Annotated in this window: 49 protein-coding genes and 1 pseudogene (1 of these 50 running past the window's edge); 42 read left to right on the forward strand and 8 right to left on the reverse strand. The window is 27.2% G+C overall.

Annotated features, from left to right (window positions below; all coding sequences use genetic code 11):
* The 14 genes and pseudogenes from IC213_RS13965 to IC213_RS14030 all read left to right on the forward strand — a co-directional run.
* On the forward strand, positions 1-1,067 hold the 3' portion of the coding sequence (locus tag IC213_RS13965) for a DUF1015 domain-containing protein (protein ID WP_227436697.1). The gene continues 184 nt to the left of window position 1, outside the view; only the last 1,067 of its 1,251 coding nucleotides appear in the window; its start codon lies off the left edge, out of view; it ends in the stop codon at positions 1,065-1,067.
* Between the two features lie 879 nt (positions 1,068-1,946).
* Positions 1,947-5,495: a diguanylate cyclase domain-containing protein gene (locus IC213_RS13970; RefSeq protein WP_227863187.1), complete on the forward strand. Its 3,549-nt coding sequence runs from the start codon at positions 1,947-1,949 to the stop codon at positions 5,493-5,495.
* Between the two features lie 233 nt (positions 5,496-5,728).
* Positions 5,729-7,663: a YgiQ family radical SAM protein gene (locus tag IC213_RS13975; protein WP_227863188.1), complete on the forward strand. Its 1,935-nt coding sequence runs from the start codon at positions 5,729-5,731 to the stop codon at positions 7,661-7,663.
* 122 nt (positions 7,664-7,785) lie between these two features.
* The gene (locus tag IC213_RS13980; RefSeq protein ID WP_227436690.1) at positions 7,786-8,781 is read left to right on the forward strand and encodes an ABC transporter substrate-binding protein; all 996 of its coding nucleotides are present in this window, start codon (positions 7,786-7,788) and stop codon (positions 8,779-8,781) included.
* Entirely contained in the window at positions 8,753-9,538 is a 786-nt protein-coding gene (locus IC213_RS13985) for an ABC transporter permease subunit (RefSeq protein ID WP_227845896.1), read from the forward strand. Before IC213_RS13980 ends, IC213_RS13985 begins: the two co-directional genes overlap by 29 nt.
* Positions 9,526-10,224, forward strand: a complete 699-nt coding sequence (locus IC213_RS13990) for an ABC transporter ATP-binding protein (protein WP_227863189.1) — start codon at positions 9,526-9,528, stop codon at positions 10,222-10,224. The genes IC213_RS13985 and IC213_RS13990 overlap by 13 nt, the downstream gene beginning before the upstream one ends.
* Positions 10,225-10,344: 120 nt before the next feature.
* Positions 10,345-10,824: a Cys-tRNA(Pro) deacylase gene (ybaK, locus tag IC213_RS13995; RefSeq protein ID WP_227436683.1), complete on the forward strand. Its 480-nt coding sequence runs from the start codon at positions 10,345-10,347 to the stop codon at positions 10,822-10,824.
* 183 nt (positions 10,825-11,007) lie between these two features.
* Positions 11,008-11,847 (forward strand): fumarate hydratase, encoded by an 840-nt coding sequence (locus IC213_RS14000; RefSeq protein WP_227855778.1) that lies wholly within the window; start codon positions 11,008-11,010, stop codon positions 11,845-11,847.
* Positions 11,848-11,860: 13 nt separating this feature from the next.
* Positions 11,861-12,409, forward strand: coding sequence for a Fe-S-containing hydro-lyase (locus IC213_RS14005; protein WP_227436679.1), 549 nt, complete (start codon positions 11,861-11,863; stop codon positions 12,407-12,409).
* A gap of 71 nt (positions 12,410-12,480) precedes the next feature.
* Positions 12,481-13,662, forward strand: coding sequence for an NADP-dependent malic enzyme (locus IC213_RS14010; protein WP_227863190.1), 1,182 nt, complete (start codon positions 12,481-12,483; stop codon positions 13,660-13,662).
* 182 nt (positions 13,663-13,844) lie between these two features.
* Positions 13,845-14,108, forward strand: coding sequence for a zinc ribbon domain-containing protein (locus tag IC213_RS14015; RefSeq protein ID WP_227863191.1), 264 nt, complete (start codon positions 13,845-13,847; stop codon positions 14,106-14,108).
* A gap of 116 nt (positions 14,109-14,224) precedes the next feature.
* A complete protein-coding gene (locus IC213_RS14020) occupies positions 14,225-14,656 on the forward strand; it encodes a hypothetical protein (RefSeq protein ID WP_227436674.1) in 432 nt (143 codons plus the stop codon).
* A 167-nt stretch (positions 14,657-14,823) separates the two neighbouring features.
* Positions 14,824-15,510, forward strand: a pseudogene (locus tag IC213_RS14025) (response regulator transcription factor).
* 11 nt (positions 15,511-15,521) lie between these two features.
* Positions 15,522-16,337, forward strand: coding sequence for an ABC transporter permease (locus IC213_RS14030; RefSeq protein ID WP_227436669.1), 816 nt, complete (start codon positions 15,522-15,524; stop codon positions 16,335-16,337).
* Positions 16,338-16,425: 88 nt separating this feature from the next.
* On the opposite strand, the gene IC213_RS14035 is transcribed toward IC213_RS14030, so the two are convergent.
* Positions 16,426-17,268: a S1-like domain-containing RNA-binding protein gene (locus tag IC213_RS14035; protein ID WP_227436668.1), complete on the reverse strand. Its 843-nt coding sequence runs from the start codon at positions 17,266-17,268 to the stop codon at positions 16,426-16,428.
* A 292-nt stretch (positions 17,269-17,560) separates the two neighbouring features.
* Here IC213_RS14035 and IC213_RS14040 point away from each other — a divergent pair, with 292 nt between their 5' ends.
* From IC213_RS14040 to nagB, 3 genes are all read left to right on the forward strand, one after another.
* Positions 17,561-18,295 carry a GntR family transcriptional regulator gene (locus IC213_RS14040; RefSeq protein WP_227436666.1) on the forward strand — a complete coding sequence of 245 codons (735 nt, stop codon included), beginning with the start codon at positions 17,561-17,563 and terminating at the stop codon, positions 18,293-18,295.
* 9 nt (positions 18,296-18,304) lie between these two features.
* Entirely contained in the window at positions 18,305-19,438 is a 1,134-nt protein-coding gene (gene nagA, locus IC213_RS14045) for an N-acetylglucosamine-6-phosphate deacetylase (protein ID WP_227436664.1), read from the forward strand.
* Between the two features lie 102 nt (positions 19,439-19,540).
* A complete protein-coding gene (gene nagB, locus IC213_RS14050; protein ID WP_227436662.1) occupies positions 19,541-20,290 on the forward strand; it encodes a glucosamine-6-phosphate deaminase in 750 nt (249 codons plus the stop codon).
* Between the two features lie 89 nt (positions 20,291-20,379).
* On the opposite strand, the gene IC213_RS14055 is transcribed toward nagB, so the two are convergent.
* Complete coding sequence (locus IC213_RS14055) at positions 20,380-20,799, reverse strand: hypothetical protein (protein ID WP_227436660.1); 420 nt, start codon at positions 20,797-20,799, stop codon at positions 20,380-20,382.
* Between the two features lie 480 nt (positions 20,800-21,279).
* On the opposite strand from IC213_RS14055, the gene IC213_RS14060 reads away from it, so the two are divergent.
* The 3 genes from IC213_RS14060 to IC213_RS14070 all read left to right on the forward strand — a co-directional run bounded on the left by IC213_RS14060 (position 21,280) and on the right by IC213_RS14070 (position 25,303).
* Positions 21,280-21,996 carry a response regulator transcription factor gene (locus tag IC213_RS14060; protein WP_054269556.1) on the forward strand — a complete coding sequence of 239 codons (717 nt, stop codon included), beginning with the start codon at positions 21,280-21,282 and terminating at the stop codon, positions 21,994-21,996.
* Positions 21,986-23,473 carry a sensor histidine kinase gene (locus tag IC213_RS14065; protein WP_227863192.1) on the forward strand — a complete coding sequence of 496 codons (1,488 nt, stop codon included), beginning with the start codon at positions 21,986-21,988 and terminating at the stop codon, positions 23,471-23,473. The genes IC213_RS14060 and IC213_RS14065 overlap by 11 nt, the downstream gene beginning before the upstream one ends.
* A gap of 216 nt (positions 23,474-23,689) precedes the next feature.
* Positions 23,690-25,303 (forward strand): sensor domain-containing diguanylate cyclase, encoded by a 1,614-nt coding sequence (locus IC213_RS14070; RefSeq protein ID WP_227860804.1) that lies wholly within the window; start codon positions 23,690-23,692, stop codon positions 25,301-25,303.
* A 187-nt stretch (positions 25,304-25,490) separates the two neighbouring features.
* On the opposite strand, the gene IC213_RS14075 is transcribed toward IC213_RS14070, so the two are convergent.
* From IC213_RS14075 to IC213_RS14090, 4 genes are all read right to left on the reverse strand, one after another.
* Positions 25,491-25,895 (reverse strand): DUF2185 domain-containing protein, encoded by a 405-nt coding sequence (locus IC213_RS14075; protein ID WP_227851469.1) that lies wholly within the window; start codon positions 25,893-25,895, stop codon positions 25,491-25,493.
* 9 nt (positions 25,896-25,904) lie between these two features.
* Positions 25,905-26,237 carry a hypothetical protein gene (locus IC213_RS14080; protein ID WP_227436650.1) on the reverse strand — a complete coding sequence of 111 codons (333 nt, stop codon included), beginning with the start codon at positions 26,235-26,237 and terminating at the stop codon, positions 25,905-25,907.
* A gap of 14 nt (positions 26,238-26,251) precedes the next feature.
* Complete coding sequence (locus IC213_RS14085) at positions 26,252-26,659, reverse strand: helix-turn-helix domain-containing protein (RefSeq protein WP_227436649.1); 408 nt, start codon at positions 26,657-26,659, stop codon at positions 26,252-26,254.
* A gap of 97 nt (positions 26,660-26,756) precedes the next feature.
* Positions 26,757-28,322, reverse strand: coding sequence for a helix-turn-helix domain-containing protein (locus IC213_RS14090; protein ID WP_227863193.1), 1,566 nt, complete (start codon positions 28,320-28,322; stop codon positions 26,757-26,759).
* Positions 28,323-28,528: 206 nt separating this feature from the next.
* Between IC213_RS14090 and IC213_RS14095 the strand changes: the two genes are divergently transcribed.
* Together IC213_RS14095 and IC213_RS14100 are read left to right on the forward strand one after the other, a co-directional pair.
* Positions 28,529-29,608, forward strand: coding sequence for an amidohydrolase family protein (locus IC213_RS14095; RefSeq protein ID WP_227863194.1), 1,080 nt, complete (start codon positions 28,529-28,531; stop codon positions 29,606-29,608).
* A gap of 54 nt (positions 29,609-29,662) precedes the next feature.
* On the forward strand, positions 29,663-30,286 hold the full coding sequence (locus IC213_RS14100) for a hypothetical protein (protein ID WP_227482927.1): 624 nt from the start codon (positions 29,663-29,665) through the stop codon (positions 30,284-30,286).
* 161 nt (positions 30,287-30,447) lie between these two features.
* Here IC213_RS14100 and IC213_RS14105 read toward each other — a convergent pair whose 3' ends face one another.
* Entirely contained in the window at positions 30,448-31,278 is an 831-nt protein-coding gene (locus IC213_RS14105) for a MerR family transcriptional regulator (protein ID WP_227863195.1), read from the reverse strand.
* A gap of 72 nt (positions 31,279-31,350) precedes the next feature.
* Here IC213_RS14105 and IC213_RS14110 point away from each other — a divergent pair, with 72 nt between their 5' ends.
* Together IC213_RS14110 and IC213_RS14115 are read left to right on the forward strand one after the other, a co-directional pair.
* The gene (locus IC213_RS14110) at positions 31,351-33,078 is read left to right on the forward strand and encodes an ABC transporter ATP-binding protein (RefSeq protein WP_227436639.1); all 1,728 of its coding nucleotides are present in this window, start codon (positions 31,351-31,353) and stop codon (positions 33,076-33,078) included.
* A 35-nt stretch (positions 33,079-33,113) separates the two neighbouring features.
* Positions 33,114-34,976, forward strand: a complete 1,863-nt coding sequence (locus IC213_RS14115; RefSeq protein ID WP_227863196.1) for an ABC transporter ATP-binding protein — start codon at positions 33,114-33,116, stop codon at positions 34,974-34,976.
* Positions 34,977-35,029: 53 nt separating this feature from the next.
* Here the strand turns inward: IC213_RS14115 and IC213_RS14120 are convergent, their stop codons facing one another.
* Positions 35,030-35,917, reverse strand: coding sequence for a LysR family transcriptional regulator (locus IC213_RS14120; protein ID WP_227436635.1), 888 nt, complete (start codon positions 35,915-35,917; stop codon positions 35,030-35,032).
* Between the two features lie 106 nt (positions 35,918-36,023).
* Here IC213_RS14120 and IC213_RS14125 point away from each other — a divergent pair, with 106 nt between their 5' ends.
* The 18 genes from IC213_RS14125 to IC213_RS14210 all read left to right on the forward strand — a co-directional run bounded on the left by IC213_RS14125 (position 36,024) and on the right by IC213_RS14210 (position 56,321).
* Entirely contained in the window at positions 36,024-36,611 is a 588-nt protein-coding gene (locus IC213_RS14125; protein ID WP_227436633.1) for a LysE family transporter, read from the forward strand.
* A 343-nt stretch (positions 36,612-36,954) separates the two neighbouring features.
* Positions 36,955-37,644 (forward strand): polyphosphate polymerase domain-containing protein, encoded by a 690-nt coding sequence (locus IC213_RS14130; protein WP_227436630.1) that lies wholly within the window; start codon positions 36,955-36,957, stop codon positions 37,642-37,644.
* A gap of 77 nt (positions 37,645-37,721) precedes the next feature.
* Positions 37,722-38,396 carry a DUF4956 domain-containing protein gene (locus IC213_RS14135; RefSeq protein WP_407812130.1) on the forward strand — a complete coding sequence of 225 codons (675 nt, stop codon included), beginning with the start codon at positions 37,722-37,724 and terminating at the stop codon, positions 38,394-38,396.
* A 16-nt stretch (positions 38,397-38,412) separates the two neighbouring features.
* Complete coding sequence (locus tag IC213_RS14140; RefSeq protein WP_227863197.1) at positions 38,413-40,308, forward strand: CotH kinase family protein; 1,896 nt, start codon at positions 38,413-38,415, stop codon at positions 40,306-40,308.
* A 412-nt stretch (positions 40,309-40,720) separates the two neighbouring features.
* Positions 40,721-40,984: an ABC transporter permease subunit gene (locus tag IC213_RS14145; RefSeq protein ID WP_227863200.1), complete on the forward strand. Its 264-nt coding sequence runs from the start codon at positions 40,721-40,723 to the stop codon at positions 40,982-40,984.
* Positions 40,985-41,289: 305 nt separating this feature from the next.
* Positions 41,290-41,979, forward strand: a complete 690-nt coding sequence (locus IC213_RS14150; protein WP_227436626.1) for a YczE/YyaS/YitT family protein — start codon at positions 41,290-41,292, stop codon at positions 41,977-41,979.
* A gap of 430 nt (positions 41,980-42,409) precedes the next feature.
* Entirely contained in the window at positions 42,410-42,949 is a 540-nt protein-coding gene (locus IC213_RS14155; RefSeq protein ID WP_021383760.1) for a helix-turn-helix domain-containing protein, read from the forward strand.
* Positions 42,950-42,967: 18 nt separating this feature from the next.
* The gene (potA, locus tag IC213_RS14160; RefSeq protein WP_227436625.1) at positions 42,968-44,011 is read left to right on the forward strand and encodes a spermidine/putrescine ABC transporter ATP-binding protein; all 1,044 of its coding nucleotides are present in this window, start codon (positions 42,968-42,970) and stop codon (positions 44,009-44,011) included.
* 1 nt (position 44,012) lies between these two features.
* On the forward strand, positions 44,013-44,849 hold the full coding sequence (locus IC213_RS14165; protein WP_227436623.1) for an ABC transporter permease: 837 nt from the start codon (positions 44,013-44,015) through the stop codon (positions 44,847-44,849).
* A 104-nt stretch (positions 44,850-44,953) separates the two neighbouring features.
* Positions 44,954-45,628, forward strand: coding sequence for an ABC transporter permease (locus IC213_RS14170; protein WP_227436781.1), 675 nt, complete (start codon positions 44,954-44,956; stop codon positions 45,626-45,628).
* Positions 45,628-46,680 (forward strand): spermidine/putrescine ABC transporter substrate-binding protein, encoded by a 1,053-nt coding sequence (locus IC213_RS14175; protein WP_227436621.1) that lies wholly within the window; start codon positions 45,628-45,630, stop codon positions 46,678-46,680. The genes IC213_RS14170 and IC213_RS14175 overlap by 1 nt, the downstream gene beginning before the upstream one ends.
* A gap of 342 nt (positions 46,681-47,022) precedes the next feature.
* A complete protein-coding gene (locus tag IC213_RS14180; RefSeq protein ID WP_227863198.1) occupies positions 47,023-47,871 on the forward strand; it encodes a diguanylate cyclase domain-containing protein in 849 nt (282 codons plus the stop codon).
* Entirely contained in the window at positions 47,861-49,525 is a 1,665-nt protein-coding gene (locus IC213_RS14185; RefSeq protein ID WP_227482918.1) for a DUF2334 domain-containing protein, read from the forward strand. The genes IC213_RS14180 and IC213_RS14185 overlap by 11 nt, the downstream gene beginning before the upstream one ends.
* 49 nt (positions 49,526-49,574) lie before the next feature.
* A complete protein-coding gene (locus tag IC213_RS14190) occupies positions 49,575-50,831 on the forward strand; it encodes a glycosyltransferase family 2 protein (RefSeq protein WP_227863199.1) in 1,257 nt (418 codons plus the stop codon).
* A 22-nt stretch (positions 50,832-50,853) separates the two neighbouring features.
* On the forward strand, positions 50,854-52,935 hold the full coding sequence (locus IC213_RS14195; protein WP_227860808.1) for a cellulose biosynthesis cyclic di-GMP-binding regulatory protein BcsB: 2,082 nt from the start codon (positions 50,854-50,856) through the stop codon (positions 52,933-52,935).
* A gap of 37 nt (positions 52,936-52,972) precedes the next feature.
* Complete coding sequence (locus IC213_RS14200) at positions 52,973-54,058, forward strand: glycoside hydrolase family 113 (protein WP_227436611.1); 1,086 nt, start codon at positions 52,973-52,975, stop codon at positions 54,056-54,058.
* Between the two features lie 57 nt (positions 54,059-54,115).
* The gene (wecB, locus tag IC213_RS14205; RefSeq protein WP_227436609.1) at positions 54,116-55,225 is read left to right on the forward strand and encodes a non-hydrolyzing UDP-N-acetylglucosamine 2-epimerase; all 1,110 of its coding nucleotides are present in this window, start codon (positions 54,116-54,118) and stop codon (positions 55,223-55,225) included.
* 121 nt (positions 55,226-55,346) lie between these two features.
* Entirely contained in the window at positions 55,347-56,321 is a 975-nt protein-coding gene (locus IC213_RS14210; RefSeq protein WP_227436607.1) for a glucosaminidase domain-containing protein, read from the forward strand.
* Positions 56,322-56,586: the final 265 nt, after the last annotated feature.

Raw genomic sequence — 56,586 nt, forward strand, 5'->3', positions numbered from 1 at the left:
ATGAAAAAGTTTATTTAAAAGCACGAGAAAATTTGGACGAATTTCGAAAACAAGAAATTCTAGTAAAAGATGAAAAAGATTGTATATATATATACAAACAAGTTATGGATGGCAGAGCTCAAGTTGGTATAGTTGCATGTATTTCAGTTGATGAAAGCTTAGATGGAACAATAAAAAAACATGAGTACACTAGACCAGAAAAGGAAGTTGATAGAACTAATCATATAAAATACTGTGATGCTAATACGGGAACTATACTTGTAACTTACAAACATCAAAGATTAATAGATGATATGATAAATGATTTTATGGATAATCATGAGCCTTTATATGATTTTATAACAGATGACAAGATAGAGCATACAGTGTGGAAGATTGATAATGATGATATAATATGTAATTTAGTAAATGCATTTGGAAAATTAGATTATTTATATATTGCAGATGGTCATCATAGAACAGCTTCAGCAGAAAATGTAGCTAAAGAAATGAGAGCTAAAAATCCAAACTATACTGGAAAAGAAGAATTTAATTATTTTATAGCAATGATTGCACCAGATGAAAATCTAATGGTTTTAGATTATAATAGAGTTATCAAAGACTTAAATGGTTTAAATGAAGAAGAATTTATAAATAAAATAAAAGAAAATTTTGATGTAGAACAAATGAAAGGTAAAGAAAAATATAAGCCTGACAAAAAAGGAACTTTCGGAATGTATCTAGGTGATAAATGGTACAAAATGAAGGCAAATAAGAATTTATTAGACATAGAAGACCCAGTTGACTCATTAGATATTTCTATACTACAAAATTATGTGATTGATGCTATTTTAGGAATTGAAAATCCTAGAGTAGATAAAAGAATTGATTTTATTGGTGGAATTAGAGGTATTGAGGAATTAGAAAGAAGAGTTAATGAAGATATGAAGGTAGCGTTTGCAATGTATCCTACTAGTATTGAGGATTTAATAAAAGTAGCAGATGCAGGCAAGATAATGCCAGCTAAGTCAACATGGTTTGAACCTAAGGTAAGATGTGGGCTATTCTTACACGAAATAAATGAATAATTAATAAAATTAAAGGCTAAAAAGTAAACTTTACTACTTTTTAGCCTTTAATTTTTAATTAAAAATGATAGTATAGTAATTTTAAATTATAAGAGATAGTTTTTCTAAAAAGCTATCTTTTTTTTAGATTTTTATATGGTAAAAATTTACATTTAACAGAAATAGAGTAATATTGTATGTTATAATTTAGAATGGAAATTTATATAGACAGTATTTATAATAAGCGTTAAAAGATATTTGTTATTATTATAGACTATATTGTTATATGAGCAAAATTAGAAAAATAAAAGGATATTAAAGTGACATGCTAGAATTATTATTCGGAAACTAAGTTTCAAGGATGAGTATGAAGCTTATAATTATTTTATAGTGTTGAAGCTTAAGAAAATGGTAATTCAATTTGGAAACAGGATTGATTATATAAAAAGTATAGTGATTAATTAGAAAAATAATGAATAATAATTAGTATATACTATGTTATTAAGCCTTATTAAAATCAAAAGAAAATTAAGTTATATTTTTAAAATATTCATTAAAATTAAAGTGTTGAAAATGAGGATATATTGAGTTTAATTTTATCTTTAAATTAAAGTGGGACAATGTTAAATAGTATCTTATCTAAGAGGAACTTAAAAAATTGATTGAGGTATTTATAAGCATGAAAAGAATTATAAGGAATTTATTAATATAAGTATTATAAAAGAGAATAATTTTTATACATCAATTAATATATAATTAAAAGAACTGTAAAATGAAAATTTTATAGATAAATTTAACTATATGTTGTTTGATTCTAATATAGGAAGAAATAAAATATGTATAAAAATAGGAAGATATAATATAAACATATAATATATTATATGTAATGAGGATGTGAGTATGGTGAACAGACTAAAGCCAAAAATTTTAGGTATTAGTATCTTGTTTATTATTATAATTATTTTAACCTGTGGGGCTATTTTTAAGTTTAAGTTTAAATTGGATAATAAGTTGAAAGAGACCACGCATACATATTTGTCAGAATTTACGGAGCATAACATAATTAATCTTAAGACAAAACTTAGTGGTCAATTTGACATGCTTGAATCTATTGCTAGTTTTATGGGAAATTTAGATAATATAAATAATGATATGATGATTAATTTAATGGAGTCTGGAGTAAAGCGAAGTTCTTTAATTAGAATGTCTGTTTCTACACTGGATGGAAAAAGTTATTCTAATGATGGAATTATTACTAATTTAAAAGATAGAGATTATTTTAAAAAAGCTAAAAATGGAGAAAAAAACATATCAGAATCTTTAAAATCCATTATTGATAAGAAAGAAATAATAGTTTTAGCTACTCCTATCTATAAAGATGGAAAAGTAGCAGGTGTTTTAAGTGGAGCTTATGATTCAACTAAATTGAATGAATTATTAGGCTTATCTGCATTTGATAAAAAAGCACACGTTTATATTGCCAAAAAAAATGGATATGTAATTGCTCAAAATACAAACGAAAATAGTAAAATGTTATCATGTGTATTTAAACTTTTTAATAAGGATAATTGTGAGGAAGTAAATTGTTTAAAAGTTATAAAAGAAAATATTAAAAATGATAAATCTGGATATTCTAACTATAATTTAGATAATGAGAAATTTATGTTAAATTATCAACCACTTGGAATTAATGATTGGTATATTTTTTCTGTTGTACCAAGTGAAGTAGTATATATTCAGTCAGATAATATTTCGTATGATGTATACATATTTGCATTAGAAATATTATTAGTTATATTAATTTTTGTTGTATATATAGCTTATATTATAAATAACAATACTAAGACTATTATAAATGAAAAAGAAAAATTTAAGGCACTTACTGATAATATATTAGGAGGTGTTAAAAACTGCTTAAAAGATAAATATATGACTATGACTTATGTAAGTCAGGGGTTTTTGGAACTTACAGGTTATTCTGAAGAGGATTTAGATGTAGTTTTTAAAAATAAATTTAAAAATATGATTTATAAAGAAGATGTAGACAAGGTTAATAGTATCGTTTTGAATCAATTAAAAAGACAAGATAAAATTGAAGTTGAATATAGAATTGTAAAAAAAGATGGAAGTATAATTTGGGTTTTAGATAGAAGTAAATCTATAAAAGATAGTAAAGGGAATGAGTATATACAGGGAGTCTTAACTGATATAACAGAACTCAAGAAAATACAAGAAGAATTAGACTCAAAAAGGTTTGAAATAGAGACTATCAATGATAGCATTGTTGGTGGAATAGTGATAACTGAGATAAATGATGATTTTGATAGTATATATTTAAATGAAGGTTATTTAAATATGATTGGATACACACGTAAACAGTTAGAAGATGAATTAGATAATAAATTAATCAAGCTGATTTTAAGAGATGATAGAGCTGGAATGATTGATGATATAAATAAGCAACTTAAAGTAAATGATACATTTGCATGCGAACGAAGAGTTGAAAAACGAGATGGTAGTATTATATGGATTTTATTAAAAGGAAGAAAAATAGTTGATGAAAATGGAAACTCAGTACTATGTAGTGTAATTGTCGATATTACTTCTGCTAAATTATTAGAGCAAGAGCTTAAAAAGAGTGAAGAACGTCATGAGATTATTATAAAGCAGACACAAAATATTATAGTTGAATGGAATATAGAAAAAGACCAAATGAGTATTTCTCCTAATTGGTATAATAAATTTGGTTATGACCCTATAACTGAAAATGCAACGAAAAATATAACTAAATCAGTTGATATATATCATGATGATATAGATAAGTTTATTTTATTAACTAAGCTCACTTCATCAGGAAGTGAGTATGAGGAGTGTGAGATTAGACTTAGAGTTAGAGATACCACTTATGCATGGTTTAGTATAAAAGCAACGACACTGTTTGATGATAATGGGATACCTTATAAAGTTGTAGGTAGTTTAACTGATATTGATGAATCAAAACGAGAAGCTGAAAAATTAAAAGAGAGAGCGGAAAAAGACCCACTAACAGGTTTATATAATAAAAAAGCATCACAAGCACTTATAGAAGAATATATAACATTGGATAAAAACAGACAAGGTACTTTAATGATTATTGATATTGATGACTTTAAAGGTATAAATGATAATTTAGGTCATTTATATGGTGATGCTGTATTAAGTGAAATTGCAAGTGATTTAATAAATTTATTTAGAGCATCTGATATAGTAGGAAGAATTGGTGGAGATGAGTTTATTGTTTTTATGAAAGATATTTCTGAAACAAAAGATATTATGAACAAAGCAGAGGAATTGGTCAAAACGTTTGAGAGGTCTTTTGTAGGTAAAGGATATAATTATAAAATATCTTTGAGTGTAGGGATTGCTAGATTTCCAAAAGATGGAACAGATTACATGCAGTTATTTAGAAATGCGGACATAGCTCTTTATTCAGCTAAGGGTAAAGGAAAGAATCGTTATGCCTTGTATGATAAAAAAATTGATAAAGTACAATATATAGCAAATACAAGAAATACAGATGAAAATACCAATGTAGCAAGGTCTTTTAAGGAACATATTACAAATTATATATTTGATATATTGTATGAATCAAATAATATAGAAATGGCTGTAAATTTGATTCTTGATATTGTGGGTAAACATTTTAATGTGAGTCGTGTCTATATATTTGAAAACTCAGATGATAACCTCTACTGTAAAAATACATTTGAATGGTGTAATGAAGGAATAACAGCAGAAATTGATAATCTTAAGAATATTTACTATGGTCATTTAGGCAATTATCTTTTAAATTTTAATGCAGATGGATTATTTTATTGTAATGATGTTGATAATCTCAATAGCGATTTAAAAAATTTGCTTAAAGCACAAGGGATATGTTCAATATTACAATGTAAAATTTTAGAAGGTAATGAATTTAGAGGATTTGTAGGATTTGATGAATGTTCATATAATCGTATGTGGACCAGTGATGAAGTGGATACACTGACATTTATTTCCAAGACGCTTAGTGTGTTTTTATTAAAAATGCGTATCCAAAGTAAGCTAGAAGAATCTTTAGAAGTTCAAAAGTCTGTAATGGATAACATGGACATATGGGCTTATGTTGTTGACAGAAACACATATGAACTGTTATTTATCAATAAAAAGATGCTTGAGTCAGCCCCAGATACACATGTAGGTGATTTATGTTATAAAGTACTATGGAACAATCAGAATAAACAATGTAGAAAATGCCCTATGAGTTGTTTAAAAGATGGAACTGATACTTGTAAATCATTTATGTGTAACAAAAAGTTTGGTGTAAATGTAAATATAACGGCAACAGCTTTAAAATGGTTTGATGGTAAAGATGCATGTTTAATATTTGGTAGTGAAGTAAATAGTGTTGAGTCTGAAGCAAATATTTAAATGAGCTTCTTGTAAAGATTTCCTAACTAATTGAATAAAACGTTTAAACTACTGTATTATAGATTTACTTAAAATCACAATTTTGATTTATTGAACCTAAAACGTTCATATAAATTATTTAAGTTGTGGTTTTAAGTATTTTTTGTGTTATAATTAAGCGTTAAGAACAAAATTAAAAGATACTTTTAATTTTAAGAAAGTATTTGTTAAATATACATTGAGCAGGTGATGATATGGAAAATAGGTTTTTACCAATAAGTAAACAAGATATGATAGATAGAGGATGGGAAGAGCTAGACTTTGTGTTGGTTACAGGTGATGCATATGTAGACCATCATAGTTTTGGTACAGCAATAATATCTAGAGTTTTAGAAAATGCTGGATATAAGGTAGGTATAATAGCACAACCAAATTGGAAGACGACAGATGATTTTATGAAATTAGGAAAGCCTAGACTTGGATTTTTGGTTAATGCAGGGAATATGGATTCAATGGTGAATCACTATTCAGTGAGTAAGAAGCATAGAGATAAGGATATGTATTCTCCTGGTGGAAAAATGGGTTATAGACCAGATAGAGCTACAATAGTCTATTGTAATAAAATAAGAGAAGCATATAGCGATGTTGCAATAGTAATAGGAGGAATTGAAGCTAGTTTAAGAAGATTTGCCCATTATGATTATTGGAGTGATAAGGTTAGAAAGTCAATGTTGATAGATAGTGGAGCAGATTTATTAGTTTATGGAATGAGTGAAAAGCAGATTGTGGATGTAGCTAATGCACTTAATGATGGATATGACCCAAAATATATTAGACATATTGATGGGACATGTTATGTTGCAGATACACTAGAAGAAATATACGATAACTATATATTGATTCTATCATATAAAGAAATATGTGAAGATAAAATGAAATATGTAGAGGCTTTTAAAATTCAATATGATGAACAAGACCCATTTAGAGGAAACATAATTGTTCAACCTCATGGAAGTAAGTATTTAGTTCAAAATAAGCCAGAGAAACCTCTAAATAGAGAAGAATTGGATGAAGTTTATGGATTACCATATCAAAAAACATATCATCCTGTATATGAGAAATCTGGTGGTATACCAGCTATAGAAGAAGTGAAATTTAGCATAGTAAGTTCAAGAGGGTGTTTTGGTAGTTGTTCATTTTGTGCAATAACCTTTCATCAGGGAAGAGCTGTTCAAAGTAGAAGTGAGAAATCAATTATTGATGAAGCAGTAGGAATAACAAAATTAAATGATTTTAAAGGATATATACATGATGTTGGAGGTCCAACAGCTAATTTTAGAAGACCAGCATGTAACAAACAAATTACTAAAGGTGCATGTAAAAATAGACAATGTTTATCACCATCACCATGTAAAAACTTAGATGCAGACCATAGTGAGTATCTACATTTACTTAGAGCTGTAAGAAAATTACCTAACATAAAAAAGGTTTTTGTACGCTCTGGTATTAGGTATGATTATGTAATGGCAGATAAAAATAATAAGTTTCTTAGAGAGCTAATAGAACATCATGTAAGTGGTCAACTGAAGGTGGCTCCAGAACATATATCAGAAGAAGTTTTAGAATATATGCAAAAGCCAGCAGGAAAAACTTATGATAAGTTTAGACAGAAATTTTTTGCTATAAATGAAGAATTAGGTAAAAAACAATATTTGATACCATATTTAATGTCTAGTCATCCAGGGTCTACACTAAATAGTGCCATAGAGTTAGCTGAATATTTGAGGGATACTCATTATCAACCAGAGCAAGTTCAAGATTTTTATCCAACTCCTGGGACACTGTCAACTACAATGTTTTATACAGGAATAGACCCACTTACAATGAAGCCAGTTTATGTCCCAAAATCAAAACGAGACAAAGCAATGCAAAGAGCTTTATTACAGTATAGAGCACCTAGAAACTATGACTTGGTATATTCTGCACTAGTTGAAGCTGGAAGAGAGGATTTGATAGGTTTTGGACATAGATGTCTAATAAAACCAAAGGATGAGAAACCTTATTTTAATAGAAATAATTCTAATAAAAATAAGTCTAAGTCTTCTACTGAAAATAAAAAATATAATGCAAATAATAGAAACAATAAAAAACAACAAAAAAGTCCAAGTAAGAGAAAGAAAAAATATTAAAATAGAGTGTAGGTAAATAGTAAATAAAATTATTTAAATAAGAAGGATTATTCGATAAATTAACAGAAATTAATATAAATAAATATAATTATTTTATAAAAAGTTAGTTTCGGGAGGAAGAGATGAAAAAGTATATTTATATAATGTTATCAGCAGCATTAAGTGTAATTTTTTTAGTGGGGTGTTCACAAGGACAAAATGAAAAGCCAAAAGAAGAACCAGCAGTTGTTAAAGAAGTAAAGGTAGCTGTTCCAGATGGATTGCCAGCGGTAGCAGTAGCGAAATTAGCAAATGAAAATCCAGCAATTAAAGATGGATATGAAACAATTTATAGCATTGAGAAAACACCAGAGGCAATTTCTACTAGAGTAATGAAAAAAGATGTAGATATAGCTATAGTTCCATCAAATATGGCTGCAATAGCATATAATAAAACTTCAAGTTATAATATAGTTGGTACTGTAGGTATGGGGTCTCTTTATTTAGTATCAACAGATGATATAAAGGATTATTCTGATTTAATTGGGAAAGAAGTTGGATGTACAGGGAAAGGTCTTACTCCAGATATAACAATAAGAAGTCTTTTATCACAAAAGGATATAAATCCAGCAGATATAAATTTTAATTATGTAAACTCTGCAAGTGAATTAGTACCATTATTGGCTACAGGAAAAATTACAACAGGGATTGTTCCAGAACCTGCACTTAGTGCTTTAATGTCCAAAAATCCAAATATAAAAATTATAAAAAGTTTAAATGATTCATGGAAAGAAGTAAGTGGTTCAAAGGATGGATATCCTCAATCTACATTAATTATCAAATCTGATTTTTTAAGAGATAATAAAGAATTTGTAGATTCTTTCTTAGGACAATTATCAAATAGTGTAGATTGGGCAAATAAAAATCCTGAGGAATTAGGTAAATATTCTGAGGAGATAGAAATATCTACTGAACCTAAAATAATAGGCAAAGCTCTTGAAAGAGCTAATTTAAAGTATATTCCAGTTAAAGATATGATTAATGATTACAAAAACTACTATGAAAAATTAGCTAATTTTGATGATAAGACAGTAGGAGGCAAAGTGCCAGATGAAGCAATATACTTTGTTGAAAAATAAGAAAATTAAAGAACAATTTATAGACAAATTAGAGGTAACACTTTCTTGTGTTATCCTCTTATTTTTGTGGCAAATTATTGCTTTAAAAATTAACAATGATATATTCTTGCCAACTATAAATCAAGTCTCTAGTAGTATCAAAGAAATAGTATTAAATTCTAATTTCTATATAGACATACTTTACTCAATAGGTAGATGTTTTTTTAGTTTTTTATTTGCTTTGATTTTTGCTATCATATTGTCTATAGTAGCATACTTAAGCAGGATTTTTAGAAATTTATTAAAGCCAATTAATGCTCTAGCACGTTCAATACCAACGATGATATTAGTAGTACTTGCACTAATTTGGTTTAAAAAAGATACTACACCTTTTATAGTTGGGTTTACTATAGTTTTTCCAATCTTATACGAGAGTGTTTTAGGAGCAATATTGAATATTGATAAAAATTTATTAGAAATGGCAAGCGTGTATAAGATAAGGTTTATAGATAAGGTGTTGAAAATCTATTTACCAGCTATAAAATTTCAAATTATATCTATATTAGTATCGACATTTTCATTAAGCTTAAAAGTCGCTATAGCAGGAGAGGTATATAGTCAACCTACATATGGTATTGGGACTATGATACAAACTGAAAAAATTAATTTTAATACATCTGGGATATTTGCATGGATAATTATAATAGTTTTAATATCAGTCATTTTACAAGTAGCTCAAAAATTTTTGTCAAGGAGAGCTTTTTTATGGAAAAGATAAGGTTAAGTATTGAGAATATAAATAAAAAATATGATAATCATATTATATTTAAAAATTTTAATATTGATTTTTATATAGATAATGTTAACTGTATACTTGGGAAGTCTGGATGTGGAAAAACTACTCTCTTAAATATAATAAGTGGTATTATAGAAAATGATACTTGTAATTTAAATATTAAAGAAAGTTCAAATAAAATTGGGAGTAAGCTAGATGTAAGTTACATATTTCAAGAAGATAGGCTAATAGATTGGCTAACTGTAGAAGAAAATATAAAGATAGTTGTAAATAAACACTACAGTAAAACTCAATTAGATAAAATTTGTGATGAATATTTAGATTTGGTTGGAATTATTAAATATAAAAAATTTTATCCTCAGATGCTTAGTGGAGGGCTTAGGCAAAGAGTGAATATTGCTAGAGCATTTATCTATCCATCAAAGACTATTATAATGGATGAACCTTTTAAATCTATTGATGCAAAGAATAAACAAATAATAATGGATAATTTTAAAGACATACTTAAAAAAGAAAAAAGAACTGTTTTATTTGTAACTCATGATATTGAAGAAGCATTATTTTTAGCAGATAATATCTTTATTTTAGGAGATTCTCCTGTGAGAATAAAAAAAGAACTAAAAAATTCTAGTGAATTGGAAAAAAATGAAGTTTTGAAGTTAATATAGAGTTATAATAATATTGTTGTTTTAAAATATAATTATTTTAACTATAATACTCTATTAAAATAGTACAGAATATTCGAAAACATGGATAATGTTCGTATTTTATAAAAAGGAAGTGAATGTATGATTAAAGTAAAAACTAATGCTATGAGAATTTTAGATTCAAACAAAATTGATTATAAGGTACTATCTTATGAAGTCAAAAGTGAACATGTAGATGGTGTAGAGGTAGCACATGATATAGGAAGAGATGTAAATGAAGTATATAAGACTCTAGTAACTCAAGGAGTTAGTAAGAGTATTTATGTATATGTAATACCAGTACATGAAAATTTAGACTTAAAAAAAGCTGCAAAAGTAGCTAAAGAAAAAAGTGTGGATATGATTCATGTAAAAGATATAAATAAGCTTACAGGATATATTAGAGGTGGTTGTTCTCCTGTAGGGATGAAGAAGCTTTATAAGACTTTTGTAAATGAAAGTGCAAAACAATTAGATACAATTATAGTAAGTGCTGGAAAAATAGGATACCAAATAGAATTATCACCACTTGATTTACAGAAACTTATAAAAGTAGAGTTTACAGATGTAATAAAAAAATAGATATTTCAGATAAAAAATTGATGACAAAAAATTATATGATTAATAAAATAAATAATGACTTAAAAATAAACATTTAACTACTATTATGTAATTGATATAAAAATATTGAGAAATTTTAAAAATGATGGTAAAGTGTAAATATGATTACGAATATTTTTTATAAAGTAATGGAGGGATGTTCGCTTGAGGAAGATAAAATCTGAACAAATTGTTGAACAAGTAAAAAAACTTTGCATAGAAGCTAGTTTATACTTAGGAGATGATGTCTTAAGCTGTATAAAAGAGAAAGCTAAAACTGAAAAAAGTGAAGTTGGAAAAAATATATTAAATATATTAGTTGAAAATGCTGAAATAGCAAAGGGAAAAAATATACCAATATGCCAAGATACTGGTATGGCTGTATTTTTTGTTGAAATAGGACAAGAGGTTTTAGTTGAAGGAGATACAATTACTGATGCTATAAATGAGGGAGTAAGACAAGGGTACGAGGAAGGATATTTGAGAAAATCTGTTGTAAGTCCAATTAGTAGAATAAATACAAAGGATAATACTCCTGCCATTATTCATTATGAAATGGTAAAAGGCGATGAAATTAAAATAGAGTTTGCTGCTAAGGGATTTGGAAGCGAAAATATGAGTAAAATGAAGATGTTAAAGCCATCAGATGGATTAGAAGGAATTAAAAAATTTATTATTGATACAGTTTCAGAAGCTGGACCTAATCCATGCCCTCCTATGGTAATTGGAGTTGGTATAGGTGGAACTGTAGATAAATGTGCTCAAATAGCTAAAAAAGCACTTTTTAGAGAACTAGGCGAATTTAATGAAGATGAAAATATTGCAAAATTAGAAAGTGAATTATTAGCCTCTATTAATAAATTGGGGATAGGACCTCAGGGGTTAGGAGGAACTACAACAGCTTTAGGTTTAAATATAGAGACTTTTCCTACACATATAGCAGGTCTTCCTGTTGTTGTAAATATAAACTGCCATGCATCAAGACATAAAAAGGTAGTAATTTAGGAGGAAAAATAAAATGATAAAGATAACTACACCTGTAAGTGAGATTGATATAGCTAAGTTAAATTGTGGAGATACAATTAGTCTAAGTGGTATACTTTATACAGCAAGAGATGCAGCTCATAAAAGATTGATAGATTGTATAAATAAAGGTGAAGAGTTACCATTCGATGTAAATGGTCAAGGTATATACTATGTAGGTCCTACTCCAACAAAACCAGGAGAAGTTATAGGAGCAGCAGGGCCAACGACGAGTTATAGAATGGATGATTTGACGATACCTCTTTTAGAGAGAGGTCTTAGATTGATGATAGGTAAAGGAAAAAGAAGTGAAGAAGTTATACAAGGTATGGAGAAGTATGGAGCAGTTTACCTTGCAGCAATAGGAGGAGCTGGTGCATACATTTCAAATTCGATAAAATCATGTGAAATTATTGCATATGAAGACTTAGGACCTGAAGCTATAAGGAAGATTGTAGTAGAAGACCTTAAACTTACAGTAGCTATAGATAGTTATGGAAATAATATCTATGAACAAGGAAGAGCAATTTATGAATGTAAATAAATTTTGAAAATTTATATAAATACTAAATATACAAAACAATTTAATTGTAAACATTTTAAGGAGGAAGATTGATGTCTAAGGATTATGCAAAATTGGCATTAGAAATGCATGAAATTAATAAAGGGAAAATAAATGTAGAAAGTAAGGTAGAAGTTAAAACTAAGGATGATTTATCAACAGCATATACGCCAGGTGTTGCAGAGCCTTGTCTAAAAATACATGAAAATCAAGATGATGTTTATAGATATACTTCTAAAGGTAATTTAGTAGCAGTAGTTAGTGATGGAAGTGCTGTACTTGGATTAGGCAATATTGGTGCTGAAGCAGCTATACCTGTTATGGAAGGTAAATCTATATTATTTAAGCAATTTGGAGATGTAGATGCTTTTCCAATATGTTTAAAGACTAATGATGTAGATGAAATAGTTAAGTCTGTGGAATTAATGGAACCAGTATTTGGAGGAATAAATTTAGAGGATATATCTTCTCCAAGATGTTTTGAAATAGAGGATAGATTAAAAAAATCTTTGAGTATACCTGTTTTTCATGATGACCAACACGGTACTGCAATAGTAGTGGCAGCAGCAATAATAAATGCAATAAAGTTAATTGAAAACAAAAAAATAGAAGATTTAGAAATAGTTATAAATGGAGCAGGTGCTGCAGGTATAGCAATAGCAAAAATATTACTTAAAATGAATGTTAAAAATATAGTATTATGTAACAGAAGTGGTGCACTGGAAGCCAACATGGAAAGATTAAATTTGGTTCAAAAAGAAATGTTAGATGTAACTAATATAAGAAATGAAAAAGGTTCTTTGAAAGATGTTATAAAAGGTAAAGATGTATTCATAGGTGTTTCAGGTCCAAAAACTGTAACAAAAGAAATGGTTGAAAGTATGTCTGAAAAACCAATAATATTAGCAATGGCAAATCCTACTCCAGAAATAATGCCAGAGGAAGCAAAACTAGGTGGAGCGTTTATAATGGGAACTGGTCGTTCAGATTTCCCTAATCAAGTTAATAATGTTTTAGCATTTCCAGGAATATTTAGAGGGGCACTTGATGTGAAAGCTAAAGAAATAAATGAAGAAATGAAAATAGCGGCTGCATATGCAATTGCTAATACAATAACTGATGAAGAAATATGTCCAGAGTATATATTACCAGATGTATTTAACAAAAATGTAGTAAAAAATGTTGCTGAAGCAGTTAAAGAAGCAGCAATAAAGACTAAAGTAAATAGAATATAATTTTTATTTAAGAATCCAAAACTTAAGTGAGTAAATAAAATATAGACTAATAGAATTTATATATTAATATATAATTTTATTAGTCTTTTTATTGTTAATATGACATAATCATGTCATATTAATATTGCTATAATTTAAATATGGTCAAGAGCCAAAGAAAAATATACAAGGAGTGATTATATATGGAAGAAACTAGATTTTGTCAATGTTGTGGCATGCCAATGGGATGTACTAATGAATTGTATGGAACAAATAAAGATGGAAGTAAAAGTGATGATTACTGTAGTTATTGTTTTAAAGATGGTGAATTTACTGCTGATATAAGTATGGCAGAGATGATAGAAATCTGTATACCTCCTATGGTTCAAAGTAATAAAGGTATGACTGAAGATGAAGCAAGGAGTATGATGAATAATTTCTTTCCAAAATTAAAACGCTGGAAATAAGCTTATACAAAATCAATAACTCATATAAACTTCATGAAAACTTAATACTATAAACACATTAACTCTATATACTAATATTATTATATTTTATTAAATAATGTATTGGAGGAGTTAAAATGAAAGATTTTATTGAGAAGTTGAAAAAAGCTTTTAGAGTTAAACAATTAAAAAAAATATCAAAGGTTTCAATTACAATGTATTGTTTATCTGTCATGTTGGTTATTTATGGTATATATGTATTTATAAATTGTACTGAATACATATATACTATGCTATCTACAAAACAGTTGGCATTCACAGGAAATGAATATACTATTATAAATTATTATATGAGTAACTTTAGTCAGTATATAATATTTGCTATTTTACTTGCATCAATGGGATTTGTGATACAAAAGCTAGGGAATATGAATTTCGATAAGATGGGACTTAGTGGTAACTATTCAACAAATATTAGAAATATAAGTGATATTTTTATAGATAATAGTAAAGATAGTGAAATGTTTGATAAAGTCAGTATTGAAAATAGTATTTTAAAAAATAAATAATACAAATAGATAAAATATGATTAAAAAAAGCTTAGAATACTTAGTGTATTTTAAGCTTTTTTAATTATTAGGATTTCAAGGTATTGTATTTTTAAAAGAGTAAAAATATAATAAGTTAAGTATATAATAAATGAAAAATAAAAATAAATAAAATGGAAGTGATTGAGATGAGTAGTATATTGTTGGTTGAAGATGATTTAAGCTTGATATATGGATTAGAATTTTCTATACAAAAGAGTGGCTTTAGTGTTGATATAGCAAGAACAGTAAAAGAAGCATTGCGAATGTACAAAGAAAAAAATTATGATTTACTGATTTTGGATGTATCCTTACCTGATGGTAATGGTTTTGATATTTGTAAAAAGGTAAGAGAAGTTTCTAATGTGCCAATTATATTTTTAACTGCTTCTGATGAAGAAGTAAATGTAGTGATGGGGCTTGATATGGGTGGAGATGATTACATAACAAAACCTTTTAAATTAAATGAGTTAATTTAAAGAATAAAAGCTTTACTTAGGCGTTATAATTTTACAAATGAAAATGTAACTGAACTAAAGTCAAATAGTATTACTGTTAAATTACTTGAAAATCGTGTTTTTAAAAATGAAATTGAGCTGGAGCTTACTACAGCAGAATATAAATTATTGTGCCTATTTATGAAAAATAAAAATATCATACTTACAAGAAAAAATATATTGGACAAGTTATGGGATGGAAATGGTAGTTTTGTAGATGATAACACTCTGTCAGTATATGTAAGAAGGCTTAGAAATAAGATTGAAGATAATCCTGAAAATCCAAAATTTCTATTAACAGTTAGAAGAATGGGTTACAAATGGAATGTTATAAAGTGAGGGTGTTAAATATGAAGATATTTTCTAATAAAGACATAAAAATATTTTTTTTGGTGATTATATCCGTTTTATTAATGTTTATAGTAGTAGGTCAAATAGTAGTTGTAAATATAACCAATGATTATAAAAGAGCATTGGTAGAATATGATTATAATATAGCTGGATACTTACATAGTATGGGTGTTGATAAATCAAAAATACCAGTAGTATTCACTACTAATAAAGATAAATATATTGGAAATATTATAACATCTGAAAATACTTTTACAAATGTAACAGGTATGAAAGACTATGTAATAATTGATACTCAAGTTGATGAAGATGCTCCTGGAAATTTAATTCAAAATATAAGAAGTGTACTAGATGATAATTTAGAGGTTCGAGATAAGCGACAAGGTAACTTAGAAGCTAGAAATTCATTTTACACTATGGCAATTTTTGTATATGGGTTTGTATTTATAATTGCCATTATAAGTATGTTTAATATCATAAACAGTATGAATATAAGTGTTACAAGTAGAATAAATTACTATGGAATTATGCGTGCAATAGGCATGTCCAATAAGCAATTAAGAAAAATGGTAATAGTAGAGTCAAGTACATATGCTTTAAGTGGTTGTTTACTGGGGAGTGTACTTGGATTAATATTACATAGGTATATATTTGTATCTTTAGTAACATTAAAGTTTCATATAGAGTGGCAAATACCTTTTGATTTGCTGTTTATCATTGTGGTAACTATGATAATAATAACTTTACTTTCAGTAAGAAAACCAATTAAAAAGATTTGTGAACTAGACATAATAGATGTAGTAAATGCACAATAAATATAGGTAGTAACCTAAATAAAAAATCGAAGTAAATATGAAATAGAAAATATCTTTCATTTTTACTTCGATTTTTGTGTTATATAATTTATTTTAAATAAGTTCCATCTTCATCTTGATAAATTAAATCTTTCTTCATAAGTACTCCAAGAGCACGTTTGAAATTTTTCTTACTTGAATTAAATAAGATAGAAATATCTTTAGGGTCAGATTTATCATTAAATCTCATATATCCATCTGAACCTTCTAAATAGCTTAAAATTTTATTTTCTAAGGTATCAAGTTCATCTTTTCTGTTTCCTCTAGGAGAAAGCCCTAATTTACCATCATCATATATTTTTATAACATGTAAATTTTCAAGAACATCTCCAGCTTTTAATTCTGTAAAGTATTCATTATGAAGGATTACACCAGCATATTTATTGTCAACACATATCATAGCAGAGTTATTGGTTTGGAACCCATATACAACTCCATTTACCATATCTCCTACATTGTAAGTATGGTCTGTTTCTAAATATGAATCTATGTCTGTAGTAGCAGCGATTCTTCCGCTTTTATCCAAATATATATAAAATAAATATTTTTCATCTCTAAACAATGGATAGGTCTTAGATTTAAAAGGAACTAGTATGTCTTTTGTAAGCCCCATATCTATAAAAGTACCAATGTCAGTGTTATCAACCACTTTTAGATAAGCAACATCTCCAACTTTAGCTAAAGGAGGTATTAAAGTTGCAGCAGTTCTGTCATCAGAATCTTTAAATATGAAAGCATTTACTTCATCGCCTATATTTATTTCATTTTTTCCTATTAATCTATTGTGAAGAAGCACATCATCCTTGGTGTTATTAGTTTGTCCATCTAGGAAATATCCAAATTCTGTTTTTCTTTTTACTATAAGTTTATTAAAATCACCTATTTTTATCAAATTAAAATCATCCTCTCATTTTATATTTACAATTTAGTTATACTACTCTTATGTAGTAGTGTTTCACAGTATATATATTAGTATTAGTGAAATTTATAATAAATAATGTAATTATTCATGCATTTTCAATTATTTAGCTTCTTATATAGTATAAACTCCAATTTCTTTTTTGTCTTTAGATTTCCCTAAAATTTTTACAAAATAAGTTAAAAGTATTGAAATAAATTTTCTTTTAAAGTATAATTGGTATATACCAAAATTGGTATATACCATATTGAAAAGTGGTGATTTTATGAAAATAGTGGATAAATCTAGTAATATACCATTGCATACTCAACTAAGTGCCATAATAAGAGAGATGATAGAAACTGGTGAACTTAAAGAAGGTGATGCAATAATACCAGAAAGAGAACTTTGTAATATACAAAATGTAAGTCGCATGACAGTGAATAAAACTATTGTTGGCTTAGTTACAGAAGGTCTTCTTTATAGGGTACAAGGAAAGGGTACATTCGTCGCAAAGCAAAAAAAGAAGTATCAGTTTTCAAATGTAAAAGGTTTTACTGATGTAATGAAAGAAAAAGGAGTAAACATAAGAACTGATATATTATCCTTTGAGATGGAACTACCAGACGATTTAGTAAAAAGAAAGCTTGGAATAAGTGATAATACAACAAATATATATAAAATTATTAGACTTAGATATACAGATGGAGAGCCATTTGGATTAGAAATAGTGTATCTATCAGAAGAAATGTGTAAAGGTCTTACAAAAGGAATATTAGATAATTCTTCATTATATAGAGTTTTGAATGAGAAATATGGCTATAAGATACAAAAAGCTGAGCAAGTAATGGAGCCAATTATACTTTCAGATGAAGAAAGTAAGCTACTTGAAACAGAAGAAGGTTCTTTAGCCCTTAAACTTCATAGGAATTCTTATAATAAAGAAGGTAATCCTATAGAGTATACCATATCGATATTTAGAACAGATAAATATCAATATGAAATAGTATTGAGTGAGTAGGTGAATAAGGTGAAATGTTTAATTAATGGGAAAATAATATTAAAGAATCAAATTTTAGAAAACAAAGTACTAGTATTTGATGAAAAAATAATTGATATATCTGATGAGATACCAAATGATTGTGAAGTTATAGATGTTGGTGGTAAATATATCTCTCCAGGTCTTATTGATATTCATATACATGGAAACATGGGAAAAGACACAATGGATTCAACTGATGAATCTATAGAGACAATTTCAAAATCAATAATGAGACATGGTGTAACATCTTTTCTTCCAACTACAATGACAATGGATAAAGAGCATGTTTATGATGCACTTGAAGTTATCAAAAAAGCTAAAAGTAGAAAACTTGGAGGAGCTCAAGTATTAGGAGCACATTTAGAAGGACCTTTTATAAATGAAAATTATAAGGGGGCACAAAATGAAAAATTTATAATAAATTCAAAATATGAATTTATCAAAGAATACAAGAATGTTATCAAGGTAATAACTTATGCTCCAGAAAAGGATATAGACTTTGACTTTACTAGAGAAATCAAAAGATGTACAAATATAGTTTTATCTATAGGTCACAGTAATGCAAGTTATGAGCAAGCTAAAGAAGCTATAAACTTAGGTGTAACAAATATAACTCATATGTTTAATGCAATGACTGGATTAAACCATAGAGATCCTGGTGTTGTTGGTGCAGCACTTACAACTGATGTATATAGTGAGTTAATAGCAGATACAATCCATATAAATAAAGATTTATTTCAATTTATATTGAACAACAAAGGTAGAGAAAAATTGATTTTAATAACGGATTCTATTGAAGCGGGTGGGCTTGAAGATGGAAATTATGCTCTTGGAGGTCAAAAAGTTATAGTAAAAGGCAATGAAGCAAGACTTGAAAATGGTGCATTAGCTGGTAGTGTATTATCTTTAAATAAAATGGTACTTAACTTTTTAAATAATACAAACCTTAGAGTAAATGAAGCAATTAATTTAGCATCCTTGAACCCAGCAACATCTTTAGGCATAAATGATAAAAAAGGAAGTCTAGATATAGGTAAAGATGCAGATATAGCTGTGTTTGATGAAAACTTGGACTGCAAGATGACTCTATGCTTGGGTGAAGTAGTATACAAAAATATGTAGAATGTAAAAAATAAGCTTTAAATAAAATAAAAGTTATATAAAAATAGTAATAAATTAAACTTATATCAATTAAAGTATTAGCTAAAATTTAGGAGGAACAAAATGAGAGTATTAGTATGTAAAGATTATGATGGAATGAGTAAAAAAGCAGCTGAAATGATAGCAGCTCAAATAGTTTTAAAGCCAAATTCAATATTAGGATTAGCTACGGGAAGTACGCCAATAGGTATGTATAGAGATTTAGTTAAGAAATATAATGAAAATATAGTAGATTTTTCAGATGTAATAAGCTTTAATTTAGATGAATACTATAAGTTGCCAATATCTAATGACCAAAGTTATGATTATTTTATGAAAGAAAATCTGTTTAATCATGTAAACATTAAGTCAGAAAATACTCATTTACCAAATGGAATGGCTGATGATATTGAAAAAGAATGTATAAATTACGAAGCTTCTATTGATAGAGCAGGTGGTATAGATGTACAAGTACTTGGAATAGGTCGTAATGCTCATATAGGTTTTAATGAACCTGATAATAAATTTGCAAAAAGAACTCATGTAGTTGAATTAACAGAATCTACAATAGAAGCTAATGCAAGATTCTTTGAATCAAGAGAAGATGTTCCTAAAAAAGCTGTAAGTATGGGAATTGGTTCAATTTTAAAATCTAAAAAAATATTACTTTTAGCTTCAGGAGAAGAAAAAGCTGATGCAGTATATAAAACTGTTTATGGGGATATAACTCCAGAAGTTCCTGGTTCTATACTTCAACTTCACAAAGATACTATAGTTATAGTAGATGAAGCAGCAGCAAGTAAACTGAATCCAAAAGATTATAAATTAGTATAAGAATATAATTGGGTTTAAGTAAAAAATAGCTATCTTTAAATAATAAAATTTATTTAAAGATAGCTATTTTTATTTAAGTTATTTAGTTATTATTTTTTACGAAAACTCGTTATCAAGAAGTATCCAAATAATATATTAAAAATTATTATATTAAGTGGTATTCGGTCAAGCATAATAAAACTACCTATAATTGGAATTTTGCCAACTGGAAACATAAATATTAATACAGGCATTAATGTTAGTAAAAAAGATGGAAGACAGAGAAGGATTAATCTTGGAATATCAATATACCAATTGCCAGTTTTTTTATACTCCTTAATAAATAATTCAGTTCCTAACAATAAACCAATGCCACCAGAGGAGATTAAATTAATAAAAATAAATTTTTTAAAGTCTTGCATAAAACCAGTGCCAAATTTACGATAGAAGTCAAAATTCAATTTAACAGCTAAAAAATACATACTTAATAGAATAATTAAAAATAAAAGATATGTAAGCGTTTTTTTCATTTTAAATTCTCCCTTCAGAGATACTTTACCTAGTTTTATTTTGTTGAAATATAATTTTGTCAATGAGTTTAAGAAATCCATAAAATTAATTGAGAATGGAATAAGTATGATATATGAATAAATGTTTTTTATGCTTGAAGTAAACTGTATTACTTAATATAACTATAATATTAATTGTTTGAATATTCAATAAAAAGTCTGAGAAATATCAGTTTTGGTAGAAAATGAATAAATATAGTTAGAAGTTGGATTATTATTTTATAACATTTTGTATTGAGTCTGATAAATTCTATAATAATTTGTTTTTGCCTTAAAATTGCCTTAAAATCTAAACAATTTTAAAACTAATGTACCATAAAAAGCTGATATAATTTAAATATAGTAAAAAATATTATTTATCTTATAGATTGGGGTTTTATTGTTTAATCAATGTATTTATACTATTTAATTTAAATTAAGAGTTTATTAAGGAGTGAGTGTATGAATAAGTTAATTTATATAGCAGATGACGAAGATAATATAAGAAATTTGGTAAAGACATTCTTAAAAAATGAAGGCCATGATGTTATGGATTTTAAAACAGGTGACGAACTTTTAGAGCAATTTAATAAAAAAGAGTGTGACTTAGTAATCCTAGATATAATGATGCCTGGTTTAAGTGGTTTTGATGTATGTACGAAACTTCGTGAGAAGAGTACTGTTCCAATAATAATGCTTACTGCAAGAGATACAGATATAGATTATATTACAGGGATAACTTTGGGTAGTGATGATTATTTTACAAAGCCATTTAGCCCAATGTCTTTAGTTATGAGAGTAAAGTCGATATTTAGAAGGATAGAATTTGAAAAGAAACAAATTTATGATAAGTATGGTGATTCTGTAGATATGGAATTGAAATTTGGTGATATAACAATAAATAAAAAAAATAAAATCGTTACAAATAAAAGTGACAATATAGACTTAACACCAAATGAATACAACTTATTAACTTATTTGTTTGAAAATAGAGACAGAGCAGTTTCTAGAGATGAATTATTAAATAAAATATGGGGATATGATATAGAAGTTGAGACAAGAGCTGCTGACGATACGGTAAAGAGACTACGTAAAAAAATTTTAGATACAAATATTTTGATAGAAACTGTCTGGGGTTTTGGGTTTAGATTAAAGGAGAAAAATTCAGATGGAAAATAAAAATGATAAAAAGAGAGAAAATAAGATTAAATCCATATTTAAATTAAAATTTTCAAAGAAAAATATAAGCATAAAAACTAGAATTTTATTGAGCATATTGTGTTTAATAATTGTAGTCTTTATGATAATATTAGTATCTTTTAATATATTGCTTGATACGTACATAAAAACGACTGCAAATGAAGAACTAACAAAATCTACAGAAATAGTAGAACATATGGATAGCAATTTTAGACCTATTAAGCCTCCTCAAGATGATGGAAAGCTTCCTCCAAAAGCATTATCTAATTTTATGAGAAATGTACAAGATAAAGTTAGGATGGCAGAAACACAATCAGATGCTGATGCTATGGTGGTTGATTCAAAGTATAACTTGATATTTCCAACAAGAGAGGATGATTTCTTAAAGAATATTGATGAGATGGAATCGATTAAAAAGTGTATCCAAAATGAAAAACTCGACTTAAACTCAGATGAAAACACACGTATATCCACTGGAAGTAAAGATTATTATATTTCGACTGTAAAAATTACTAGTATATATGGAGAACAAGATAAATATTTGATTCTTTTTATAGATATATCAAAGACTTTAAATCTAGTTCAAAAGATAAATATTGTATTGATATTTGTAATGTGTTTTGCTGGGATATTAGCAATATTTACAGCAGTAGTTTTATCTGAAAAAATTGCTAAGCCGATAAAAGAGTTATGTGGTTTTGCAAAAAAAATGGGTCAAGGAGATTTTAAAAGAACTTACTTTGACTTTTCAGATAAGGAATTAGTAGAACTTTCAAATATTATGAATAAGAGTGCTGAATATCTTGATAAGTATGATAATGAACAAAAAATATTTTTTCAAAATGCTTCTCATGAACTTAGGACTCCACTTATGTCCATTAAAGGTTATGCAGAAGCCATAAAGTATAATGTAATAGATAGCAAACATGCAAGTGATATAATACTTGAAGAAAGTGATAGGTTGAGTGATATGGTTGAAGATTTGTTATATATTTCTAAAATTGATAATATAACTAAAGATTATGACCTTGTAGAATGTGATTTAAGGGAAGTACTTTCAAACTGTGGTTCTAGACAAAATGTAAGAGCGGCAAATAAAGGTATAAAATTTATTTATGAGTTTGATGAAGAAATGGTTCTATTTGAATGTGATGAAAAAAATGTATCCAAAGCATTTATGAATCTTATAGAAAATGCTTTAAGGTATGCTAAGAGTGAAATTAAAATAGTATGTAAATATAATCAAAAAAATATAGTTGTTTTAGTTGAAGATGATGGGATTGGGATTAATAAAGACGATTTACCTCATATTTTTGAACGATTTTATAAGGGAGTTGGGGGAAATCATGGAATTGGATTATCAATAGTTAAATCTATTGTAAATAAACATGGTGGACGTATATATGCGGAAAATGGTAAAAAAGGAGCTAAGTTTACTATAGTATTTAAGTTATAAAGATAATATTGATATATATTAAAGAAATATGTCAATATTTGAAGTTGTTTTTTACATATATCTATTGTATACTGTTGAAAAAAGAACAATATTAAGCTGACATATATTATAATGGTTGACAATTAAAGTAGATGCTTAAATATACATGCAGAAAGGAAAAGTAAAATCTGAAGTGTATTTAGCTTAAGTAAGCTTCTTATTTTATAAAAAATATGTATGAAAGAACAACTGCTTTTTGATATTACAAATTTAGTAACAGTTATCTTTGAAGCTTTTGTTGTCCATATGTTTTTATCAGATTTTTTAGGTCAGAAAGAAGGATATACAAGAACTGTAAGATATGCTAGATTGGGTTTTATAATATGTTTAGGAGCCTGTAATTTAATAACTTTAAATCCTGTAATCACAACACCTTTAATTTTCATCCTTATTTTTTCATCATCATTTTTATATGAAGGAAATACAAAGACACGATTGTTTGCGACTGTTTTATTAAATGTATTCTTTATATTATCAGAAATTGTGGTAACAAGTATTTTTGTTTTATTTATAAAAGAAGGCTTCGAAATAATGTTTGAAAACAATACTATAAGAGTACCAGCCACAATTTTATCTAAGATAGTTTTTTTATTTATATGCAAGATAGTTTGTTTATTTAAAAAAGATGTACATTCAGATATGCCAATAAAGTATTGGGTTATTTTACTTGCAATACCTTTGTTCAGCTTATTTCTGACTATTTCTATCTTTGATGTAAATAATTTTTTTAGTTCTGAAAGTTTAAAATTTCTAAACTTAATATCAAGTGTTGGTATTTTATATATTAATTTTATCGTGTTTTATCTATTTAAATCTATTATAGATAAAACTAAATTATCTATGAAGTATGAAATACTTGAGCAAGAAATAATTCATAAGGAAGAATTAAGGCTCAGTAATGAACGTTATAAAATTATTGTTGAACAGACTGACTCTGTTGTCTTTGAATGGAATGCTAAAGAAAATAAATCATTTGTATCTCAAGCATGGAATGAAAAATTTGGATATAGTAGTAAATGTGACAATCTTTTAAAAGAGATTATGGATAAAGAATTAGTTCATCAGGAAGATTATAGTGGATTTGAAGAGTTTCTTAAGTGTATTAAAGAAAATAACAAACATAATCAGGTAATCTATCGTTTAAAAAAATCTAATGGCGAATACCTTTGGTGTAGAACATCAGTAACAAAGATTTTTAATGATGAAAATGAACTTTTGAAGGTTGTAGGCGTAATTGTAGATGTAGATAGTGATATAAAAAAATACGAAGAGTTGAAAACTAGAGCAGAAAGTGACTCATTGACAAATATATACAATAAAGGTACCTTTGAAAAATTAGTAGAAGAAGTTATATCTACAAATAAAAGCAATAAAAAAGATGCATTATTCATTATTGATTTGGACGATTTTAAGGAAATAAATGATAATTTTGGGCATCCATTTGGTGATTTTGTATTAAAAACTTTTGCTGAGAAGATACAAGATAGTTTTGGGAATGAAGATTTAGTTGGAAGAATTGGTGGAGATGAATTTGTAGTATATATGCAAGATTATCATTCAGAAGTAAATTTGCATAAAAAAGCTAAAGAATTAAATAGAGTACTTTATGAGAACTACAATGATTTAAGTTTTAGCTTTGAGGCTTCTGTTAGTATAGGTATTGCAAGACATCCTCAAAATGGAAATTCATTTTTAGAATTGTTTAAAAATGCAGATAGAGCTCTTTATAATGTAAAGGCCTCTGGAAAAAATTCTTACTGTTTATTTGAAGAAGAATTATATATACAGTGAATTTAGAAGATATAGTTTGAGTATATAGTTAAATTATTAAAAAAGTTGACTCATGTAGTGAATTTGTAAGTATTTGTTAAAGGCTATGACCATAAAAAGCATAGCCTTATTTTCATGTCTAATTAAGAACTATGTATTTTAAAAGAATTCTATTTATTAAAACCAAATTGTAAATAAGTTTTATAGTTTAAAAATATGTAGGATTCATAAATGGTATTGTAAGTTCTGTGACTTCTCCACTTGGAAAATCTGTCTCTCCCACAATGAAGGGTTCAAGTTTGTCGCTTTTCTGAAACAAGTTTTGAAAGAATTCTACTGGATAATTTTCCTGATTTAAAAATTTTAGATTCTTTTCAAATGCTATTTGTGCAGGATGTTTAACTAGTTCTCTAATTTCTTTCCTTGTGTTTGTGTCAATAAAATATTTTCCACTTTTATCAGAGCGAAATTCTAGGTCTGTTCCTATAGGCATATAAAAAATATTTAAAGTAGTTGGTTCAATATTAACAAGAGTATTAAAATCTACAATTGTCATGTTTTTAGGATTATCAATATACTCTTGTGTATCTGTATCTCCAAAAGCAATTAGCATTTTCTTAACTCAAAATAATGTAATACATATTACCAAACCTATAGCGCTGATAGCCAAAAAAATCAATCCAACTCCAACTGATTTTTTTCTAGATTCAATTTCTTTACAATCTTCTTTAGACATATCTATAATAGGGTATTTTCGTCTACCTATTAAGTATATTATTAAACCACTCGAATTATTACCATTCATAGCAAACAATCCCCACAATTTAGGATGTTTTAATCCACGAGCTTTTGCATCAATCACAGTCATATGATAAATTTGATATACAACACCAACTGAACCCACAAGAGCTACAGCAAAACATATCAAAATAAGCATAGTTTTATTCACTTCCATAATGAGTACACCTCCTAAAATTTTCTTATAATTTGGTAGAACAATGCTGATGAACTTATTATTGCTGTACAAAATACACTAACCATAAAGTAGTAGTTGTCTGGTATAAAGCTATTAAATAGCACAAATAAAATAAGTAATATAATATTGATAATAATTGCAGTTATTAACTTTTTATTACTATTAACTAGATTTGTACTTTCTTTTAAATGTTCAATCATTTTATTATCTCCTTTCAATAATTCATCTAAGCTAATGGAATACAAATCACTTAGTTTGATGACGCTTATAATATCTGGATAAGATTTCTCATTTTCCCAATTTGAAATTGTTTGTCGTGATACATTAATTTTTTCTGCAACTTTTTCCTGTGTCAATCCAGAATTTATACGAGCATTTTTCAGTTTCTTTCCAATTTCCATGTAGCTATCGCTCCTTTCATAATTATTTTGTCATATTGAGAGGGTAAAATCTATCAAATATCTTTTACAATAGTGATTTAAGTGTGTCAAAATATTTTTACATGCCTGTATATGTGTTGAAACAGGTCTTATTTCTTGAGTTAATTTCAATCATTTTTATAGAAATATAAATCTGAAGTATTTCATCAGCATAATCTAGTGTAATACCTGTAATTTCTTTTATTTTATTAATTCTATAAAACAGAGTATTTCTATGGATATTTAAAACTTCAGCTGCTTTGCTTGGTGAATTATTAAAGTAGATATATTGCTTTAAGGTCTCTAAAAAATTAGAACCATTTTTTTTATCTTCTTCAATTAGTTTGGTTACAGCAGGATGATTGAGGTCATATAAATCATAGTTGGTACTAAGTAGCTCGTAGAGGATATATGGTATGCTTTTCCCAAATGGAGAAAAGTTTATGTCATATTTTTGAGCAATTTCACTAGCTTTTTTGGCTTGAATATAATACTTCCAACTATCAGATAGCTTTGAAAATCTTGGGCTTATTCCAGCATAAAGTGAATTTAGTTTTAAGTAATTAATAAATTCTTTATTTTCATGCTCAATTAAATTATGAATTAAAGAATCATTAATAAAAACAACTAAAGTAGACTTGTATACTACACAATTATTAGATGGTATAAATGCACTTAAAGACTGCATAATAAAAGGAACTTTACTGTCAAAGTAATTATTATCTTTGTTTACTATTACCATTATGTTTAATGAATTTGACTTAGTCCAATTTAGATAATGAAATCTTCTGCTTATAGTATCATCATCTAGATACTTTTTTTCCAACAAATCAGAAAGTATATAATTAGGAATAAGTTTTTTATCTATATTAAGCAGATTATTTTTTTGCAATTCTAGAGATAAAGCTTTATTAAGTGATTCTAATAATTTGAAGTGAAATTCATTAAATGGAATTTTCCATTCACAGATAGCTATATGAGCTATTTCAATTTCTTCTACACACACGGATGAGATTAATGTACCAAGCCAGCTGTCTGGTTTATTTTCTTCTTTAATAGATTTATTATAATGTATTTTTTTATGTATATTTTGATATTTTATGTAATTTATTGTTTCTTCGTCTAAATATTTATCTCCATTAGAATCTTCAGTAAGTTGCAATATATCACTAACATCATAAGAATGAGCTAAAACTTTGAAGGTAGAGTCACGAATTATCATGGGATAGCCAAATTCTTCATGTGCTATATCAATTAAATATTGTATGCCTTTATTCTCAGAAACCACATCAAAAAACCTTTGAGAACATAAACTAAGACGTATTTCTTGATTCATAATATTTAACAATTCACTAAAAAGGTCATATTTTTCTTTTTTTGATTTTATGATACAAATATCTGAGTTTAAATTATATCTTTCTAAATCAATGTTAACTTCATTTTGTATAAATATACCTAAAAAATTTATATTGTTCAAATCCACAGTAATATCTGATATATTTCCTAAATATAAACATCCAGTAGTAAATTCAGTTTGATTATTCTTATAAATATTCAAGCTAGTAATGTCTATATATTCATCTGGAAATGGCTTTAATACTGAGATATATTGAGATATATCTTTCATTAAATCTGTTAATTTCATGCTAAACCTCCTCTAATTATATTTGATTGTACTATAGCACAATCAATATAGTATATTTTACATTAAAGTTTAGATTATAACACATAGTTTAGGTAAATTAATTTATATATAATTAGTTATATAAATTAAGAAAATATCAAAGTAAGAAATTTTTAATTAAATAAGAATTAAATTTTTAATAAATAAAAATAAAGGGAGTGTGAAGTATGGCAATAACTAAAATTACTAATGTTAAAATATTTGATGGAGAAAAACTTTCAGAACAAAGGAGTGTTGTAATAGAAGATGGTGTGATATCATCAAAAACAATATCTGATATTACTATAGATGGAGAAGGATGCACTTTACTTCCAGGATTTATTGATTCTCATATACATTTGGATAGTTTAAAAAACTTGGAGGACGCAACTGATTGGGGTATAACTACTATGCTTGATATGGCAACTAATAGTAAAGATGTAGTAGAATCTTTAAGAAATTTAGACGGATTAACTGATATTCGTAGTGTATATGAACCTGTTGCACCAGAATCGCACCCTCATCTTATGGGAATGGGGTTTAAAGATAGTAAAATACACACTATTGAAGATGCTGAAAATTTTGCTAAGAAACAAATTAAACAAGGAGCAGATTTTGTAAAAATCATAATAGAAGACCCTAAAACATCTAAAACGGCTTTTGATTTTGAGACAATAAAAAGAGTAGTTGAAATATCTCATGAACATGGTAAAAAAGTATTTGCTCATGCACCTACAACTATAGCTTATGAATATGCAGAAAAAGCAAATGTTGATGTAATAAATCATATTCCTTTTATAGGTAAATTACCTGATGATGTAGCCAAAAGGATAAAAGAGAAAAATCTTATATCAATTCCAACTATAGTTATGATGGAAAGTATAGTATCAAATATAAAAAAAGCTACAGGAAGAGAAGATGTTAGGTTAGAAACAGCAATAGAAAATACAGCTACATTGAAAAAAGCTGGAGTGATGATATTAGCTGGAACTGATGCAAATAATGATGAAAATTCTATTAGTATAGTGAAACATGGGGAATCTCTTCATCGTGAATTTGAATTATTAGTTAAGGCAGGTCTTAATACAATTGAAGTACTTGAGAGTGCAACAAGTTTACCAGCAAAATTATTAGGTCTTAATGACCGTGGAGTAATAAAAGAGGGAAAAAGAGCTGATTTAGTAATGGTTGAAGGTGACCCAATTAAAGATATAGTAGCAACTAGAAATATAAAAGGTGTATGGATAAAGGGTAATAAAGTAAGATAATGAATTGAGTATTGTTAAAAATAAAAGAAGTTTATGTTAAAGGAGATTGAGAACATGTTATTAAGTAGACCAGGAAAAAATTCTATAGAAGATATAGTGGATAAAAATAGTGTAAAAGAGCTTATAGAATTTGAAAGGTTTTGTAGAGATAATGCGTTATGGGATGAAATGAAAAAATGTTTTGCAAAGGAATCTACTGTTTCAATATCTTGGTATCAAGGTAGTGGAGAGGGGTTCGTAGAAGAATCAAGTAAGATGAAATCTTATGCGCCACATAAAATTTGTGATACATTAGTTTGGGTAAATAAAGATAAGGCAGTATCAATTACAATGGGAGCTATCCATATTAGAAATGAAATAGATGGAAATTTAGTTGAACTTCAGTCAGATGTCAAGTTTCTGTATAAGACTCAAAAGATAGACGATATGTGGTATATAATATCTATGGATGCTATATATGAAAAAGATATAATTTTACCTGTTTATCAGGATGGGGATGTCAAAATTTCTAAGGAAGATATAAAGGATTATAGACCTTCATATGCAAGTCTTTCTTATATGCTTAGTACAGATGGATATAAAATAAATCAAGAACTCCCTGGAATAGATAGACCAGAGAAGGTTGATAGACTTTATAAAGATGCAGAAAAATGGCTATTAGATAACTCTAGAAATTAGTTTAAATATAAATAAAGATGTAGGTGATTTTATATAAAATCACCTACATCTTTTTAAATAAACTTCTGTATGCTTTAGATAATACTATTATAAAATTTATTTAATTTGCTATACTCATTATTAATCTTTACATTCATTTTTGTATTCTTTAGTATCTCCTTTTACATTTTAACTTCTGCTGATATTTGAGTTAGATATTCATTAGAATCTCTTACACTTATATCATATAGGAGATATTCTTCATAAACAAAATCTCCCATATATAAATTATTTTGATTGAAAAATTCTAATAGTTTTTCATAAGTTTTATTAATAGTTTCATAACTTCCTTTATGATAAGCAATTACATAAAGCCCTTTTGGTTTGATTGATGTAGGATATTTCTTATAGTCTTTATTAACTTTTGTAAATAAATATGAATATGACTCAAAATCTCTATTCATTATATCTTCGCCTTTAATGATTGAACCAATCATACCATCATCACCTAAATCATAGTTATCCATAAAGTTAATACATTCATATAAAAAGTTTTCATCATCATCTCCAAGAAAGGGTTCTTTATAAGTAAGAGGCGTTTTGACTAAATACTCTTCCTCATGTTCTTCTAAAGTAATCGTATTTGCATCTATATTACATGCTTTTTTAGTAAATGAAATAGTAGACTCCATTAAAGCCTTAATATTATTCAATTTTTCAATTTCATTGTTAATATCAAGAGTTTTCTTTTCTAAAAGTTCAATTAGTAAACTCGGAGTTCGTTTATCTATGTAAGCTTTAATTTCTTTTAAAGGCATTTTAATTTCCTTAAGAGAAGAAATTATACCCAAAATACTGAGTTGATGGTATGAGTAGTATCTATATCCGTTTTCCTTCTTTAACTCTGGAGAGAAAAGACCTATATCATCATAATGAAAAAGCGTCTTTTTATTGACTCCACAAATCTTTGCAAATTCTCCAGTTGTGAAATAATTTTTCGAAATTTGACTCATAATTAAAATTCCTCCTTGACTATCCTGTTACAGTATAGTTTATCATAATATTCTATAAAGGAGTGTGATTGTATGAAAAAATTAATTCGTTTTTTAAAACCATATAGAGTTTTAATTGTTACAGTGCTGATGTTTACATTTTTACAAACTCTTGGAACTTTATATATACCAACACTTACAGCAAGTATAGTAAATAATGGTGTAGTAAAGGGGGATGTAGATTATATTGTAAAGACAGGTTTAATTATGTTGATAGCAGCAGGTATAACAGCTTTATCAGCTGTTTTAGTTTGCAAAGTATCATCAAATCTCTCATCTGGATTTTGTAGAGATATTAGAGAAGCAGTATTTATAAAATCACAAGATTTATCAATAAATGATTTTAATAAAATAGGAACAGCTTCAATGATTACTAGGAGTACTAGTGATATTACTTTAATAGGTCAATCTTTGTTTATGTTTATTCAGTTGGTATTACCAGCACCAATCATAACAGTTTCTGGTTTATTCTTAGCATATTCTATAGATAAAGTAATGACAATTATTATTGTTACAGTAATGTTTCTATTCATGTTATCTGCGTTTTTGGTTGGTAAAAAAGTTATCAGATTGTTTAAAATGATGCAAATAAAGATGGATAATATGAATAGAGTATTACGTGAAGTAGTAACTGGAGTAAGAGTTATAAGAGCTTTTGATAGAAGTCGTTTTGAAAAAAAGAGATTTGATAGAACTGCAATAGATTATTCTGAAACAGCAATTTCAATAAATAAAATATTTGCAGTACTTATGCCTGTTGTAATGTTAATAATGAACTTAGGTATAGTGAGTATAATTTGGTTTGGTGGTATGAGAGTAAGTAATGGAAATATGGAGATAGGTCATATAATGGCACTGGTTGAGTATTGTATCTTAATATTATTTTATTTAATTATGGGAGTAATGGTATTTATGTACATACCTAGAGCAGGAGCTTGTGCAGATAGAGTAAACCAAATCTTAGACATAGAACCTGAAATTGTAGATGGAAATGGATATAAAGATATTACTTCAGAAAGAGGTCATTTAGTATTTAAAAACGTAACTTTTTCATATTCCCAGTCGGAGGAACCTGTTTTAAACAATATAACATTTGAAGCAAAATCTGGAGAAGTAACTGCAATTATAGGAAGCACTGGTTCTGGTAAATCTACTATTGCAAATATAATACCACGTTTTTTTGAAATTCAATCTGGAGAAATATCTATAAATGGTCAAGATATTAAGAATATGCCTCAAAAAGAGCTTAGAGACAAGATTGGATTTGTACCACAAAAAGCCTTTTTATTTAGTGGGACAATAGAAGAAAATATAAGATATGGAAAAGAAGATGCAAGTATTGAAGAAGTAAAACATGCTGCAAATGTAGCCCAAGCTGATGAATTTATTTCTGATATGGAAGATAAGTATGATTCGTTCGTAGCACAAGGAGGAAATAACTTATCTGGTGGCCAGAAACAGAGAATATCTATTGCAAGGGCATTAGTTAGAAAACCAGAAGTATATGTTTTTGATGATAGCTTTTCTGCATTAGATTTCAATACAGATAAAAGGCTTAGAAAAGCATTGAAGAATGAAATTAAAGATTCATCAGCCATAATTATAGCACAGCGTATAAGTACAATTATGGATGCTAATCAGATTATAGTTTTGAATGATGGAGAAATTGTAGGTATAGGAAAACATAAAGAGTTACTTGAAAATTGTGAAGTTTATAAGCAAATCGCAGATTCACAGCTTAGTAAAGAAGAACTTGCATAGAGTGAAGAATCAATCTGTGTATTTGGAGGTGTAATATGAGTGAAAAAATAACAGAAAAACAAGATGTAGATGTACTTAGTTTTGAGGATGGTATGTCAGCAGAAAAAGCTAAAAATGCAAAAAAGACTACTAAAAGATTATTGAAATATATGAAAAAACAAAAATTTAAGTTATTAATGATTTTTATTTCAGTATTAGTAAGTTCAGCTCTTACAGTTTTAGCACCAATGGTTATGGGAAAAGCTATTGACCAATTATTTAATGGGATTAAGACTGCAGTTCAAACAGGTACAAAGTTCAGTGTGAATTTTAGTACTATGGGAGGTATAATATCAATACTTCTAGGGTTATATTTGATTAGTGCAGTATTCATATATATACAACAATATATTATGTCAGGGGTTGCACAAAATTTAGTTCTTAACATGAGAAAAGATTTAAGTGATAAATTAAATAAGCTTCCTCTTAAGTACTATGATTCCCACAAAAAAGGGGAAACACTTAGTATCGTAACAAATGATTTAGAGAAGGTAGCAGATAGTTTACAAGAAGGGTTAATGCAACTTATTACGGCAGTGGTCACAGTGATTGGTTCTATTGTAATGATGATAAGCATAAGTATACCACTTACAATAGTATCAGCTGTAACATTGCTTGTTTCCTTAGGTATTACTGTTATAATTGCAAGAAAATCACAAAATAGATTTTCAGAAAATCAAAAAGCATTGGGAGAATTAAATAGCAATATAGAAGAGATGTTTACTGGTCAAATAGTAGTCAAGGCATTTAGTAAAGAAAAAGATACTATAAAAAACTTCAAAGAATTAAATCAAAATCTTTATAATGCTAGTAGAAAAGCTCAATTCTCATCATATGCTATATCTCCAATTATTAGATTTATAAATCAAATTGGGTATGTTATTATAGCAGTTGTGGGAGGTGTATTTGCATCAACTGGAGCAATGACTCTTGGTAGTATACAGGCGTTTATACAATATGTAAATCAAGCATCAGAGCCTACTACAGAGATATCTTATATTGTAAATATGCTTCAAGCTGCAATTGCATCTGCAGAGAGAGTTTTTAAAGTTATGGATGAAGTTGAAGAAATAAAGGACAAAGAAGATTCAAAAGTTATCAATATGCCTAAAGGTAAAGTGGAATTTGAACGTGTTAAATTTGGATATAGTGATGATTCTATTCTTATGAAAGATATTAATATTAAATTGAATGCAGGAGATAAGATTGCAATTGTTGGACCTACAGGAGCTGGGAAGACAACTCTTGTAAATTTACTTATGAGGTTTTATGAGATACAAGGTGGAAGAATTACTATTGATGGAGTTAATATAAAAGACTTAAAACGTGGAGAACTTAGAACTATGTTTGGAATGGTTCTACAAGATACATGGCTATTTAATGGTAGTATAAAAGAAAATATTGCTTATAGTAAGTCAGATGCTACAATGGATGAGATTGTAAATGCAGCAAAATCAGCAAGAGTAGACCACTTTATAAGAACTTTACCTCAAGGTTATGATACCGTATTGACTGAGGACGCTTCTAATCTATCTCAAGGTCAGAAACAACTTTTAACAATTGCCAGGGCAATACTTTCAGACCCATCAGTGTTAATTCTTGATGAGGCAACCTCTAGCGTAGATACTAGAACAGAGGTTGAGATTCAAAAGGCAATGAATAACTTAATGAAGGGAAGAACTAGCTTCGTTATTGCACATAGATTATCCACTATTCGTGATGCGGATTTAATATTAGTAATGAAAGAAGGTACTATTATTGAACAAGGAAATCACAAAGAACTTATTGAAAATAAAGGATTTTATGAAGAACTTTATAATAGCCAATTTTCAAGTGAATATGACGAAGAAGTTGTGTAATTAAAATAATTAATATGATAAGAAATAGATAGACTTATTTTAAATAAGTCTATCTATTTTTCATTTGAAACAACTAAATCAATAAATAATTGCATAAGGGGACTAATCCACTTATTTTTATGATGGCCACATACTGCTACAATGCTTCTATCATCTAACTCTGTATCTATTGCACATAGTTCTCCTGTCTTCAAATCATCTTCTACTGCAAACGTAGGAAGGTATGACACTCCCATATCATTTTTTACTAAATTTTTAATAGTAGGTATACTCCAGAGTTCAATCGTATGGTCTAGAGTAATATTTTTTTCATTTAAATATGATTCAAACATTTGTCTAAAAATACATGCTGGCTCATCTATTATGAAAGGTATATCTAATTCTTGGTTTGGAGTAATAAAATCAGGGAATTGTTTTTTTACTTTTGGAGATGCAACTAGTGTCAAAGGTGATTCTCCAACAGTATAGGTAGAAATAGAATTTCCCAAGCCTCCAATATCTTTATAAAATATTCCTAAATCAATGCTTCCTGCAAGCAAAGAATTTCTAATATCATAGCAATTCATTGAGCGAAGAAATAGCCTTGCATTTGGTGCCATTTCATGAAAACGTTTTAAAATAGGAGGTATTTTATAACAAATAAGAGTTTCTCCCATTGCGATATGTAAATCACCACGTAACTCAGACAAGTCAGTACCAAAATTCTTCATTTTATCAACAGAACATAGAACGTCATCCACATAAGGTATTAGATTTTTGCCAGCTTTAGTTAGAACCATTTTTCTTCCTATCTTTTCAAATAAGTGTGTAGATAGCTCTTGTTCTAACTGTTGTACTTGGAATGTTATTGTTGATTGTGTGTAATTGAGTTTATTTGCTGCTTTAGAAAAACTACCTTCTTCTATTATGGTTTTAAAAGTTTGTAGGTATTTAAAATACATGCTCATCCTCATTTCATTCAAAATAATTGAAGTATAGATTTAAATATTTCGATTTTTTTTATTGTTTGATTTATAGTATTATAATATAAAAGGAGAGTGATTACAAGTGTTGAGTGAAGTTTTATTGTCTTTTTTACCATACGCATTTGTTACAGGTTTTACACCAGGACCTAATAATATTCTTGCATTAAACACAATTAGTAATAATGGATGGAAAAAAGGAAAGTCAGTGGTTATAGGAATTAGTATGGGATTTATATGTATTATGTTTATATGTGCTCTTGGATGCCTTGAATTATCAAAGTTTATACCAATGATTACTGGTATTATGAAGTACATAGGAGCACTTTATATTATTTGGTTAGCAATACAAGTAGCTAAGAGCAAGCCAAACAATGATAGTGATGTGAAGAAAGAATCCTTTTGGACTGGATTTATTCTGCAGTTTGTCAATGTAAAAATTATAATATTTGCTATTACTGTATATACAGGGTATGTAATACCTGTGTCACAGTCAGTTGAATATTTATTATCAGCAGCAGTTTGTAATAGTATTGTAGGCATATCTGGGACTTTGACATGGGCTCTAGCAGGAGGTATTTTACAAAAATATATAAACAAGCATTATAAAGTAATTAATATTATTATGGCACTAGTACTTGTTTGGAGTGCAGTAAAACTAATTTTAACATAATTAAGCATATAAATTTAATTATTTAGTATTATAAATTTAGAAGATGGAATTATGGATTATATCATTTTGAATAAGAAACTTGATTTTTTATTTGAAATATTTAATTTATCTATAAATAACATCTTCTTTTTTTTACCTCTAAAACAACTATTCATTGACTATACAGAATCTAATACCATATAAAATTTAATAAATTTATAGAAATCTCATCAGCTTAATCTTGTTTGCCACATATATGCCATAAAGATGCACTTATTTTACGGAGATTTAACAAAGTCAAGTGAAGTATACTCTAAATATAAAATAAATCAAACATAGTTAAATGAATTGAGAGGTGATAATAATGGATAAGAAGTTAAACTATAGATTTGAGATGAAACACAAAATAACTGAAGCTGATGTCCTAGCTTTAAAATCAAGGCTTTATCCAATAATGAAAAAAGATAGAAATGCATCAAAAGATGGAAAGTATCTTATCAGAAGTTTATATTTTGACACTCCTGAAGATAAAGCACTTTTAGATAAGTTAAATGGAGTTGCAATGAGAGAAAAGTTTAGAATAAGATTTTATAATAATGACCTTTCTTATATAAAATTGGAGAAGAAAATAAAACATTATAATATGACATCAAAACTGTCAGCTAGTTTAACTAAAAAAGAAGTAGAGAAGATATTAAAAAATGACATTGAGTTTTTAAAAGAATCGACAAACTGCTTATTAAGAGAATTTTATTTAAAAATAAAATGTGAAAGATTGGAGGCAAAAAGTATAGTTGATTATGATAGAGAAGCTTTTGTCTATCCACTTGGAAATGTAAGAGTTACAATCGATAGCAATATTAAGACTTCTGTAAATTCAGTCAATTTATTCAATAAAGAATTGCCAACAGTATCAGTTATTGATGAAAATATGACTGTATTAGAAGTTAAATATGATGAGTTTATACCAGATTTTATAAAAGATTTGGTTCAGATTAATAAAACTACTTCTACAGCAGTTTCAAAGTATGCATCAAGTAGATTGTATATATAGGATTTAAATTCAAATTTTAGGTAAAGAGCGTCCAAATAAAATAAAAAAATTAAAAAATAGGAAGGATGATTTTAGTTATGACGTTTAACGATATTTTTAAATCAAGTTTTATAGAAAATGTATCAGGTTTTTCATTTGTAGATAGTGCTTTAGCTCTAGGTTCAGCATTTTTAGTAGGTTTGTTTATATATATGATTTACAAAAAAACCTATATGGGTATTATGTATTCTCGACCATTTAATGTGTCACTTGTAGCACTTACAATGCTTACAACTTTCGTAATATTGGCAGTTACATCAAATGTAGTTTTATCTCTAGGTATGGTTGGTGCTTTATCTATAGTAAGATTTAGAACAGCAATTAAAGACCCAATGGATTTGGTATTTCTATTTTGGTCATTAGGCTCAGGCATAGTTTTAGGTGCAGGTTTGATTCCATTAGCTGTTATGGGTTCAATAATCATGGGATTGATTCTAATATTCTTTTCAAACAAAACAATATCTGAAACACCATATATATTGATGGTAAATTGTAATAATGAGAATTCAGAAGATATTGCAACTGACAAAATTAAAAAAGTATTTTCTAAATATCAAATAAAATCAAAAAGTGTTACACCAGAAAAAGGTATAGAATTGGTATTTGAAGTAAGAATGAAAGACGGAGAAACAAGTCTTATAAATGACTTAAGCCAAGTCGATGGAGTTACTAATGCAGTTCTTGTAAGTTATAATGGTGACTATGTAGCATAGAGAGGAGTAATCTTTTATGAAAGATAAAAAATTTACCCTTCTTATCTCAATTATGGTTATATTTTTATGTGCAGTAGTTGGAGTTTACAGTACATATGGTAATAAAAATGTTGATTTATATAGCAATGTATATATTGAAAAATATTTTGACAGAGACAAGGTTATGGAAGTTAATATAGAAATAGATGAAAGTGACTTGGAAGATATAAATGAAAATGCTATAAAAGAAGAATTTAAAGTTGCAAAAGTAACTGTAAATGGAGACACATATGGAAACGTTGGTATAAGAACTAAAGGAAATTCAAGTCTTACATCTGTAGCAAATAGTGATAGTGATAGATATAGCTATAAGATTAATTTCGATAAATATAATACTAGTCAAAGTATGGAAGGTCTTACTCAATTAAACCTTAATAACTGTTATTCTGACCCATCTTATATGAGAGAATTTTTAACTTATAGTGTCTGTGAGGAGATGGGATTAGCTACTCCAGAATTTGCATATGCTAAAGTTTCTATAAATGGTGAATATCATGGATTATATTTGGCAGTAGAAGGGTTAAAAGAATCTTATCTTGAAAATAATTTTGGAGATGTAACTGGAGACTTATACAAATCAGATGAAGGAGCCTCATTACAATATGAGGGTGATGACCCAGATAGTTACTCAAATCTAATCGTTGAAAGTGACAAGAAAACTGCTGATTGGTCTAAAGTTACAAAACTACTAAAATCTTTAGATACAGGTGAGGATGTTGAAAAATATCTTGATGTAGATTCTGTCCTCAAAAATATAGCAATAAGTACAGCTTTATTAAATCTTGATAGTTATCAAGGTAGTTTCGCTCATAATTACTATTTATATGAACAAGATGGAGTGTTTTCTATGTTGCCATGGGACTTTAATATGTCATTTGGTGGATTTAGTGGTTTTGGTGTAGGTAGTCAATCTATAGCTATTGATGAACCTACAACAGGTAATTTGGAAGATAGACCTTTAATATCTGCATTATTAAAAAATGATACATATAAAGCTAAGTATCATGAATACCTAGAAGAAATAGTAACCAAGTACTTGGATTCAGATTATCTGGAAAATATGACAACAAAATTACATGACTTGATAGCATCATATGTAAAAGAAGACCCAACAGCATTTTATACTTATGAAGAATTTGAAAAAAATATAACATCTTCAATTGAAGACTCTAGTGATAATAAGGGATTTGGTGATAAAGAATCTAATAATAAAGAATCTAATAATAAAGATTCTAACAATGAAAATAAGAGTTTTGAAAACAAAAGTAATGAAAAAGAAGTTAATGCTGAATTAACATTAAGCAAAGCCAAAACTAATACGGATAATGATACTCAAAATAACACTACAGATAATAGTGAAAATGAGAATAATACAAATACCAATAAAAGTGGTGATGATACTAATGAAAAGTCAGGAGGGCCTATGGGTAAAGGTGGAAAGTCAATACCAGGAGTTTTAGAAGTTGCAGAAAATATGAGTAAAACTATAAAAGCTCAATTAAGTGGAGAATCTTCTTCAACTAAGGAAACTTCTGATGATAATAGTTCAAGTGAAAGTAAAGACACAGAAAATTCTGATGATAAGATGAGTGGCATGCCAGAGCCACCTGAAGGCATGGATGGTAAAACACCACCAGGAATGGGAAATATGGATAAGGGTGATATGAATGGTAAAAATGGAGATATGAATATAGATAGAAGTCAAGGTAATCCAAAGGAAGCTGGGGGTTTTGGTAATAAAGGAGGCGACTCTATGAATAAAACAACAACATACTCTAAATTAATTTTAGGTGGAGTTTCAATGATAATCATGTCAGTTATGCTAGTAGGTGTATCAAAGATAAACCGAAGAAGATTTATAAAGTCAAAATAGATTCAGATACAAATAATATTGATACTGTTAAGTAAATATCTACTTAACAGTATTTTTTTATTTTAATATCTTTGTTTTTAATAAAAAGTATTTTCTTATTAGTGTTAGATTAATAATCGTTGTAATTTCGTACATTTATAATTTTACAATGATATAGTAAAATTTGATTCTATTAAAAAAGTACATAGAAAAAAACGATTAGACAAAGTATGAAAAGTATAATACGATTATTTTGGGGTAAATGGAAAATAAATTTATATTTTGTAGAAATATCCATAAAAATAAATGTTTTAAATTTAACTTATATTAAAGTAAAGAGTGATGTGTAAGTTTAAAAATTATAAAACTAAATTATGGTATATAAATAAAGTTTAAATTCATGTAAATAAAAATATCATCAAGTAATGTACAAATATTTAGAAGAATAGTTATGCCACAGGCTATAAGAGTAGCTATACCTGCATTATCTAATCACTTTGTAGATTTAATTAAGGGTTCATCACTAGCTTTTACTATAGGGGTAATAGAAATAATGGCAACAGCAAATTATAATGGCGGTAGTAAATATAAATATCTAGAAGCTTTCTTAGTAGCAGGATTTGTGTATTGGTTCATATTATTTGTATTTGGATTTATTCAAAAGAAAATAGAAGAAAAACTAAATACTGCATACTAACAATAATATTACATAATAAAATAAAAGCTATTTAAATATAATAAAATATGTTTAAATAGCTTTTATTATTTAATTATAAATAAAATTGAAAATATAGTGTTTAATTGTAGAAAACATAAATTATTTCTTCGAAAAAATAATCTGAAAATTTGTAACCAAATTGTAATAAAATGGTAGTTATTTAGCATAAAATGATGTATCATAGAGTTAGATTATAAAATTTATAAGATAGGATTTTTGCACGAAAACTGCTGACTTTTGGTATTTAAGGTGAGTAGTTAAATTATGTTTAGGAGGGGTAGATTTTGTTACAAAAAGTATTATGGAAATTTTCAAAGCTGGTTTTAGGTCTATTTATATGTTCAATTGGTATAGTATTGACGATAAATTGTAACCTAGGTTTATCTCCTTGGGATGTGTTTCATCAAGGTCTTTCAAATCATGTAGGAATAACTATAGGGACTGCCTCTATAATTGTAGGCTCTATAGTAGTTATAGCTGATGTTATTCTAGGCGAAAATGTAGGATGGGGAACTGTATTCAATATGTTATTAATTGGCTTTTTTATGGACTTACTTCTATATACTAACTTAATTCCAAAGACGGATAGTGTATTAATAGGAATAATTATGTTAATTTTAGGTTTGGGGCTTGTAGCTCTTGGAATGGTATTTTACATGGGAAGTGGTCTAGGAAGTGGACCCAGAGATGGTTTGATGGTTGCTCTTCAAAAGAAAACAGGAAAATCACTTAACTTAATAAGAGGAACTATAGAAGTTGGTGCATTAATAGTTGGATTTTTCTTAGGTGGAAAAGTTGGCATAGGAACTATAATAAGTGCATTTGGTCTAGGATATCTTACACAAATATTATTCAATTTGTTTAAATTAGATTGTAGTAAAATCAAACATAGATTTATAATAGATGATATAAAATTTATAAAATTGTATGTGAGCGGAGATAAAAAACCTGCTACTCAAAATATGGCTAAATAGCTCTATAAAGAATTAATTAGAAGTATATAGTAATTATAAATAAAAATTTTCTTGTAAATATATAAAATTTCAAATATTAAAAGATATGGATTGCTAAAAAACTATAAAATATAGATTTTTAGCAATTTTTTATTTACTTAACATATTCTAAGACTTTAAAAGCTTTTATATATGTTATATGAATTGATTTATTTATAATTAGAGATACTAAACTTTATAGATATTAATATAAACACATTCAAATTGTGTATTTTCAAAGCCTTTAAAATACTTGTATTTATTCTAACTAAAAAAATAAAAAAATTAGCAAAAAAGTCTTGTATTATATCTAAATTTTATATATAATTACCTATGTTGTTTACAAATTTTAAACTCAATGTTTAGTAAACAAAATGTTTAGTAAAATAAAACAAAAATTAGGAGGTGCAACATGGATATAGGTGAAAAGATAAAAAGATTAAGAACAGAAAAACAACTGACCCAGGAAGAGTTAGCTAATAGATGTGAATTGTCAAAAGGATTTATTTCTCAACTAGAAAATAACTTAACATCACCATCCATAGCTACCCTTATAGATATACTTGAGATATTAGGTACAAATTTAAGGGAATTTTTTAATGAAATAGATGACGAAAGAATTAGTTTTACAAAAGAAGACATGTTTGAAACTGAAGATGAAGATTTAAAATATAAATTAAAGTGGTTAATTCCAAATTCACAAAAAAATGAAATGGAGCCAATAATAATAACATTGTATCCAGGTGGACAATATAAAGAAGAAAAGCCACATGAAGGTGAAGAATTTGGATATGTATTAGCAGGTTCAATATATGTTCATATAGGCGAAAAGAAAAATAAGGTAAAAAAAGGAGAAAGCTTTTACTTTAGACCAAGAGCAAATCACTATATATCAAACGAAGGTAAAACGACAGCAAAAGTGATTTGGGTAAGTACGCCACCATCATTTTAGAATAGAGGTGTTTAATAAGTGGTAGAAAATATAATAGAATTAAGAGATATATCTAAGCATTATGAGGAACTTACTGTTTTAGATAATTTCAATTTAGATATAAAGAAAAATGAGTTTTTAACTTTACTTGGACCAAGTGGATGTGGAAAAACTACTACATTAAAAATAATAGCAGGTTTTGAGTATGCTGATGATGGTAAAGTTTTATTTGAAAGTAAAGAGATAAATAATTTGCCACCATATGAAAGACAAGTAAATACAGTGTTTCAAAAATATGCTTTATTTCCACATATGGATGTATATGAAAATGTAGCTTTTGGACTAAAAATTAAAAAGACTCCAAAAGATGTAATAGATGCTAAAGTGAAAGAGGTTTTAAAACTTGTTGCACTAGAAGGCTTTGAAAGACGACAAGTTGACTCATTAAGTGGAGGACAACAACAGAGGATTGCAATAGCAAGAGCTTTAGTTAATGAACCAAAAGTATTGTTACTAGACGAGCCACTTGGAGCATTAGATTTAAAATTAAGACAAGAAATGCAAATAGAATTAAAAAGAATTCAAAAAAAATTAGGAATAACATTTGTGTTTGTAACTCATGACCAAGAAGAGGCTCTTACTATGTCAGATACTATTGTTGTAATGTATAAAGGTAAAATACAACAAATGGGAACACCTCAAGATATATACAATGAACCTAAAAATTCATTTGTAGCAAAGTTTATAGGTGAAAGTAATATATTTGATGGAATTATGATGGAAGATTATAAAGTAAATTTCTGTAATAGAGAGTTTGAGTGCGTAGATAAAGGATTTGAAAAAAATGAAAATATAGAAGTAGTAATAAGACCAGAAGATATAAAAATGGTAAAGCCAGAAGAAGGAATGTTAAAGGGGAAAGTTACATCTACAGTATTTAAAGGAGTGCACTATGAAATAGAATTAAATGAAAATGGAAGATTGTGGATACTTCATAATACTAAAAATGCTGAAGTTGGAGTAGAACTAGGCATGGACATATATCCAGAAGACATCCATATAATGAGAAAAGAGAGTAACTAATATGAAGAAGAAATCTTTTTTAGCATATCCATATGTAGTTTGGAGTGCGATATTTGTAATAATTCCTTTAATACTAGTAGTATTTTTCAGTTTTACAAAAGACTCAAGTACAGGTTATGCATTTACACTTGAGAATTATAAAGAAGTAATAGACCCTATATATATTAAAGTATTTGCTCGTTCTATTCTTTTAGCAGGAGTAGCTACATTGATATGTCTTGTAGTTGGTTATCCAGTGGCATATATAATTTCAAAAGCTCATGTAAGTAGAAGAGGTTCATTAATACTGTTGTTTATTCTTCCTATGTGGATGAATTTTCTTTTAAGAACGTATGCATGGGTAGCTATATTAGGAAAAAATGGACTTTTAAATACGTTTTTAGGATGGTTTGGAATACAGCCATTAGCAATTTTGTATACTAATGTTGCTATACTTTTAGGTATGGTATATAACTTTTTACCATTTATGGTTCTTCCAATATATACAGCACTTTCAAAGATGGATAATGATTTAATAAATGCTGCTCATGATTTAGGTGCAAATAACATGACAGTATTTAGAAAAATTATATTTCCTTTGAGTTTGCCTGGAGTAATGTCTGGAATAACTATGGTATTTATGCCAGCAGTTACTACTTTTGCAATATCAAGACTGCTAGGTGGAGGTAAAATAATGTTAGTTGGAGATTTAATTGAACAACAATTCACAGTTGTTGGAGATTGGAACTTTGGCTCAGCTATATCGATATTTATGATGATAGTAATATTAATATCCATGTCGATAATGTCAAAATTTGGAGATGAATCTGACAAAGAAGGTGGTGGGTTACTATTTTAAAATTAAAGAAAATAACTTCTAATATATATTTAGCATTAGTATTCTTATTTTTGTATGCACCCATATTTGCATTGGTACTATTTTCTTTTAATGATTCAAAATCAATGGCAAGATGGAATGGATTTACATGGAAATGGTATGGTCAATTACTTCAAAATGAAAGTATAATGAGTGCTTTATATTACACTGTTGTTATAGCTATATTAGCATCTGTAATATCAACAATAGTAGGAACTATAAGTGCTATAGGGATACATAAGATGAGAGGGAAGAGTAAAAAATTAATACTGAATGTAAACTACCTTCCTATTTTAAATACAGAAATAGTTACAGCAGTAGCCCTTATGAGTCTATTTGTATTTGTAAAAATGGAATTTGGTTTTACAACAATGTTATTAGCACATATAATGTTTTGTTTGCCATATGTTATACTTTCAGTTTTACCAAAAATGAAGCAATTACCTGATAATATAGAAGATGCAGCTATGGACTTAGGAGCAACACCTATGTATGCTCTTAGAAAAGTAATTTTACCACAAATAAAACCAGGTATAGTTTCTGGATTTTTGATTGCATTTACTATGTCAATAGATGACTTTATAATAAGTTTCTTTAATGCTGGAAATGGTGTAAGTAATCTTTCTATAGAAATCTATGGAATGGCTCGAAGAGGTATAAAGCCTGAAATAAATGCATTATCAACGATAATGTTTGCGGTGGTTTTAGGATTACTTCTATTGGCTAATAAAAAAGAATCTATAGTAAGGGGGACTAAATAATGATTAAGTTTAAGAAAATAATATCCCTTATAACTGTAGGTATGATTACAGCAACTTTATTTACAGGATGTAATAAATCAACAGATTCTACAAAGGTTCTAAATGTATATAATGTTGGTGATTATATAGATGAATCTCTTATAGATAAGTTTGAAAAAGAAACAGGAATAGAAGTTCAGTATTCAACTTATGATACTAATGAAATGATGTATCAAAAGGTTAAGAGTGGTAGCACTCATTATGATTTAGTTTTTCCATCAGATTATATGGTGGAAAAAATGAAAAATGAAGGTCTTTTGGAAAAAATAGATTTTAAAAACATACCTAATATGAAGTATTTAGATAAGAGTTTTTTAAATCCTGTATATGATGACACTAATGAATATAGTGTTGCATATATGTGGGGTACTCTTGGAATCTTATATAATAAAAAAGAAGTTAAAGAGCCTATAGATAGTTGGAATATACTTTGGAATCCAAAATATAAAGGAAACATGATGATGTTTGACTCTGTTAGAGATACTATAGGGATAACCCTTAAAAAATTAGGATACAGTATGAATAGTGTAAATCCAAAAGAAATAAATGAAGCAAAAAATCTTTTAATAAAGCAAAAGGATTTGGTCTTAGCATATGTAAACGACGAAGGAAAAGATAGATTATTAGGTGGAGAAGTTGCAATGGGGATGTTGTATTCTGGAGATGCAGTTACATTGATGGATCAAAATCCTGACCTTGATTATGCTATACCTAAAGAAGGTACAAACAAGTGGGTGGATGCTATGTGTGTACCTACAACAGCACAAAATAAAAAAGAAGCTGAGTTATTTATAAACTTCTTGCTAGACCCAGAAAATGCAAAAGTAAATGCTGAGTATATTGGATATTCAACACCTAATACAGGAGCACTAAAGTTATTGGACCCAGAAATAACTAGCAATCCTGTTGCATATCCATCTAAGGATGTACTTGCTAAATGTGAAACTTTTGAAGATATTGGTGAAAACATCAAGTTATACGATAAGGCTTGGATAGAGTTAAAATCAAAATAGAGTATTATTTATTTAATAATATTTACTTAATAAAACTGTTCTTATTTAGAAATTATTTTCTAATTATTGAACAGTTTTATTTTTTTGCTTATACATAAATATGTGTATGTTATAGATATATATAATTTATTTACTATAAATACATACATGATAATTATTTTAAAGATAAGCAAATAGATAGCATTAATCTTAAATATTTGCTTGTTTTTTTATTATTTATTTATATATATATAATTTAATTTATTTTTATTAAGTTAAAAAATTATTTACATATTGATTTTAATAATAATTAGAAAAAATGGGCAACTTAATAAAATAATTGGAGGTGTAAATTTATAAAAAATGAATGGGACAAATAAAAAGATAGATTTATTAATGTTAAGTTTGTTTGTTTTTATATTTTTAATTGTTGGGATAGTAATACTATCTATTAGAATAGAAAATAAACTGAATGTATTTATAATGTTATCAGTTATTTTTTTTATAATAATGTTAACTTATTTATCAAACTCAGTAGTTGGTTTAATAACAAGTTCAATAACTATATTTATATATACATCCTATATTTTATATAACAATATTACTCACAATATAGATGTTGAGTTTATATCATATATATGGATAATAGCAATACCAATATCTTCAATTATAATGGGGAACATAAATAAAAACATAAATGAATTACAACTTACAAATATAAAATTAACTGAACAATATAAGGAACTAGTAACTATAGATAATGAAACTGGGCTTAGAAACTTAAAAATTTTTTATAATGATGTAAATATGGAAATAAGTAAGTCAGTCAGATATACTACTACTTTTTCTCTTATGATAGTAAAATTACCATATTATGAAAACCTACAGACTATATTTGGTGAAAGTAAAACTAACAAAATAGTAAAATATATTAGTTCAAATATTGTGGAATGTACAAGAAATGAAGATATAATATACAGTTTACAAAAAGATATGATAGGAATACTGATGCCAAACACAGCATTAGAAGGCTCAAAAGTTGTTAGAGATAGAATAAAGAAGAGGATAAAAGAGTTAAACTTAGATTTAAATAATAAAGGAAGATATGTAAATATAGATGTGAAAATTGCAATTTTAGAGTATAAAGATACTTTTGGAGACAGTATAAATTTTAAGAATATGGTTGAAGAGGAATTGCAGTATGATGTTTAAAACTTACAATAAAAATTTATCTAAAGTGTTAATTGTGCTTTTAATAGTATTGATAATGTCAAATTTTAATATATGCTCATATGCGGTAGAGACTTATTCTAATACAAATAAGGTACTGGTTATTTATGATTCTAAGAAAGAAACATCTTACAATCGAGATATCTTGAAAATTGTGAGGACTCTATTAGGTAGATTTAGCTCAAATATAGAGTTATTAAAATTAAGCAACTATGATAATGAGATAAATGAAACTTATTATAGTCATATATTTATTATAGGAATAAATGAAAATTCATATAGTAATGATGAAAAAACTAACACCTTAATTAATTCATTAGATTCCTATAAAGGAGTCATCTGCTGGTTAGGGCATGGTATAGAAAATCTGTTGGAATATAAGAAATATAACTTAGAATATGTAAAAAAAACAAATAATATAAACAGTGTAACCTATAAAGGTAAAGAGTATAACTTGGAGGAACACTATTTATTTAATATTGTAAAATCAACAGATAAAAACAATAAAATTATAGGAACTATTAGTGATACAGTAAATGAATATCCGTATATTGTAAATGATAAAAATCTTTTCTATGTGTCAAAGTTGGATTTAGATGGTGTTTTATTTTATATATTTTGTGATTCACTAAATGATGTGTTTAATGTTAAAACTTTCAATAAAGGTCGTATATTCGTAAGAATAGAAGATGTACATGCATTTAGAGAACCAAAAGAATTAATAAAAATAGCTGATTATTTAAGCAATAAGAATATACCATTTACAATTGCTTTGATACCAGCTTATGTAAATCCTAAAAATCATAAGATAACGACTTTATCAGAAAGCCCTGAGATTGTTAAAGCAGTAAAATATATGCAAGATAAGGGTGGTACAGTGATATTACATGGATACACACATAAATATAAAAATGAAGAAGTTTCTGGAGAAGGATATGAATTTTGGGATGGGGAAAAAGATGAGCCATTAAAAGAAAATATGACAATTTTTGTGAAAGATAGGGTTTTAAAAGGGCTTAGAATATGTATAGAAAATGGAATTTATCCTCTTGCATTTGAAGCTCCTCATTATGCAATAGAATCTGAAGGATATAAAGAATTAAAAAAATATTTTTCTACTTATGTAGGGCAACATCAAAATAATGATAAAAAATTTAGCACAAATACGTATCCATATGTAATTAGAGATACAGAAGAATTTAACATATTCATTCCTGAAAATTTGGGATATATAGACCCAGAAGATAAACTTACTTTTCAAAACATAAAAGAAAATTTAGATACACTATCTATTGTCAGAGGTTTTAGTGGTGGTTTTTTCTTTCATTCGTATTTAGATATAAAATATTTGAAAGATACAATAGAATACCTAGAAAAACAAAATATAGAGTTTTTAGATTTAAGAGATTTTGATAATTGGGTAAAGGTTGATGAGATACAAATAAGAAATAATGGTAATGAAATTAAAGTCAACTATGATAGAAATTTAGAAAAAAATAAAGAAGATGAAACTAGGTTTAAATCTATATCTAAAATCAGCAAAATTTTAATATCAATAGTATCTATAAGTGTTTTAGTTTTTGTAATTATATTTATATATTTTAAAAAAATAGATAAAAAGAAATTTTTAAAATAAAAAAGTTTAGATGAAGTGCTAATATTTAAAAAGATTTTAGGTGAATTTTATGAGAGGATTAAATGTATCAGAGTATCTATTTATATTTAGTTTATTTAGTATATGGTCTTTACTACTTATAAATATAGTTTTAGCTATGGGGGGATATCTATTTTATTTTAAGAACTTTGATAAAAAAATAAAAAAAATTGATAGATATCCAGTGGTATCAATACTTGTTCCTGCTCATAATGAAGCAAAGGTGATAGGTAGGACTGTGGAATCTTTATTACTACTTAATTATCCTAAAGATAAAATGGAACTTATTGTGATAAATGACAACTCTTCTGATAATAGTAGAAAAATTTTAGAAAGCATAAAGAGTAAATATAAAAACTATAATTTTACTATTATAAATACAGATAGCATGACTGGAGGTAAGGGAAAATCAAATGCATTAAATATTGGATATAAAATTTCAAAAGGAGAGTTTATAGCAGTATATGATGCAGATAATACCCCAGATAGAGATGCACTTAGGTATTTAATACAAACAATAGTTCTAGATGATGAATTAGGTGCTGTTATTGGAAAGTTTAGAACTAGAAATAAAAGTAAAAATCTATTGACGAAATTTATAAATATTGAAACCTTAAGCTTTCAATGGATGTCTCAAGCTGGTAGATGGCAATTATTTAATTTATGTACAATACCAGGAACTAACTTTATATTGAGAAAAAGTATTATAGAAGAAATTGGGGGATGGGATAGCAAAGCAATTGCAGAAGATACAGAAATTAGCTTTAGAATATATAAGTTAGGATATAAAATAAAGCTTGTGCCACAGTCGATAACATGGGAACAAGAACCAGAAACTATTAAAGTTTGGATAAAGCAAAGGACCAGATGGGCAAAAGGGAATATATACGTTTTAATGAAATATATAAAAAATATATTTAAACAAGGTAAAAATAAAATTGTATTTGATATAGCCTACTTTTTTTCTGTATATTTTCTATTTTTAACATCTGTTATTATCTCAGATATTTTATTTGTTTTAAGTGTATTTAAATTAATAGAGATTTCTATTCCAATCAACTTTATTATAATATGGATACTATCATACATTTTATTTATCATAGAAGTGAGTATAAGCTTAACTATAGAAAAAGGTGAGGCTACAATTGAGAATATATTTATAGTAGCACTTATGTATTTTACATATTCTCAACTATGGCTATTTGTTGCTATAAAAGGAATGGTAGAGTATTTAAAAGATATAATTTTCAAAAGAGAAGTTAAATGGTATAAAACGGAAAGATTTTAATTCATGTACAGGAGGTATTAACATGAAAAAATTTGTTGTATTAATTGTATCTTTAGTATTGTTTTTTTCAAATATCGCATTTGTAGATGAAGTAAAAGCTGATGAAACCAAAGTCAAAAATTATAAGTTTGAAAGAGATGTAACTATTGATGGAGTTATAGGTAGCAATAGTACTTTTTTTGAAGTAAACAAAAATTGGGATGTTGAGGAAGTATTATTTAATCTTAATTTTAGTAAGAGTCAAATATTAAATGGAGATGTTTCAAGTTTAACTATCTTAATAAATAATGTACCAATAAAATCGATTAAACTAAATGCCAAAAAAGATTATAAAGATACATTAAAAGTATCAATACCTAAAGATTATATAATACAAGGATATAATGAAATAAAAGTAAAAGCATATAAAACAATATCTGACAAAATATGTCAGGATGATTCTAACACTGGGAACTGGATGGTTATTCATAAGGAATCTTATACATCAATTAGATATAAGCAGAAAAAATTGGGCAATTCAATAAATGAGTATCCATATCCATATATAGAAATTGAAGAAAATTTTAAATTAGATACAACTTTAGTAGTTCCAGATAATATGAGTAGAGGTGAATCTACAGCTGTGTTTAATTTAGCATCAGAATTTGGAAAAATAACACAGAACGATAAGTTACAGTTTGACGTTAAATTATATTCAGAAATGAAGAACTGGTCAGATGATAACATTATATACATTGGTAAACCTGAAAATACAGCAGAAGAAATTTTGAATATTCTAAGTGCAAAGGAACAAACTTTATTATCTTCAAATTGTATAATTAAGCAGATAAATTCTCCGTATAACAATAATAAGAAGATGCTGGTGGTAATAGGTAGTAATGAAGAAGATTTAATAAAAGCATCTAAAGTATTGATAGACAATAGACTTTCTAATCAAATTCTATCATCATCAATACTTGTAAATAAAGATACTAATATAAAGATTGATGGTGAACAAGAATTAAATTTAGGACATATGACTTTAGAAGAATTAGGATATGCAGATATTTTATTGGAAGGTGCATTTAGTCAACAAGCTTTATTTGATGTTAGAATACCAAAAGGTAGAAAGTTAAATAATGGTTCAAAGATTGTTTTAAATTTAAGATATTCTGATAATTTGGATTTTGACAAGTCATTAGTTACAGTATATATAAATGATGTTGTTGTAGGAAGTAAAAAATTAGATAGAGCATATTCAGACAATGACAAGCTAGAATTAAAAATACCTAAAGATATAGATAATAAAAACTACTATCAAGTTAAGTTGGTGTTTAATTTAAATATAAAAAATTTAAATTGTGTTACAAGAGAAAGTAATAATCCTTGGGCATACGTGTCAAATAGTTCTTACTTGGAATTATCGACAAAAGAAAATCAGTCACTGAATTTTGAAAGTTATCCATATCCATTTGTTAAGAATGATAAGTTTAATGATTTAACTGTAATAATGCCAGATTATTCTGGGTCTCAAGCAATGACATGGATGTCCAGACTAGGTGTTAATTTAGGTGCAAATATTAGTTCACATGAAGGAAACATAAATGTAATTAGAGGAAAAGAGTTTATCAATAAATATAAAGATACGAATATTATAGTTTTTGGAGTACCACTTAACAACTCTGTTATAAAGATGATAAATAGCAACTTAAATGTAAAGTTCAATAAAAACTATTCTAACTTTTTATCAAATGATAAGATAAGCTTTATTGACGATTATGGTAAAAACATTTCATCAATACAATTGATAAAATCACCTTACAATAATCAAAGAAATATTATGGTAATCAGCTCAATAGATGAAAAAAATTTATATTTAGGAATGGATTATTTATTAAATAAAAGTCAAGGCAATGATTTAAAAGGAGATACACTAACAATTGATGAATATGGAGAAGTAAAAGATTTAAATTACAATACAAAAATAAATAAAGAAATAAAAGATTCAAGTAGAGAATTGAATATAAGTAAAACAGCTAAAGTTTTTTTTGTTGTTTCTTTTATTGTTATAACTGTAGCTATAATTCTATCAATATTATTTATCAAGAAATATAAAAGAAGATAATACAGTAAACTTATTATTTTAAAATGAGGTATATGATTTGAATAAAAATATAAACAAATTTAAATTTAAGAAAAATATTTTAATCTTAGGAATTATTTTAACTTTTGTATTTATAATTTATTTTGTAAATATTGAATTAAAAAATAGAAGTTTAGTAGATAGCCAGTATGAGGGCAAGATTAAATCAGCCAATTTATCTATAGATTATGAAATAAATCAAGTTATGAAGGATATAGATAAGCTAGGATTGAATACAATAAATGTACCTATAGTTATAACTGTAGATGATATTAATTCTGATATCATGTCAATAGATACTAATAGCAAAAAAAAGGCAATCAAACTAATAAAAAAATTAAACAAGCAGGGTATTTCCACAATATTGGAAGCATATCCATGGATAAAAAATGGAGAGTTGTATGAGACAGATTGGAATCCTATGAATAAAAAAAGATTTTTTTATAACTGGCAAAATACTGTATTAAATGAACTTATAGAAGATGTAGCAAATCCATTGGATGTAAAGGTTTTAAATGTAGGCTCTAATTTTGTATACCTAGAAGAATATCAACAAAATTGGGGTGAAATAATAGATTTTGTACAATCAAAATTTGATGGTCTTGTAACATATAGAACTAATTGGTGGTATACAAGAAAAGGTGATTTAAATAGTAAATTATCTTATGAACAAAAACTAAATAATAATTTTTTTGATAAGTTAGACTTTATATCCATAGCAGCGTATTTTGAGTTAAGTGATAAATCTGTCAATACAGTTGATGAATTGGTTTCTGCTTTACATTCATCTACTGTGAATAATAGAGGACAAAATATAAAAGAAGAACTATATAATCTTTATAAGGTTCATCGTAAACCGATATTTTTTGGAGAATTAGGCTTTTCAAATAGAGAAAATGCAAGTTCTCAACCATGGAATCATGTTCCTTCAGAAATTATAAATGATGAAGAACAAGCGAGATGCTTTGAAGCATATAGGAGAGTTTTTGAAAAAGAGGATTGGATAAATGGTTTTTCTGTGTTTTGTGTAGGTAAAATTGATGAAGAAAAAAACTTTTATCCATCAAAAGAGAGTATAAAGATTATTAAATCTTGGTATAAATAAATTTGTTATATAAATAGACAATTATAGTATATAAATAGTTGATTAGGAGAGATATAAATGGATGACATCAAGGTTATGACTGTATTTGGAACTAGACCTGAAGCTATCAAAGTAGCTCCTTTAATTAAGGAACTTGAAAAAAGAGAGCATATAAAAAGTATTGTGTGTGTGACAGCACAACATAGAGAAATGCTTGACCAGGTTATAGAAACTTTCAATATAAATGTAGACTATGATTTAGACATAATGAAAAAAGGGCAAAGTTTAAATGATATAACATGTAAAGTTTTAAATGAACTTCCCATGATTATAGATAAAGAAAAGCCAGACGTAATCTTAGTACATGGAGATACAACGACAACTCTAGCTACTAGTTTAACTGCATTTTATAGTAAAGTTCTAGTAGGTCATATAGAAGCAGGACTTAGAACTTATGATAAATATTCTCCATTTCCAGAAGAACTAAATAGACAACTTACAGGAATTATTGCTGATATACACTTTGCTCCTACTAATTTGGCAAAACAAAACCTAATTTCAGAAGGAAAGTCTGAAGACAATATATTTGTAACAGGCAATACTGCAATTGATGCATTAAAGATGACAATAAGAGAAAATTATACTCACCCTATAATGGATAAGCTTGGTGATGACAGAATGATTTTATTGACTTCTCATAGGAGGGAAAACTTAGGAGAACCTATGAGAAATATATTTAGAGCTGTAAAGCGAATAGTAGATGAATTTGAAGATGTACAGGTAGTATATCCTATACATTTAAATCCTGAAATACGTAGTATAGCCAGTGAAGTATTTGGGAAAAACACTAAAAAAATTCACATTATAGAGCCTTTGGAGGTAGTTGATTTTCACAATTTTTTAAACAAATCATATATGATAATGACTGATAGTGGTGGAATACAAGAAGAGGCTCCATCGCTAGGGAAACCAGTACTTGTGTTAAGAAAAAAGACAGAAAGAATAGAAGGTATTGAAGCAAAAACACTTAAATTAATAGGTACAAATGAAGAAAATATATATAATTCTGTAAAACAATTATTAACAAATAGAAATAATTATATTCAAATGAGTAAAGCTTCAAATCCATATGGGGATGGAAATGCAAGCAAGTATATAGTGGATATAATAGTAAAAAAATTTAATTGAAGATACTTAAATTAGCTTTTGTTAGCTTAATTTAAATTTTATATAAGACAGAATTAAAATATAACGACTTAATATAAAAATTATGATAAGATAAGGAATACAATTAGCAAGGGGGAATAATATGGCTAGAAAATGTATAAAAAATTTAGGCAAAAATAAAGCTGTAAGAAGGTTAAAGCTTGTATTTAAGAAGGTATTTATTACTGTGTTTATAATAGCAAGTATAATAGCTGTTTTTAATATAACAAAATATTTTGAAGACTTATATAAGGTAAGAGATATAAAAACTACTAAAATTGAATACTATATGGATGTAGCTGATGAAGCAGGGGGCGGAAAAGTTCAATTAAGCTGGAAGGAGTTACTTGCTATAGATATGGTAATTTATGATGAAGATTTAAGTAATATAAAAAAGAAAGATACATTAAATGTTGGTGAAAAATTTATAGTAGAAGACAAAAATGATAAAGGAGAAAAAGTATACAAGGTAAAAAAGTTTAAGAAAGTATTGAATGAATTGAAATTTGACGCTTCTCAAAAAAGTAGAGCAAAAAAATACATGAAGGATTTAGAATACACATATCTTGGAAATAAGGAACTAAAAGATAGTGATGAAAAAATTAAGTTTATAAAGAAATTAGAAGACTCAGCTATAAGAGAGTATATCGATTATGGTATATTACCATCTATAACAATTGGACAAGCAATATTAGAATCTGGGTGGGGCAATTCTAAACTTACAAAGCAAAGTAATAATTTATTTGGTATAAAGGCAGATAAAGCGTGGAAGGGAAAAAGTGTAGCAATTTCAACTTCTGAACATTATAATGAAAAAATTGTAGCAAGTTTTAGGTCATATGGTTCATTAGAGGACTCTGTAAAAGACCATGGTTTATTTTTAGTAAATAATAAAAGGTATAGAAAAAATGGATTGTTTGAAGCAAAAGACTATATTAGTCAGGCACAAGCATTAGAAGATGCTGGATATAGTACAGCTGAAGATAAAAGTGGGAATCGTATATATGCAGAACTACTAATAGAGGTTATTAGAAGCTATAACTTACAATTAATAGATAATAAAGTGGAAACAAAATAAGGATTAATTCTACATGAAAGTGTAACAAGATAAATTTGTTTTATACAAAAGAATAGAAAAAATGTAAAAAAACATAAAAAAATGTATTGACTTGTTATTTGAAAGGTGATATTATTATTACTGTACTCGAAAGAGAACAAAATGAACTTTGAAAATTAAACAGTAGGTTAATTTATAAAACAAGAAACAAACCATAAAGCCAGATATTTAGATAACAATAGTATCTGAGCCTGATAAACTTTTATTTGAGAGTTTGATCCTGGCT

Source organism: Clostridioides sp. ES-S-0049-02, from assembly GCF_020658465.1.
GTDB lineage: Bacteria > Bacillota > Clostridia > Peptostreptococcales > Peptostreptococcaceae > Clostridioides.

Coding starts and splice junctions, on each gene's coding strand:
- IC213_RS13970 (WP_227863187.1), top strand. CDS start 1,947: ATGGTGAACAGACTAAAGCCAAAAATTTTAGGTATTAGTATCTTGTTT.
- IC213_RS13975 (WP_227863188.1), top strand. CDS start 5,729: ATGGAAAATAGGTTTTTACCAATAAGTAAACAAGATATGATAGATAGA.
- IC213_RS13980 (WP_227436690.1), top strand. CDS start 7,786: ATGAAAAAGTATATTTATATAATGTTATCAGCAGCATTAAGTGTAATT.
- IC213_RS13985 (WP_227845896.1), top strand. CDS start 8,753: ATGAAGCAATATACTTTGTTGAAAAATAAGAAAATTAAAGAACAATTT.
- IC213_RS13990 (WP_227863189.1), top strand. CDS start 9,526: ATGGAAAAGATAAGGTTAAGTATTGAGAATATAAATAAAAAATATGAT.
- ybaK (WP_227436683.1), top strand. CDS start 10,345: ATGATTAAAGTAAAAACTAATGCTATGAGAATTTTAGATTCAAACAAA.
- IC213_RS14005 (WP_227436679.1), top strand. CDS start 11,861: ATGATAAAGATAACTACACCTGTAAGTGAGATTGATATAGCTAAGTTA.
- IC213_RS14010 (WP_227863190.1), top strand. CDS start 12,481: ATGTCTAAGGATTATGCAAAATTGGCATTAGAAATGCATGAAATTAAT.
- IC213_RS14015 (WP_227863191.1), top strand. CDS start 13,845: ATGGAAGAAACTAGATTTTGTCAATGTTGTGGCATGCCAATGGGATGT.
- IC213_RS14020 (WP_227436674.1), top strand. CDS start 14,225: ATGAAAGATTTTATTGAGAAGTTGAAAAAAGCTTTTAGAGTTAAACAA.
- IC213_RS14030 (WP_227436669.1), top strand. CDS start 15,522: ATGAAGATATTTTCTAATAAAGACATAAAAATATTTTTTTTGGTGATT.
- IC213_RS14040 (WP_227436666.1), top strand. CDS start 17,561: ATGAAAATAGTGGATAAATCTAGTAATATACCATTGCATACTCAACTA.
- nagB (WP_227436662.1), top strand. CDS start 19,541: ATGAGAGTATTAGTATGTAAAGATTATGATGGAATGAGTAAAAAAGCA.
- IC213_RS14055 (WP_227436660.1), bottom strand. CDS start 20,799: ATGAAAAAAACGCTTACATATCTTTTATTTTTAATTATTCTATTAAGT.
- IC213_RS14060 (WP_054269556.1), top strand. CDS start 21,280: ATGAATAAGTTAATTTATATAGCAGATGACGAAGATAATATAAGAAAT.
- IC213_RS14065 (WP_227863192.1), top strand. CDS start 21,986: ATGGAAAATAAAAATGATAAAAAGAGAGAAAATAAGATTAAATCCATA.
- IC213_RS14070 (WP_227860804.1), top strand. CDS start 23,690: ATGAAAGAACAACTGCTTTTTGATATTACAAATTTAGTAACAGTTATC.
- IC213_RS14075 (WP_227851469.1), bottom strand. CDS start 25,895: ATGCTAATTGCTTTTGGAGATACAGATACACAAGAGTATATTGATAAT.
- IC213_RS14080 (WP_227436650.1), bottom strand. CDS start 26,237: ATGGAAGTGAATAAAACTATGCTTATTTTGATATGTTTTGCTGTAGCT.
- IC213_RS14085 (WP_227436649.1), bottom strand. CDS start 26,659: ATGGAAATTGGAAAGAAACTGAAAAATGCTCGTATAAATTCTGGATTG.
- IC213_RS14090 (WP_227863193.1), bottom strand. CDS start 28,322: ATGAAATTAACAGATTTAATGAAAGATATATCTCAATATATCTCAGTA.
- IC213_RS14095 (WP_227863194.1), top strand. CDS start 28,529: ATGGCAATAACTAAAATTACTAATGTTAAAATATTTGATGGAGAAAAA.
- IC213_RS14100 (WP_227482927.1), top strand. CDS start 29,663: ATGTTATTAAGTAGACCAGGAAAAAATTCTATAGAAGATATAGTGGAT.
- IC213_RS14105 (WP_227863195.1), bottom strand. CDS start 31,278: ATGAGTCAAATTTCGAAAAATTATTTCACAACTGGAGAATTTGCAAAG.
- IC213_RS14110 (WP_227436639.1), top strand. CDS start 31,351: ATGAAAAAATTAATTCGTTTTTTAAAACCATATAGAGTTTTAATTGTT.
- IC213_RS14115 (WP_227863196.1), top strand. CDS start 33,114: ATGAGTGAAAAAATAACAGAAAAACAAGATGTAGATGTACTTAGTTTT.
- IC213_RS14120 (WP_227436635.1), bottom strand. CDS start 35,917: ATGTATTTTAAATACCTACAAACTTTTAAAACCATAATAGAAGAAGGT.
- IC213_RS14130 (WP_227436630.1), top strand. CDS start 36,955: ATGGATAAGAAGTTAAACTATAGATTTGAGATGAAACACAAAATAACT.
- IC213_RS14135 (WP_407812130.1), top strand. CDS start 37,722: ATGACGTTTAACGATATTTTTAAATCAAGTTTTATAGAAAATGTATCA.
- IC213_RS14140 (WP_227863197.1), top strand. CDS start 38,413: ATGAAAGATAAAAAATTTACCCTTCTTATCTCAATTATGGTTATATTT.
- IC213_RS14155 (WP_021383760.1), top strand. CDS start 42,410: ATGGATATAGGTGAAAAGATAAAAAGATTAAGAACAGAAAAACAACTG.
- IC213_RS14165 (WP_227436623.1), top strand. CDS start 44,013: ATGAAGAAGAAATCTTTTTTAGCATATCCATATGTAGTTTGGAGTGCG.
- IC213_RS14170 (WP_227436781.1), top strand. CDS start 44,954: ATGGCAAGATGGAATGGATTTACATGGAAATGGTATGGTCAATTACTT.
- IC213_RS14175 (WP_227436621.1), top strand. CDS start 45,628: ATGATTAAGTTTAAGAAAATAATATCCCTTATAACTGTAGGTATGATT.
- IC213_RS14180 (WP_227863198.1), top strand. CDS start 47,023: ATGAATGGGACAAATAAAAAGATAGATTTATTAATGTTAAGTTTGTTT.
- IC213_RS14185 (WP_227482918.1), top strand. CDS start 47,861: ATGATGTTTAAAACTTACAATAAAAATTTATCTAAAGTGTTAATTGTG.
- IC213_RS14190 (WP_227863199.1), top strand. CDS start 49,575: ATGAGAGGATTAAATGTATCAGAGTATCTATTTATATTTAGTTTATTT.
- IC213_RS14195 (WP_227860808.1), top strand. CDS start 50,854: ATGAAAAAATTTGTTGTATTAATTGTATCTTTAGTATTGTTTTTTTCA.
- wecB (WP_227436609.1), top strand. CDS start 54,116: ATGGATGACATCAAGGTTATGACTGTATTTGGAACTAGACCTGAAGCT.
- IC213_RS14210 (WP_227436607.1), top strand. CDS start 55,347: ATGGCTAGAAAATGTATAAAAAATTTAGGCAAAAATAAAGCTGTAAGA.